General features: G+C 71.2%; 56 protein-coding genes and 1 riboswitch (1 of these 57 cut by a window edge). Of the genes, 35 read left to right on the forward strand and 21 right to left on the reverse strand.

Annotation, left to right across the window (positions count from 1 at the left end; genetic code table 11):
- Positions 1-1,560, forward strand: the 3' portion of a protein-coding gene (locus OG841_RS33865) for a serine/threonine-protein kinase (RefSeq protein ID WP_328637917.1). It extends 603 nt beyond the left edge of the window; the window shows 1,560 of its 2,163 coding nt (coding positions 604-2,163); its start codon lies off the left edge, out of view; its stop codon occupies positions 1,558-1,560.
- Positions 1,561-1,728: 168 nt separating this feature from the next.
- On the opposite strand, the gene OG841_RS33870 is transcribed toward OG841_RS33865, so the two are convergent.
- Together OG841_RS33870 and OG841_RS33875 are read right to left on the reverse strand one after the other, a co-directional pair.
- Complete coding sequence (locus tag OG841_RS33870; protein WP_057611794.1) at positions 1,729-2,010, reverse strand: Lrp/AsnC family transcriptional regulator; 282 nt, start codon at positions 2,008-2,010, stop codon at positions 1,729-1,731.
- Positions 2,007-2,747: a rhomboid family intramembrane serine protease gene (locus OG841_RS33875; RefSeq protein ID WP_365118333.1), complete on the reverse strand. Its 741-nt coding sequence runs from the start codon at positions 2,745-2,747 to the stop codon at positions 2,007-2,009. Before OG841_RS33875 ends, OG841_RS33870 begins: the two co-directional genes overlap by 4 nt.
- Positions 2,748-2,918: 171 nt before the next feature.
- Between OG841_RS33875 and OG841_RS33880 the strand changes: the two genes are divergently transcribed.
- From OG841_RS33880 to OG841_RS33900, 5 genes are all read left to right on the forward strand, one after another.
- Positions 2,919-3,158 (forward strand): hypothetical protein, encoded by a 240-nt coding sequence (locus OG841_RS33880; RefSeq protein ID WP_020137397.1) that lies wholly within the window; start codon positions 2,919-2,921, stop codon positions 3,156-3,158.
- Between the two features lie 35 nt (positions 3,159-3,193).
- Positions 3,194-4,537 (forward strand): NYN domain-containing protein, encoded by a 1,344-nt coding sequence (locus OG841_RS33885; RefSeq protein ID WP_328637915.1) that lies wholly within the window; start codon positions 3,194-3,196, stop codon positions 4,535-4,537.
- 209 nt (positions 4,538-4,746) lie between these two features.
- The gene (locus tag OG841_RS33890; protein ID WP_328637914.1) at positions 4,747-5,781 is read left to right on the forward strand and encodes a C40 family peptidase; all 1,035 of its coding nucleotides are present in this window, start codon (positions 4,747-4,749) and stop codon (positions 5,779-5,781) included.
- Positions 5,782-6,006: 225 nt separating this feature from the next.
- A complete protein-coding gene (locus OG841_RS33895; protein WP_328637913.1) occupies positions 6,007-7,023 on the forward strand; it encodes a C40 family peptidase in 1,017 nt (338 codons plus the stop codon).
- 33 nt (positions 7,024-7,056) lie between these two features.
- Entirely contained in the window at positions 7,057-8,250 is a 1,194-nt protein-coding gene (locus OG841_RS33900) for a hypothetical protein (RefSeq protein ID WP_365118338.1), read from the forward strand.
- Here the strand turns inward: OG841_RS33900 and OG841_RS33905 are convergent.
- Positions 8,238-8,768: a PadR family transcriptional regulator gene (locus OG841_RS33905; RefSeq protein ID WP_326669279.1), complete on the reverse strand. Its 531-nt coding sequence runs from the start codon at positions 8,766-8,768 to the stop codon at positions 8,238-8,240. The genes OG841_RS33900 and OG841_RS33905 overlap by 13 nt on opposite strands.
- A 90-nt stretch (positions 8,769-8,858) precedes the next feature.
- On the opposite strand from OG841_RS33905, the gene OG841_RS33910 reads away from it, so the two are divergent.
- Positions 8,859-10,172: an MATE family efflux transporter gene (locus tag OG841_RS33910; protein ID WP_371567908.1), complete on the forward strand. Its 1,314-nt coding sequence runs from the start codon at positions 8,859-8,861 to the stop codon at positions 10,170-10,172.
- On the opposite strand, the gene OG841_RS33915 is transcribed toward OG841_RS33910, so the two are convergent.
- Positions 10,130-11,371 (reverse strand): glycosyltransferase 87 family protein, encoded by a 1,242-nt coding sequence (locus OG841_RS33915; RefSeq protein WP_371567912.1) that lies wholly within the window; start codon positions 11,369-11,371, stop codon positions 10,130-10,132. The genes OG841_RS33910 and OG841_RS33915 overlap by 43 nt on opposite strands.
- Before the next feature lie 132 nt (positions 11,372-11,503).
- Between OG841_RS33915 and OG841_RS33920 the strand changes: the two genes are divergently transcribed.
- Positions 11,504-12,646: a glycosyltransferase family 4 protein gene (locus OG841_RS33920; RefSeq protein WP_328637908.1), complete on the forward strand. Its 1,143-nt coding sequence runs from the start codon at positions 11,504-11,506 to the stop codon at positions 12,644-12,646.
- Positions 12,647-12,729: 83 nt separating this feature from the next.
- On the forward strand, positions 12,730-14,310 hold the full coding sequence (locus OG841_RS33925; protein WP_328637907.1) for a GMC oxidoreductase: 1,581 nt from the start codon (positions 12,730-12,732) through the stop codon (positions 14,308-14,310).
- Between the two features lie 19 nt (positions 14,311-14,329).
- On the opposite strand, the gene OG841_RS33930 is transcribed toward OG841_RS33925, so the two are convergent.
- Positions 14,330-16,126, reverse strand: coding sequence for an AMP-dependent synthetase/ligase (locus OG841_RS33930; RefSeq protein ID WP_328637906.1), 1,797 nt, complete (start codon positions 16,124-16,126; stop codon positions 14,330-14,332).
- 293 nt (positions 16,127-16,419) lie between these two features.
- Between OG841_RS33930 and OG841_RS33935 the strand changes: the two genes are divergently transcribed.
- The 6 genes from OG841_RS33935 (at position 16,420) to OG841_RS33960 (ending at position 21,386) form a co-directional block, all read left to right on the forward strand.
- Positions 16,420-17,217: a metallophosphoesterase family protein gene (locus OG841_RS33935; RefSeq protein WP_365118351.1), complete on the forward strand. Its 798-nt coding sequence runs from the start codon at positions 16,420-16,422 to the stop codon at positions 17,215-17,217.
- An 83-nt stretch (positions 17,218-17,300) separates the two neighbouring features.
- Positions 17,301-17,741 carry an SRPBCC family protein gene (locus tag OG841_RS33940; protein WP_328637905.1) on the forward strand — a complete coding sequence of 147 codons (441 nt, stop codon included), beginning with the start codon at positions 17,301-17,303 and terminating at the stop codon, positions 17,739-17,741.
- A gap of 113 nt (positions 17,742-17,854) precedes the next feature.
- The gene (locus OG841_RS33945; RefSeq protein ID WP_328637904.1) at positions 17,855-19,012 is read left to right on the forward strand and encodes an ArsA family ATPase; all 1,158 of its coding nucleotides are present in this window, start codon (positions 17,855-17,857) and stop codon (positions 19,010-19,012) included.
- A 57-nt stretch (positions 19,013-19,069) separates the two neighbouring features.
- Positions 19,070-19,555 carry a DUF5304 family protein gene (locus OG841_RS33950; protein ID WP_069763228.1) on the forward strand — a complete coding sequence of 162 codons (486 nt, stop codon included), beginning with the start codon at positions 19,070-19,072 and terminating at the stop codon, positions 19,553-19,555.
- A gap of 67 nt (positions 19,556-19,622) precedes the next feature.
- On the forward strand, positions 19,623-20,576 hold the full coding sequence (locus tag OG841_RS33955; RefSeq protein ID WP_057611808.1) for an ROK family glucokinase: 954 nt from the start codon (positions 19,623-19,625) through the stop codon (positions 20,574-20,576).
- A 102-nt stretch (positions 20,577-20,678) separates the two neighbouring features.
- Positions 20,679-21,386, forward strand: coding sequence for an endonuclease/exonuclease/phosphatase family protein (locus OG841_RS33960; RefSeq protein WP_328637903.1), 708 nt, complete (start codon positions 20,679-20,681; stop codon positions 21,384-21,386).
- A gap of 6 nt (positions 21,387-21,392) precedes the next feature.
- Here OG841_RS33960 and OG841_RS33965 read toward each other — a convergent pair whose 3' ends face one another.
- Positions 21,393-21,998 (reverse strand): hypothetical protein, encoded by a 606-nt coding sequence (locus OG841_RS33965; protein WP_328637902.1) that lies wholly within the window; start codon positions 21,996-21,998, stop codon positions 21,393-21,395.
- Complete coding sequence (locus OG841_RS33970; protein WP_328637901.1) at positions 21,991-22,770, reverse strand: alpha/beta hydrolase; 780 nt, start codon at positions 22,768-22,770, stop codon at positions 21,991-21,993. The genes OG841_RS33965 and OG841_RS33970 overlap by 8 nt, the downstream gene beginning before the upstream one ends.
- A gap of 144 nt (positions 22,771-22,914) precedes the next feature.
- On the opposite strand from OG841_RS33970, the gene OG841_RS33975 reads away from it, so the two are divergent.
- Genes OG841_RS33975 through OG841_RS33990 form a run of 4 tightly spaced genes read left to right on the forward strand, consistent with a single transcriptional unit; the run spans position 22,915 to position 26,705 of the window.
- Positions 22,915-23,673, forward strand: a complete 759-nt coding sequence (locus OG841_RS33975) for a lysophospholipid acyltransferase family protein (protein ID WP_328637900.1) — start codon at positions 22,915-22,917, stop codon at positions 23,671-23,673.
- 40 nt (positions 23,674-23,713) lie between these two features.
- A complete protein-coding gene (gene macS, locus OG841_RS33980; protein WP_371567925.1) occupies positions 23,714-24,952 on the forward strand; it encodes a MacS family sensor histidine kinase in 1,239 nt (412 codons plus the stop codon).
- Positions 24,949-25,623, forward strand: coding sequence for a response regulator transcription factor (locus OG841_RS33985; RefSeq protein WP_326669296.1), 675 nt, complete (start codon positions 24,949-24,951; stop codon positions 25,621-25,623). The genes macS and OG841_RS33985 overlap by 4 nt, the downstream gene beginning before the upstream one ends.
- Before the next feature lie 53 nt (positions 25,624-25,676).
- The gene (locus OG841_RS33990) at positions 25,677-26,705 is read left to right on the forward strand and encodes a 6-phosphofructokinase (RefSeq protein ID WP_328637898.1); all 1,029 of its coding nucleotides are present in this window, start codon (positions 25,677-25,679) and stop codon (positions 26,703-26,705) included.
- 11 nt (positions 26,706-26,716) lie between these two features.
- Here the strand turns inward: OG841_RS33990 and OG841_RS33995 are convergent, their stop codons facing one another.
- Both OG841_RS33995 and OG841_RS34000 read right to left on the reverse strand, forming a co-directional pair.
- Positions 26,717-28,573: an anthranilate synthase family protein gene (locus OG841_RS33995; RefSeq protein ID WP_371567929.1), complete on the reverse strand. Its 1,857-nt coding sequence runs from the start codon at positions 28,571-28,573 to the stop codon at positions 26,717-26,719.
- A gap of 92 nt (positions 28,574-28,665) precedes the next feature.
- Positions 28,666-28,722: a trp operon leader peptide gene (locus OG841_RS34000; RefSeq protein WP_365118483.1), complete on the reverse strand. Its 57-nt coding sequence runs from the start codon at positions 28,720-28,722 to the stop codon at positions 28,666-28,668.
- 187 nt (positions 28,723-28,909) lie between these two features.
- Here OG841_RS34000 and OG841_RS34005 point away from each other — a divergent pair, with 187 nt between their 5' ends.
- Together OG841_RS34005 and OG841_RS34010 are read left to right on the forward strand one after the other, a co-directional pair.
- On the forward strand, positions 28,910-30,262 hold the full coding sequence (locus OG841_RS34005) for a class II 3-deoxy-7-phosphoheptulonate synthase (protein ID WP_266565938.1): 1,353 nt from the start codon (positions 28,910-28,912) through the stop codon (positions 30,260-30,262).
- A gap of 133 nt (positions 30,263-30,395) precedes the next feature.
- Positions 30,396-30,629 carry a (2Fe-2S)-binding protein gene (locus OG841_RS34010; RefSeq protein WP_176742491.1) on the forward strand — a complete coding sequence of 78 codons (234 nt, stop codon included), beginning with the start codon at positions 30,396-30,398 and terminating at the stop codon, positions 30,627-30,629.
- Here OG841_RS34010 and bfr read toward each other — a convergent pair.
- Positions 30,626-31,105, reverse strand: a complete 480-nt coding sequence (gene bfr / locus OG841_RS34015) for a bacterioferritin (protein WP_328637896.1) — start codon at positions 31,103-31,105, stop codon at positions 30,626-30,628. The two genes, OG841_RS34010 and bfr, sit on opposite strands and share 4 nt — an antisense overlap.
- Before the next feature lie 177 nt (positions 31,106-31,282).
- Between bfr and OG841_RS34020 the strand changes: the two genes are divergently transcribed.
- The gene (locus OG841_RS34020) at positions 31,283-31,915 is read left to right on the forward strand and encodes a sulfite oxidase-like oxidoreductase (protein WP_328637895.1); all 633 of its coding nucleotides are present in this window, start codon (positions 31,283-31,285) and stop codon (positions 31,913-31,915) included.
- A gap of 3 nt (positions 31,916-31,918) precedes the next feature.
- On the opposite strand, the gene OG841_RS34025 is transcribed toward OG841_RS34020, so the two are convergent.
- The gene (locus OG841_RS34025) at positions 31,919-32,416 is read right to left on the reverse strand and encodes a DUF4396 domain-containing protein (RefSeq protein ID WP_328637894.1); all 498 of its coding nucleotides are present in this window, start codon (positions 32,414-32,416) and stop codon (positions 31,919-31,921) included.
- Between the two features lie 236 nt (positions 32,417-32,652).
- Here OG841_RS34025 and OG841_RS34030 point away from each other — a divergent pair, with 236 nt between their 5' ends.
- From OG841_RS34030 to OG841_RS34050, 5 genes are all read left to right on the forward strand, one after another.
- Positions 32,653-33,351, forward strand: coding sequence for a Crp/Fnr family transcriptional regulator (locus tag OG841_RS34030; protein ID WP_371567935.1), 699 nt, complete (start codon positions 32,653-32,655; stop codon positions 33,349-33,351).
- Positions 33,352-33,456: 105 nt separating this feature from the next.
- Positions 33,457-34,209, forward strand: coding sequence for a hypothetical protein (locus tag OG841_RS34035; RefSeq protein ID WP_328637893.1), 753 nt, complete (start codon positions 33,457-33,459; stop codon positions 34,207-34,209).
- A complete protein-coding gene (locus tag OG841_RS34040; protein ID WP_371567938.1) occupies positions 34,206-36,407 on the forward strand; it encodes a hypothetical protein in 2,202 nt (733 codons plus the stop codon). Before OG841_RS34035 ends, OG841_RS34040 begins: the two co-directional genes overlap by 4 nt.
- On the forward strand, positions 36,404-37,480 hold the full coding sequence (locus tag OG841_RS34045) for a hypothetical protein (protein ID WP_365118367.1): 1,077 nt from the start codon (positions 36,404-36,406) through the stop codon (positions 37,478-37,480). Before OG841_RS34040 ends, OG841_RS34045 begins: the two co-directional genes overlap by 4 nt.
- Complete coding sequence (locus tag OG841_RS34050) at positions 37,477-37,965, forward strand: Pycsar system effector family protein (protein WP_328637890.1); 489 nt, start codon at positions 37,477-37,479, stop codon at positions 37,963-37,965. The genes OG841_RS34045 and OG841_RS34050 overlap by 4 nt, the downstream gene beginning before the upstream one ends.
- A gap of 39 nt (positions 37,966-38,004) precedes the next feature.
- On the opposite strand, the gene OG841_RS34055 is transcribed toward OG841_RS34050, so the two are convergent.
- The 5 genes from OG841_RS34055 to thiO form a co-directional block, all read right to left on the reverse strand.
- Entirely contained in the window at positions 38,005-38,868 is an 864-nt protein-coding gene (locus OG841_RS34055; RefSeq protein ID WP_328637889.1) for a deoxyribonuclease IV, read from the reverse strand.
- A gap of 138 nt (positions 38,869-39,006) precedes the next feature.
- Positions 39,007-40,938: a Stk1 family PASTA domain-containing Ser/Thr kinase gene (gene pknB / locus OG841_RS34060; protein ID WP_328637888.1), complete on the reverse strand. Its 1,932-nt coding sequence runs from the start codon at positions 40,936-40,938 to the stop codon at positions 39,007-39,009.
- Between the two features lie 155 nt (positions 40,939-41,093).
- Positions 41,094-41,891 carry a thiazole synthase gene (locus OG841_RS34065; protein ID WP_328637887.1) on the reverse strand — a complete coding sequence of 266 codons (798 nt, stop codon included), beginning with the start codon at positions 41,889-41,891 and terminating at the stop codon, positions 41,094-41,096.
- 3 nt (positions 41,892-41,894) lie between these two features.
- Entirely contained in the window at positions 41,895-42,095 is a 201-nt protein-coding gene (gene thiS / locus OG841_RS34070; protein ID WP_328637886.1) for a sulfur carrier protein ThiS, read from the reverse strand.
- Positions 42,092-43,255 (reverse strand): glycine oxidase ThiO, encoded by a 1,164-nt coding sequence (gene thiO, locus OG841_RS34075; protein ID WP_328637885.1) that lies wholly within the window; start codon positions 43,253-43,255, stop codon positions 42,092-42,094. Before thiO ends, thiS begins: the two co-directional genes overlap by 4 nt.
- Positions 43,253-43,364: riboswitch (TPP riboswitch) on the reverse strand. It overlaps the preceding gene by 3 nt.
- Before the next feature lie 52 nt (positions 43,365-43,416).
- On the opposite strand from thiO, the gene OG841_RS34080 reads away from it, so the two are divergent.
- The 6 genes from OG841_RS34080 to OG841_RS34105 all read left to right on the forward strand — a co-directional run bounded on the left by OG841_RS34080 (position 43,417) and on the right by OG841_RS34105 (position 48,290).
- Entirely contained in the window at positions 43,417-43,767 is a 351-nt protein-coding gene (locus OG841_RS34080; RefSeq protein ID WP_328637884.1) for a hypothetical protein, read from the forward strand.
- A gap of 32 nt (positions 43,768-43,799) precedes the next feature.
- A complete protein-coding gene (locus OG841_RS34085) occupies positions 43,800-45,014 on the forward strand; it encodes an NAD(P)/FAD-dependent oxidoreductase (RefSeq protein WP_328637883.1) in 1,215 nt (404 codons plus the stop codon).
- Between the two features lie 92 nt (positions 45,015-45,106).
- On the forward strand, positions 45,107-45,478 hold the full coding sequence (locus OG841_RS34090) for an Rv2175c family DNA-binding protein (protein ID WP_328637882.1): 372 nt from the start codon (positions 45,107-45,109) through the stop codon (positions 45,476-45,478).
- A gap of 95 nt (positions 45,479-45,573) precedes the next feature.
- Positions 45,574-46,224 (forward strand): thiamine phosphate synthase, encoded by a 651-nt coding sequence (gene thiE / locus OG841_RS34095; protein WP_328637881.1) that lies wholly within the window; start codon positions 45,574-45,576, stop codon positions 46,222-46,224.
- A gap of 123 nt (positions 46,225-46,347) precedes the next feature.
- Positions 46,348-47,271: a methylenetetrahydrofolate reductase [NAD(P)H] gene (metF, locus tag OG841_RS34100; RefSeq protein ID WP_371567949.1), complete on the forward strand. Its 924-nt coding sequence runs from the start codon at positions 46,348-46,350 to the stop codon at positions 47,269-47,271.
- 56 nt (positions 47,272-47,327) lie between these two features.
- A complete protein-coding gene (locus tag OG841_RS34105) occupies positions 47,328-48,290 on the forward strand; it encodes an SCO2102 family sporulation regulator (protein ID WP_328637879.1) in 963 nt (320 codons plus the stop codon).
- Between the two features lie 15 nt (positions 48,291-48,305).
- Here OG841_RS34105 and OG841_RS34110 read toward each other — a convergent pair whose 3' ends face one another.
- The 5 genes from OG841_RS34110 to OG841_RS34130 all read right to left on the reverse strand — a co-directional run bounded on the left by OG841_RS34110 (position 48,306) and on the right by OG841_RS34130 (position 54,390).
- Positions 48,306-49,808, reverse strand: coding sequence for a phytoene desaturase family protein (locus tag OG841_RS34110; protein ID WP_328637878.1), 1,503 nt, complete (start codon positions 49,806-49,808; stop codon positions 48,306-48,308).
- 87 nt (positions 49,809-49,895) lie between these two features.
- Positions 49,896-50,510 (reverse strand): DUF4126 domain-containing protein, encoded by a 615-nt coding sequence (locus OG841_RS34115; protein WP_328637877.1) that lies wholly within the window; start codon positions 50,508-50,510, stop codon positions 49,896-49,898.
- Between the two features lie 385 nt (positions 50,511-50,895).
- Positions 50,896-51,528 carry a TetR/AcrR family transcriptional regulator gene (locus tag OG841_RS34120; protein WP_328637876.1) on the reverse strand — a complete coding sequence of 211 codons (633 nt, stop codon included), beginning with the start codon at positions 51,526-51,528 and terminating at the stop codon, positions 50,896-50,898.
- A 47-nt stretch (positions 51,529-51,575) separates the two neighbouring features.
- Positions 51,576-53,660: a YhgE/Pip family protein gene (locus OG841_RS34125; protein ID WP_371567955.1), complete on the reverse strand. Its 2,085-nt coding sequence runs from the start codon at positions 53,658-53,660 to the stop codon at positions 51,576-51,578.
- Positions 53,632-54,390: an ATP-binding cassette domain-containing protein gene (locus OG841_RS34130; protein WP_371567958.1), complete on the reverse strand. Its 759-nt coding sequence runs from the start codon at positions 54,388-54,390 to the stop codon at positions 53,632-53,634. Before OG841_RS34130 ends, OG841_RS34125 begins: the two co-directional genes overlap by 29 nt.
- A 180-nt stretch (positions 54,391-54,570) precedes the next feature.
- Between OG841_RS34130 and OG841_RS34135 the strand changes: the two genes are divergently transcribed.
- Positions 54,571-55,146 (forward strand): SAV_6107 family HEPN domain-containing protein, encoded by a 576-nt coding sequence (locus OG841_RS34135; RefSeq protein WP_328637873.1) that lies wholly within the window; start codon positions 54,571-54,573, stop codon positions 55,144-55,146.
- Between the two features lie 270 nt (positions 55,147-55,416).
- On the forward strand, positions 55,417-56,187 hold the full coding sequence (locus OG841_RS34140; RefSeq protein WP_328637872.1) for a methyltransferase: 771 nt from the start codon (positions 55,417-55,419) through the stop codon (positions 56,185-56,187).
- Positions 56,188-56,304 lie beyond the last annotated feature (117 nt).

The following is a 56,304-nucleotide window of genomic DNA, read 5'->3' on the forward strand; positions in this document are numbered from 1 at the left end:
GGCGCGGTCCTCGCGTACGCCTCCGGCGGCAAGGAACCGTTCGGCGAGGGGCAGGATTCGGTCGTTCTGCTGCGGATCCTGACCGGGGACGTCGACCTGTCCGCCGTACCTGAGGAACAGCTGCCGCTGGTGGAGGCGTGTCTGCGGGACGACCCCGGCGCGCGGCCGACGCCCACGGAGCTGGTCGCGGCCGCGGGGCACACCGCGGGATCGCTGCGCGAGGGACTGCGGGCGGGGTGGTACGGCCCCGGTGCCGCGAAGGAGCCCGAGGCCGCGCAGAGCGGTGCGCGCTGGGTTCCCGCTCACGACTCGGGGGAGCGGGAGAGCCGGGTCGAGTACGTGGCCCCCGTGACCGTCACGGACGTCCCCGCGGCCACCCATGTCTCACCGAATCCCGCTCCGCCGTCCCGGCGTCGGCTGCTGCGGGCCGCGGTCGGCGGTGCCGGGGTCGTGGCGGCCGGCGGTGTGGGCGGGTGGCTGTGGCTGCGGGACTCCTCGGACGGATCCGCGACGGGTGAGACGGTGGCCGGGGCGACCGGTGCGGGCTCCGCGACGGGCACGCCCGCGACGGGCTGGCAGTACAAGGTCCAGGGGCTCGGCGGGCGTCGCGGCCCCTGCGCCGCCCTCTCGCCCGACGGCACGCGGGTGTACGTCGGCGGCGCGGACGGCTCGCTGCACGCGCTGGACCTGGGCGGGCGGACCGTCTGGCACACCGCACTGGGCGGCGAGGCCATGTCCCCGCTCGCCACCGCCCAGGGCGTGTACTGCCTGCTGGAGGACGACCAGGAGGGCGCCTCCAAGCTGTGCGCGCTCGGCCGGGGCGGCAAGGTCCGCTGGACCAGGGCGTTCGCCGCGAACAGCCAGTTCCTGGTCACCGCGGGGCAACTGATCCTGGTGTCCTACGGCAACGGCTCGGACGCGGGCGGGGTCCGGGCCTACGCCCCCGACGGCAGCGTGCGCTGGAGCGCGCCGACCGGGCCGGCACCCACCGGTGAGCCCATGGTGGCGGACGGGGTGGTCTACGTCGGCACGTTCGGGGACCAGGTGCAGGCGCTGGACGCGAAGACCGGCAAGCGGCTCTGGGCGACGGCGGCCGGCCTCGACACCGGGCGGCCCGCGCTGGTCGGCGACACCCTGGTGGTCGGATCGGGCGGCGAGCAGATGCTGCACGGCATCGGCCGCAAGGGCAAGCCGCTGTGGAACTCGACCAACGACAAGGTGGACGGCAGCCGCTACTTCACCTGCGTGCCCTTCGGCGGCCTGGGCGTCACCGCCTCCGACTACGAACTCGTCGCCCTGCACCCCGCCGACGGATCGACGGCGTGGTCCTTCCAGTTCACCGACGACGGAACCCAGTACAGCAACCCGACCGTCTTCGGCGACACCCTCTACGTACGCCATGGTTCGACGCTCTACGGCCTCAACCGCAAGGGCAAGCAGATCTGGCAGAAGCGCGTCGAGGGCGGCGCCTCCGTCGGCACCCAGTCGCCGGTCGTCCGGAGCGGCCGCGTGTACGTCGCGACCGCCGACGGCATCACCGTGCTCGCGCTCGACTCCTAGGGTCTAGTGCCTCGGCAGGCAACGTTCGCCCCGTCGCGCCGCCCGGCACGCCCTCTCGCCGCACCGGCCGAAAGCCCAAGTACATCCAGTACGAGGACTTCCGGCCGGCACGCCGAGAGCACGCACCGGACGCCGCTCCTCAACGGGCAAACGTTGCCTGCCGAGGCACTAGCCGTCGAGGCCGATCGCGAACGCGGCCTCCAGGTCGTGCTGGGAGTAGGTCCGGAACGCCACATGCGTGTCCGTTCCCTCCACGCCCGGGATCTTGCTGATGCTGCCGGGGATGACCTCGGCGAGGTCCTCGTGCTGCTTGACCCGGACCATGGCGATCAGGTCGTACGTGCCCGTGACGGAGAAGACCTCGCTCACGGACTCCAGCGCGGCGATCCGCTCCGCGATCTCGGGGATCCGGTCCACGCTGGTCTTGATGAGGACGATCGCGGTGATCACGGCTGGTTCTCTCCCTCGGGGGACGGAGCTGGGGCGGACTTCACTCTAGTGGTACGGCCGAAGCGCACCCACGCGAAGACCAGGCCCAGGCCGAAGCCCACCAGGTGGGCCAGATAGGCGACCCCGGGGCCCTCGGAGGCGCGGCCCGCCGCCAGCCACTGCAGCGCCGCCCAGAAGGGGAGGACGACCCAGGCCGGGAAGCGCAGCGGGAGGAAGAAGAGGAACGGCAGGAGACTGGTCACCCGGGCACCGGGGAACAGGAACAGGAACGCGCCGAGGACCGCCGAGATCGCCCCCGAGGCACCGACCAGGGACTGCCCGGAGTCGGCGTTGGCGGCCGCGTAGCCCAGCAGGGCGAGGTAGCCGGAGCCGACGTAGAAGAGGAGGAACTGCACCCGGCCCATCCGTTCCTCGGTCATCACCCCGAACACGTAGAGGAAGAGCATGTTGCCCAGCAGATGCACCCAGCTGCCGTGCACGAACAGCGCGGTCGCCGGGGTCAGGGCGGCACCGGGGGAGTCCGCGAAGAGCTCGGCGGGAACCACGCCCCAGCGGTGGAAGTAGGCCCGCTGAGCGGCCAGGGCCGCGTCCCCGGAGCCGTACGCCGGATCGAGGCCCGAGGCGGGGCCGACCACGAAGACCAGACAGCACAGGGCGATCAGGCCGTAGGTGACCGGTGCCGGCCCCCACAGCGACCTTCCAGCTCCACCGACCGTCACCCTCCAGTTACTGATCACGAACACAGAGCATGGCGTAACGGGACGCAACAGCACAGACCGCCTCGCCGTCGGGCAGGCCCTGTGGACGCCCGAGCGGCGAGTACCCGCCAGGCCTTAGGGTTACGAGCCACACGCACCGGGCCGCCGGTGTGTCACGGACAATGGCTAGTAGGAAAGAGCACAGTCACGATGACGGTTCCCCTCCCGACCGCCTCGACGCGGTGGCGCTGCACCCTCTGCGGCAACCTCACGCGCTTCGACGTGACCCGCTCGTCGAAGGTCGTCGAGTACGTCCACCTCGACCTGGCCGGAGAGCCGAAGGTCGAGGAGCGCGAGGTGGTCAGTGAGACCATCGAGTCGGTGCGGTGCCGCTGGTGCAACGCCGTGGACCAGGTGGAACTCGTGGACAGGCCGGGCGCCGACTCCTGAGAGAGCCGGCCCCGCACAGTGATGGGGTGTGACGGATGGTGGAGACACAAGGCGGGGAGCCGGGCGACGGCGCCGCCGAGGTGCTCGACCGTCCGCTGCCCGACGGTGTGCGGCGCAGGGTCGTACACATCGTCTCGGAGGGCTTCGGCGGGCTGACCGTCGGCGAACTGCCCGCACAGCTCAGACAGTACGCGCGCTTCGCGCCGAACCGGCGGGCCAAGTTCGCGGGCAACGCCATGGCGGCCGCGCTGGAGACCGATCCGCTGTTCCGCCAGCGGATCGGGGAGAAGTTCAGAGAGGCCCAGCCGGAGCTGGCCGGTGCCCTCGACTCCGGTGCGCCGCCCCCGGCCGCGGATCCGCTCGATGTGGCGGCCGCGGCCTATGTTCTGCGGCCGACCGGCTGGGTCAAGCTGGTCACCGCGGCCGGCGAGGAGGCCCTGCGGGCGGACGCCGAGCGGGCCGACGAGGAGAGCCGCGCCGAGCTGGAGCGGCTGCGCGAGGAGCTCGCGGCCGCCCGCGACCAGACGCGCGCCGAGACCGAGCGGCTGCGCACCGAGCTGGAGTCCGCCAAGAAGGAAACCGAATCGCTGCACCGAAAGCTGCGCGCGGCACACAGTGACGTCAAGCGCGGTGAGGCGGCCCTGCGCAAGCTGCAGGGCGAGATGGAGACCGTACGCACCGAGGGGCAGGCCCAGGTGTCCGCCGCCGAGAGCGAGTCCCGGCGCCTGAAGGCACGCCTCGGGGAGTCGGAGGCCGCTCTGGAGGCCACGCGCAGAGCGGCGCGGGAGGGGCGCAGTGTCGAGGACATGCGCGTGCGTCTGCTTCTGGACACCGTTCTGGACGCGGCCCAGGGGCTGCGGCGGGAGCTGGCGTTGCCGCCGGTCTCCGTGCGGCCCGCCGAGACGGTGGACGCGGTCGAACCGGGCCGCATGACCCCGAAGGACATCGCCGCGCGTGCGCTGTCCGAGAACGACCCCGCGATCCTGGACCAGCTTCTGGCCCTGCCCCAGGCGCACTTGGTGGTCGACGGATACAACGTCACCAAGACCGGCTATCCCCAGATGCCGCTGGAGAAGCAGCGCCTGAGGCTCCTCGGGCAGCTCTCCCAGCTCGCCGCGCAGACGGGGGCGGAGGTGACCTGTGTCTTCGACGGGGCCGAGCTGGCCGCGCCCGTGCTGCTCGCGCCGCCGCGCGGGGTGCGGGTGCTGTTCTCCAAGGCGGGCGTCACCGCCGACGAATTGATCCGCCAGCTCGTGCGCGCCGAGCCGCCGGGGAGGCCGGTGATCGTCGCCTCGACCGACCGCGAGGTCGCCGACGGCATCGCCAAGGCGGGGGCGCGGCCGGTCGCTTCCGCGATGCTTCTGAAGCGACTGTCCTAAACATCAAAGTCCAGGTTGAATGACCGAATTAGCCGTATCGTCACGCAACGTAGCGTCAAGTTGGCCTCACTGCATGTGAGTTATGTGCAAAGAATGCAGGGCGTGACGAGATTTTGCTCCTGAGGATTTGAACTGATCACGGGAAGGTCACTAGGGTCTGGGCTCGAACCTCCGAGCGGGTGATCACTCAAAAGAAGGAGTTCACCTCCGTGGCGTCCCACCGTCGACCCAAGCAGCCGAGCCGTACGCGCGTAACCGTGCTCACGACCGCAGCGGCTGCCGCCGTGGCCCTCAGTGCCAATGCCGCCAACGCCGCGCCGAGCGAGAAGCCGAGCAAGGACGAGGTCAAGGCGAAGGTCGACGCCCTCTACGAGCAGGCCGAGCAGGCCACCGAGAAGCTCAACGGCGCCAAGGAGAAGCAGGAGAAGCTCCAGAAGGAGATCTCCACCATCCAGGACAACGTGGCCCGCGGCCAGGACGACCTGAACGAACTGCGGGACTCCATAGGCCTCGCGGCCGCCGCGCAGTACCGCAGCGGCACGATCGACTCCTCGCTCCAGCTCTTCCTGTCCTCCAACCCGGAGGACTACCTGGACCAGGCGTCCACCGCGGACCAGCTCAGCTCCCAGCAGGTCGAGGCGCTGAAGAAGATCCAGGAGAAGCAGCGCGAGCTGGCCCAGGACCGCGCCGAGGCCTCCGAGAAGCTCAAGGACCTCTCGAGCACCCGCACCGAACTGGCCAAGCAGAAGAAGGCCGTTCAGGGCAAGCTCGCCGAGGCGCAGAAGCTCCTCAACTCGCTGACGGCCGCCGAGAAGGCCGCCCTCGCCGCCGCCGACGCCCGCGCCAGCCGCTCCGCGAGCGAGCGCGTGGACCTCGGTGACGCCCCCGCGTCCTCCGCGCGGGCCCAGGCGGCCTTCAACGCCGCCCAGACCCAGCTCGGCAAGCCGTACGTCTACGGCGCCACCGGCACCGCCTCCTACGACTGCTCGGGCCTGACCTCCTGGGCCTACGCGCAGGCCGGCATCACCATCCCGCGCACCTCGCAGGCCCAGGCCAACGCCGGCACGCGCATCTACAGCATGAGCGACCTCAAGGTCGGCGACCTGGTCATCTTCTACGGCGACCTGCACCACGTCGCCCTGTACGCGGGCAACGGCCAGGTCATCCACGCCCCGCGCACCGGCACGGTCGTGCGCTACGAGTCGATCAACAACATGCCGTTCCAGTTCGGCGTACGGATCTGAGCCTCCCGACCGCCCAAGATCGCGACGACTCGCCGCCCGTTCGGGCGAATCGCGACAAGCGCACCTGACTGCACACCCCGCCCATGACCTGCGTCCTAGGCGGGGTGTCACGTTGTGTGCCCCCGGAGGTCGTTGGATACTCCCCCGCCGCGGGGCTACTGTCGGCCGCGTTTCCCCTTCGCCGGGGAACGTCTCTGTCCGTCAGTGGAAGGAGCGCGGCTTCCCGTGGGGTCCCATCGCCGCCTTGTCCAGACGTCCGGGTTCAACCGGGGCGCCGGTGCCGCCCTGTCCGTGCTGTCCGCGGCGGCCGCCGCGCTCGGCGCCGTACCGGCCGTCGCCGCCCCGTCCGACGGCACCCGGGCCGAGGTGGACCGTCTCTACGAGGAGGCCGAGCACGCCACCGAGGCCTACAACAAGGCCGACGAGCGCGCCGACTCGCTGCGCGAGGAGGTCGGAACCGCGCAGGACGGGATCGCGCGGCAGCAGGAGCGCATCAACTCCATGCGGGAGGCGCTCGGTTCGCTGGCCGGCGCCCAGTACCGCTCCGGCGGCCTCGACCCGTCCCTCGCGCTGCTGTTCTCCGACGACCCGGACGAGTACCTCGACAAGGCCGCCGTCCTCGACCGGATCAGCGCCCACCAGGCGGGTGAGCTCAAGGACCTCCAGGAGGCCATGCGCGAACTCGCCCAGGAGCGCAGCGAAGCGGCACGGAAGCTCGACGAACTGGAGAAGAGCCGCAAGGCCGTCGCCTCCCACAAGCGGACCGTCGAGACGAAGCTCGCCAGGGCACGCGAGCTGCTCAACTCCCTGCCGTCCGACGAACGCGCCGCCTACGACCGGGCCTCCCGATCCGGCCGCTCCGGGCTGCCCGACCTCTCGGGTGCGGTGGCGCCCTCGGGCCGGGCGGCCGCCGCCGTGGCCGCAGCGCAGTCCGCGATCGGCATGCCGTACGTGTGGGGTGCCAACGGGCCCACCGGCTTCGACTGTTCGGGTCTGATGCAGTGGGCCTACGCCCGGGCCGGCGTCGCCCTGCCCCGCACGTCCCAGGCCCAGCGCTACGCCGGCCGCCAGGTCCCGCTCTCCCAGGCGATGCCCGGCGACCTGGTCACCTACCGGGGCGACGCCAGCCACGTCGGCATGTACGTCGGCAACGGTCAGGTCGTCCACGCTCCCTATCCCGGCGCCCCGGTGCGCTACGACCCGGTGGGCATGATGCCGGGGGCGACGGTCACACGCCCCTGACCGACGGCTCCGATACCCGTACGATCGGGAAACATGGCTGGTCGAGGGCGGGCGTCGAAACACGGTGTCGTGGTGCTGTGCCTGCTGCTGGCCTCCCTGGTGGCCTGCGGCGGGAGACCGACGGCCACCGACACCGCCAAGGCCGACGTGCAGCGCGTCCTCGACCGGAGGGCCGCCGCCGTCCTCGACCGGGACAAGGCGGCGATCGCCGAGACGGGCACCGCGAGTTGGTTCGAGGACGTCAGCGCGGTACCGCTCGCCTCCTGGTCCTACAAGGTCACCGGCGTCCACCGCAGCGGCTCCACCGCCACCGCCGACGCGGAACTGCGCTACCAGGTCCAGGGCTACGACAGCGCCCCCGTCACCGTCGCCCGCACCCTGGACCTCTCCCTGGACGCGTCCGGCCAGTGGTACGTCGCCGACGAGAAGCCCGCCAAGAAGGCCCCGCAGCAGCTGTGGGACCAGGGCGAGGTGACGGTCGTCCGCGGAAGGCACAGCCTGGTCCTCGGCGTCGGACATTCCGGTGAGAAGCTGCACTTCTTCGCGGATCTGGCCGACCACGCCGTACCCGCCGTGTCGGACGCCTGGGGCACCGAGTGGTCCCGGCACGTCGTCGTGCTCGTACCGAGGTCCGTGGAGGGGATGGGGGGCCTGCTCGGCTCGCCCGCCTCCTCGTACCGCGGGATCGCGGCCGTCACCACCGGCGAGACCGGCGCCCCGGCGCAGGCGCCCGCGGACCGGATCATCGTCAATCCCGACGCGTACGGCCTCCTCGGCACCGTGGGCGGGCAGGTCGTGCTCACCCACGAGACCACCCATGTCGCCACCCGCGCCGACACCACCGCCGCGACCCCGCTGTGGCTGTCCGAGGGGTACGCCGACTGGGTCGGTTACCGCGGCACCGGGCGCACCCCGGTCGAGGCCGCACCGGAGCTGGGTGAGGCCGTCTCCGAGCGCCGGGTGCCGACGGTCCTGCCGTCCGACGCGGACTTCGGTTTCGCCGGCAGCGCGACCGCGCTCGCCAAGTCCTACGAGAGCGGCTGGATGGCCTGCCGGATGATCGCGGACCGGTGGGGCGAGGCGAAGCTGGGCGCCTTCTACCGGGCGGTGGGCACGCACACGAAGCGGCCGGGGGCGGTGGAGGAGGCCATGGCGAAGGTCCTCGGCACCGACCTGGAGGCGTTCACGGCCGAGTGGCGGGAGTATCTGCGGGCTCAGCTCGGCTGATCCAGGCGCTCGATGGCCTCCGCCAGCCACGCCCGCTCGGCCTGGCCGGTCGCCCGCGCCACCCGCAGCATGCCCTGCCGGAACAGGTCGTCCGTCTCTTCCGCGCGCACCGGTTCGCCGCCGTCGTAGAAGAAGCTCGCCGGCGTCTGGAGGAACTCCAGCCGCCGGCGCAGTACGGCTGCCTGCTCCCGCCGGTCCGGCAGGTGCCGCAGGAACGCGAGGACGGTGTTGAAACGGACCTGGTCGGTGATCTCGGCCTGTTTGGGGTGCCGCAGCCGCTCCAGCAGCTCCTCGTGCCCCAGACCGGTCAGCGACAGTGTCCGACGCGGGGCCGCGCTCGCGCCCGGCTCCGCCCGCTCGTCGAGCTTGCCCGCCTTGACGAGACGCGTGATCGCCGGATAGAGCGCGCCGTCGCTGACCGGGCGGACATGGCCGGTGAGCGCCTTGATGCGCTCCTTGAGCTCGTAGCCGTGCAGGGGTTCTTCGGCCAGGAAGCCGAGGATCGACAGCTCCAGCACTGCATTCCTCCTTGCGGGGGTCGTGCCCTCATGCTACCTCTTATCGAGCTACCTCTATTCGAGGTATCTCGTATCGAGGGGGACTCCTGGATGAACAGCCACCGCAAGCAGCTTGTCGCGCTCGCCCACCCCGTCTACCTCGGCCTGCTGGCCTCCGTCGCCGCCGGGATCATCAACACCGTGTGGGTCTCCCGGCTCGGCGGCCCCGCCGTCGCCGCCGTGGCCGTCGCGACCAACGCCGAGAACGTGCTGCTCGGCGTCGCGCTCGTCTTCGCCTCCGGGACGACCGTGCTGGTGGCGCATGCCCGGGGCGCACGGGATCCCGGCGGAGTGCGGGCGGCCGTGCGCGGCGGCATGGCGCTGTGGGCGCTGGTCACCCCCGTGGTCGCCGTGGGCGGCTTCCTGCTGCGCGAGCCGCTGGCCCGGCTGGTGCTCGACGGCGGCCGGTCCGTGTCCCTGGCCACCGCCTACTTCGCGATCTCGATGCCCGGCATCGCCGTCTTCTTCGCCCAGCAACTCGTCGACGGCATCCTCAAGGGCGCCGGCGACACCCGGACCCCCATGCGGCTCGCCTTCCTCGCGAACGGGCTGATCCTGGTGTGCGATCCGTTCCTGATCCACCGGTACGGCGTCCCGGGCGCCGCGGCCTCGACCGTGCTGTGCCGGGCCCTGACCCTCGGGGTGGGACTGCTCGCCCTGCGCCGGAACACCCTGCTCCGGTCGTGCCCGGGTGTCCCTGCCGGTGTCCCGCTGCGCGCGACGCTGGCCACCGGGCTGCCCATGGCCGCCGACTTCACCGTGCGCCAGGGCGGCGCGCTCGTCCTGGTGGCGATCGTGGCGCGGCTCGGGGTGACGGCGGTGGCCGCCTACTCCATCGCGTACAAGGTCATGTACGTGGCCACCATGGCCTTCTACGCCGTGCGGCAGGCCGCCTCCATCCACACCGCGCACCTGCGGGGCTCCGGACGGGACGCGCGGCGGGTGATCGGGCGGGAGGCGGTGGCCGTGTCCGGCGCGGTGGGGCTCGTGGCGGCGGTGCTGCTCCACGTGACCGCCCGCTGGATCATGGCCGCCTTCGGCGCGGGACCCGAAGTCGCCCACGACGGCGTGCTGTTCCTGCGCTGCGTCGGGCCGTACCTGCTGCTGATGGCGTGCTTCATCGCGCTCGGCGGGGTCTTCGAGGGCAGTGGACAGGCGCGGGTGCTGCTGCGGGTGACGCTGCTCGGCACGGCGGCCCAGCTGGCGCTGGCATACGGCTGCACGGGCTTCGGACTGCCCGGCGTGTGCCTGGCGATGGCGCTGGCCATGGCCCTTCAGTGCGGTGTCGTGACGGTGCTGTTCCGGCGGACGCGCGCCGGAGTTCAGGAGGAGGCGGAGGCCTCCTGGGCGGGAGCCTCGGTCTGATCCGGCACCGGGACCGCCGGAGCCGGCTTCTGGACCGTCCCCTTCCACAGCTCGCGCATGCCGATGACGGTGGCGAGGACCAGCAGGCCGTTGCGCGCGACCAGGAGGACGATGCCGCGAGGGGTGCTCCCGACGACGTCCGCGAACCAGATCGGGAACTCCAGGACCGTCACGAAGCACGCCATCAGCACCAGGACGGCCGGCACGCCCATCCGGCTCGCGCGAAAGCACAGACAGGCCGCCGCGAGACCGACCAGCCACACCATGTACTGCGGGCTGATCACGCGGCTGGTGGTGGTGAACATCAGCACCGCCACCAGCGCCGCGTCGGCCGCCGTGTGCGCCTCGAACCGGGTGGCCGCGAGCCGCCACAGCAGCAGCAGTCCGAAGGCCATGCCGGTCAGCGCGAGCGCGGCCGTGCTGACCATGGTCACCCAGGGGCCGAGGAACTCGACCGAGCCGTAGTTGAGCAGGACCGAGCCGTCCCAGCCGTGGTGCCGGGCGATGTGGAAGACCAGCGAACCCAGCGACTCCACCTCGGTGCCCCGCTCCCGCTGGAAGGTCAGGAAGGCGAAGGCCCCGGGCATCGCGACGGAGAACAGTCCGGCCACCACCACGACCGTCACCGCCGCCGAGGTCCAGACGCTCCGCCTGCGGATCCCCACGAGGATCAGCGCGGGCCACACCTTCAGCAGCGCCCCGAAGCCCACCAGCGCCCCGGCCACCTTCGGATGCCGGGCGGCCGCGAGGACCGCGGCGACGGCCACCGCGGTCACCATCACGTCGTAGCGGGAGTAGACGGTCGGGCCGAGCAGCGGTACGCCCGCCACCCACACCCAGGCTCCCCGCAGCCGCCGTCCGGGACGCAGGCCCGCGTACAGCAGCAGGAGGAGGGCGGCCAGGTCCGCGGCGAAGGCCATGAGGAAGAAGGCCTGCGTGTACTCCAGGAAGGGCAGCAGCGCGGGGGAGAGGATCGCGAGGGCCGCGGCGGGCGGATACTGCCAGGTCACGTCGGACTGCGGGAACGTTCCGGTGCGCAGGACGTCGTACCAGCCCTGATAGATGACCGACACGTCACTGGTGACGTCCGGCCCGGGGAAGACGTACACCTTGAAGACGAACAGGAGCAGCAACAGCCTGGTCACGCCCCAGGTCAGCAGCAGCCACGTCAGGGACCGCCGCACACCCGTCGTCTCCACGTGGTTCCCCGCCGTTCGCCGTCGCCCTGAAATGGTCGCTTGAGGAGAACATGATGTCCCGCTCTCCTGTGAGGGTGCCATAAGAGCGGCCGTCCCCGGCTGTGAGCTGCCGGTTCGGTAGGGTCGGCGGCGATGCACAAGACCCTGATCGTGACGAACGACTTCCCGCCCCGCCCGGGTGGCATCCAGGCGTTCCTGCACAACATGGCGCTCCGGCTCGACCCCGAGCGCCTGGTCGTCCACGCCTCCACCTGGAAACGGAGCCGGGAGGGCGTCGAGGCGACCGCCGCCTTCGACGCGGAGCAGCCCTTCACCGTCGTACGGGCTTCCACGACCATGCTGCTGCCGACGCCCGGGGCCACCCGCAGGGCCGTCGGGCTGCTGCGTGAGCACGGCTGTACGTCGGTGTGGTTCGGGGCGGCCGCGCCGCTCGGGCTGATGGCGCCGGCACTCAGGAGGGCGGGTGCCGAGCGGCTGGTGGCCACGACCCACGGGCATGAGGCCGGGTGGGCCCAACTGCCCGCCGCGCGGCAGCTGTTGGGCCGGATCGGGGAGTCGACGGACACCCTCACCTACCTCGGTGAGTACACGCGCTCGCGGATCGCCGGCGCGCTGACGCCGCAGGCGGCCGGGCGGATGGTGCAGCTGCCGCCGGGCGTCGACGAGAAGACCTTCCATCCCGGGTCGGGCGGTGACGCGGTGCGGGCACGGCTGGGGCTGACGGACCGGCCGGTGGTCGTGTGCGTGTCCCGGCTCGTGCCGCGCAAGGGGCAGGACACGCTGATTCTCGCCATGCCGCGGATCCTCACGAAGGAGCCCGACGCCGTTCTGCTGATCGTCGGCGGCGGACCCTACGAGAAGGAGCTGCGCAGGCTCGCCCACGAGACCGGTGTCGCCGACTCCGTGCGCTTCACCGGAGCCGTGCCCTGGGCCGAGCTGCCCGCCCACTACGGCGCCGGGGACGTCTTCGCGATGCCGTGCCGGACCCGCCGGGGCGGGCTCGACGTCGAGGGGCTCGGGATCGTCTACCTGGAGGCCTCCGCGACCGGCCTGCCCGTCGTCGCCGGGGACTCCGGAGGCGCCCCGGACGCGGTCCTCGACGGCGAGACCGGCTGGGTCGTGCGCGGCGGATCGGCCGAGGAGACCGCCGAGCGGATCGTCGTCCTCCTCGGCGACGCGGAACTGCGGAGGCGCATGGGGGAGCGGGGACGGGAGTGGGTCGAGGAGAAGTGGCGATGGGATTTGTTGGCGGAAAAGTTGAAGACCCTCCTATAGCCGGAGGCCGATAATCCGCCGATGCTGCGCGCATGACAGCAAAACTGATACAGCGTCAGCTGACTAGACGTCAGATCCTTGGTATGGCCGCCCTGCAGACGGCGGCCACTCTCGGCTTCACCCGTGTCGGGCTCCAGTCGGCCCGCGCGGACGAGCCCGCCGCGGTCGAGTCCGCGCCCGCCATCGTCGTCGGCTCCGGCTACGGCGCCTCCGTCGCCGCCCTCCGCCTCGGCCAGGCCGGCATCCGCACCCTCGTCCTCGAGATGGGCCGGCTGTGGAACACCGCCGGCCCCGACGGCAAGGTCTTCTGCAACACCGCCAACCCCGACCAGCGCTCCATGTGGTTCCGCACCCGCACCGAGGCGCCGCTGGCCACCTTCCTGTGGCTGGACGTCGTCAACAAGGACATCAACCCCTACCCCGGCGTCCTGGACCGCGTCCGCTTCTCCAACATGTCCGTCTTCGTGGGCCGCGGGGTCGGCGGCGGCTCCCTGGTCAACGGCTCGATGGCGGTCACCCCGCTCCAGTCCTACTTCGCCGAGCAGTTCCCGGGCATCGACACCGCGGAGATGTACAGCACGTACTTCCCGCGCGCCCGCGCCATGCTCGGCGTCAACACCGTCGACCCGGCCTGGTTCGAGTCGACCGAGTGGTATCAGTTCAGCCGGGTCTCCCGGAAGCACGCCGGCAACACCGGCCTGAAGACCACCTTCGTGCCCAGCGTCTACGACTTCGGCTACATGCAGCGCGAGGCCGCCGGCACCGCCACCAAGTCGGCCCTCGGCCAGGAGGTCATCTACGGCAACAACCACGGCAAGAAGAGCCTCGACAAGACGTATCTGGCGTCCGCGCTCGGCACCGGCAACGTCACCATCCACACCATGGAGAAGGTCACCGGGATCAGCCGGGCGAGCGACGGCAGCTGGGTGCTGACCGCCGAGCGTATCGACAACACCGGCGCGGTCGTCGAGACCAAGCAGTACGGCTGCACCTATCTGTTCCTGGGCGGCGGCAGCCTGGGCACGAGTGAACTCCTGCTCCGGTCCAAGCAGTCGGGGACCCTTCCGGCGCTGGACGCGAGCGTCGGGGCCGGCTGGGGCCCCAACGGCAACGTGATGCTCGGGCGGGCCAACCACCTGTGGGACACCGTCGGCGCCAACCAGTCGACGATGCCGGTCATGGGCATCGACGACTGGGCCAACACCGACAACCCCGTCTTCGCCGAGATCGCGCCTTTACCCACGGGACTCGAGCACTGGGTGAGCCTGTATCTGGCGATCACCAAGAACCCGCAGCGCGCGGCCTTCTCGTACTCGGGCGGCGCTCTGAACCTCAACTGGAGTGCCGCGCAGAGCTCGGTCTCCTCCGGCATGGCCAAGAAGCTCTTCGACCGGATCAACTCCGCCAACTCGACCATCTACCGGTACGACCTCTTCGGCTCCCCCAGCAGGGTCTTCGCCGACGACTTCACCTACCACCCGCTGGGCGGCTGTGTGCTGGGCAGGGCCACCGACAACTACGGCCGGGTGAAGGGCTATCCGAAGCTCTACGTCACCGACGGCTCGCTGATCCCCGGCAACATCGGGGTCAACCCGTTCGTCACCATCACCGCGCTCGCCGAACGCACGATGGCGCGGGTCCTCGCCGAGGACACCGCGCCATGACGCTCCTTCAACAGGCTTTCTACTTCGCGTAGATCGCCTCGATCTCGTCCGCGTAGTCCTTCGCCACCACGTTCCGCTTGAGCTTCAGCGACGGCGTGAGGTGGCCCGTCTCCTCCGTGAACTGGGAGGACAGAATGCGGAACTTCCGCACCGATTCCGCCTTCGACACCGCGGCGTTGCCGTCGTCGATCGCGGCCTGGATCGCCGCGTTCAGGTCCGCGTCCCCGGCCAGCGACGCCGCGGTGGAACCCGCCGGCTTGCCGTGTTCCTCGGCCCAACGGCCCAGGAACTCCTCGTCGATGGTGATCAGCGCGCCCACGAACGGCCGCCCGTCGCCCACCACCATGCACTCCGCGACCAGTGCGTGCGCCCGGATCCGGTCCTCGATCACGGCCGGCGCGACGTTCTTGCCGCCCGCGGTGACGATGATCTCCTTCTTGCGACCGGTGATCCTGAGGTAGCCGTCCTCGTCGAGGGTGCCGATGTCACCGGTGTGGAACCAGCCGTCGGTCAGCGCCTCGGCCGTGGCGGCCTCGTTGTTCCAGTAGCCCTTGAACAGGTGCTCGCCGTGCAGCAGCACCTCGCCGTCGTCCGCGATCCGGATCACCGAGCCCGGCAGCGGCTGACCGACCGTGCCGATCTTCGTGCGGTCCCACGGGTTGAACGCGGTCGCGGCACAGGACTCGGTCAGACCGTAACCCTCCAGGACCGTGAAGCCGATGCCGCGGAAGAAGTGCCCCAGGCGCTCGCCGAGCGGGGCGCCGCCGGAGATGGCGTACTCGCCCTTGCCGCCGAGGACCGCGCGCAGCTTGCTGTAGACCAGTGTGTCGAAGGTCTTGTACTTGATCTTCAGTCCGAGCGACGGACCCGACGGGGTGTCCAGGGCCTTGCTGTAGGCGATCGCCGTGTCGGCGGCCTTGTCGAAGATCTTGCCCTTGCCGTCCGCCTGCGCCTTGGCGCGCGCCGAGTTGTAGACCTTCTCGAAGACGCGCGGGACGCCCAGGATCAGCGTCGGCCGGAAGGACGCCAGCTCGTCGGTGAGGTTCTTGATGTCCGGGACCATGCCCAGCTTGATCGGTGCCATCATCGGCGCGATCTGCACGAGCCGACCGAAGACGTGCGCGAGTGGCAGGAAGAGCAGCACCGAGCAGTCACCGGTGCGGAACAGCGGGCGCAGCCGCTCCACGATGTTGCCGCACTCCGCGAAGAAGCTGCGGTGGGTGAGCACACAGCCCTTGGGACGGCCCGTGGTGCCGGAGGTGTAGACGATGGTCGCCGGGTCGTCGGCCTTCGCCAGCGAGCTGCGCTCCTCCACGGCCGCGTCGCTGATGTCCTTGCCGGCGCGGGCCAGCTCCTCGATCCCGCCGCCGTCGATCTGCCAGACGTGCTTCAGGGCGGGCAGCGCGTCGCGCACCGACTCGACGGCCGCGGTGTGACCATCCAGTTCCACGACGCAGGCGGTCGCGCCGGAGTCGCCGAGGATCCACTGGATCTGCTCCGGCGAACTGGTCTCGTACACCGGCACGGTGATCGCGCCCGCGCTCCAGATCGCGAAGTCGAGCAGCGTCCACTCGTAGCGGGTACGGGACATCAGACCGACCCGGTCGCCCGGCTGGACGCCTGAGGCGATGAGCCCCTTGGCGGCGACGTGCACCTCGGCGAGGAACGCCGTGGCCGTCACGTCCTGCCACTGACCGCCCACCTTGCGGGCGATGACGGCGACGTCGGGATGCTGCGCGGCGTTTCTACGGACGATGTCGGTGAGATTGCCGTCCGCAGGGACCTCGTACAAAGCCGGAAGGCTGAACTCGCGCAAGACTGCTGCTCCTCATAGGGCGCCGGCGCCACGACGTTGTGTGATGCGACGGTCGGTCCAAGGCTCGGGCAGGTGCTCAGAGATTCAGTGATTGAAAGCTGAGCACGACTGGACTGCCCGGACGTTACCCGCCGGTATGGCTTCTTCGACAGGGGGGTCCGGCGAGATGTTCGCTGCGTCACACGGATTGGGGTTCTTGGCGCACAGTAGTCCACCTGCTTACTGACTGGCCAGTAACCGCAGGACCGGTCGGCTCTGTTCACGTATGCCGCACAGGCCTACTCTTGATCGTCATGGCACCCACACCGGCCGGAAACCGGAAGACGCGCGTACACGTGGTCAGCGATGTGCACGGCAACGCCCATGACCTGGCCGGAGCCGGCGAGGGTGCCGACGCCCTGATCTGTCTGGGTGACCTCGTTCTCTTCCTCGACTACGCCGACCACTCGCGCGGGATCTTCCCCGACCTGTTCGGGACGGAGAACGCCGATCTGATCGTGGAACTGCGCACCGCCCGCCGTTTCGAGGAGGCGCGAGAGCTCGGGGCGCGACTGTGGGGCGGGATCGGCGCGGACCGGGCCTCCGTGATCGAGAAGGCCGTGCGCAAGCAGTACGCCGAGATGTTCGCCGCGTTCCCGACACCGACGTACGCGACCTACGGCAATGTCGACATGCCGCCTCTGTGGCCGGAGTACGCCGGACCCGGTACGACCGTGCTCGACGGCGAGCGGGTGGAGATCGGCGGCTGGACGTTCGGCTTCGTCGGCGGCGGTCTCAGGACCCCCATGCGGACGCCGTACGAGATCAGCGACGAGGAGTACGCGGCGAAGATCGAGGCGGTCGGCGAGGTGGACGTGCTGTGCACGCACATCCCGCCGGAGGTGCCGGAGCTGGTGTACGACACGGTGGCGCGGCGCTTCGAGCGGGGGAGCCGGGCGTTGCTGGACGCGATCCGCCGGACCCGGCCCCGGTACTCGCTGTTCGGTCACGTCCACCAGCCCTTGGTCCGGCGGATGCGCATCGGGGCGACCGAGTGCGTGAACGTGGGGCACTTCGCGGGGACCGGGAAGCCGTGGGCGCTGGAATGGTGAGCCCGGACGCGCGGTAGCCTTCACGCTGCACAGACGTGCGTACCACCCTTCCTCACCGGACCATATCTGGAGGAGCCACGGCGATGGCGGAACACACCAGTTCGAGCATCACGATCGAAGCTGCGCCTGCCGACGTCATGGCGGTGATCGCGGACTTCGCCCGCTACCCGGACTGGACGGGCGAGGTGAAGCAGGCGGAGGTCCTCTCGACGGACGCCTCCGGCCGCGCCGAGCAGGTCCGGCTGGTCATGGACGCGGGCGCCATCAAGGACGACCAGGTCCTCGGCTACACGTGGACCGGCGAGAACGAGGTCTCCTGGACGCTGGTGAAGTCCCAGATGCTGCGGCAGCTGGACGGCTCGTACCTGCTGAAGCCGGCGGGTGCGGGGGCGACGGAGGTCACGTACCTGCTGACGGTCGACGTCAAGATCCCGATGCTCGGCATGATCAAGCGCAAGGCCGAGAAGGTCATCATCGACCGTGCGCTGGCGGGGCTGAAGAAGCGGGTGGAGTCGGGGGAGTAGGGGCACTCGCCGAGGGGGTGCCTGCCCGCAGCCGCGTGATCGCAGAGCGAGGCACCTCCTTTCCTTCGGCGCACGGCCGGGCCGAACCGCGGCGTCCGTTACGGTTCACCCCTATGCGCACCATCCTGATCACCGGCCCCGGCGGCAGCGGTCGTACGACAGTCGCCGCCGCCACCGCCCTGCGCGCCGCGGGCAACGGCATCCGCACCCTGGTGCTGAGTGCCGACCGCACGGACACCCTGGGCACGACTCTCGGCGCGACAACGGGCCCCACCCCCACCCGGATCACCCCGCACCTCACCGCCTGGCGCCCCGACGCCACCGCCGGTTTCCGGGATGATCTCGCCCGCTTCCAGGACCGCGCCTCCCATGTGCTCAACCTGCTCGGCGCCTCCCGCCTGGACCCCGAGGAGGTCACCCCCCTCCCCGGCGCCGAGGAACTCACCCTCCTGCGGGCCGTGCGCGACGCGGCGCTCTCCGAGCGGCACGAGCTGCTCGTCGTGGACCTGCCGCCCACCCAGCAGGCCCTCGCTCTCCTCTCCCTCCCCGAGGAACTCCGCCGCTACCTGCGCCGCCTGCTCCCGGCCGAGCGCCAGGCCGCCGCGGGCCTGCGCCCCGTGCTCGGAAGGCTCGCCGGCGTCCCCATGCCCTCGGAGTGGTTGTACGAGACCGCCGCCCGCTGGGACACCGAACTCGGCGCGGTCGAGGCCGTCCTCGCCGATCGGGAGACCGTCGTGCGACTCGTCGCCGAACCCGGCCCCGCCGGCACCGACGACGTACGGTCCGCGAGCCTCGCCCTCGCCCTGCGCGGCCTGCGCCCCGACGCCCTGATCGCCAACCGCGTCGTACCGGAGGAGTGGCCCGCCGGCCTCGTCGCCCAGCAGCGCAAGGCCCTGGAGGAGTGGCAGGAGTCGTACGACGTCCATGCCGTCCCGCACCTCGGCCACGACCCGCGCGGCGCCGACGACCTGACCGCCCTCGCCGTCCCCGAAGTCAACGACACGACCTCCACCGTCGAGTGGCCCGTCGTCGATCACCTCGCCGAGGACGGCGTCCTGGTGTGGCACCTCCCGCTGCCCGGCGCCATACGCGACGAGCTGGACCTGATCCGGCGCGGCGACGAACTCCTCGTCAGCGCGGGGCAGTTCCGCCGGATCGTGCCGCTGCCCTCGGCCCTGCGCCGCTGCACCGTCGCCGGCGCCGCCCTGCGCGAGGGCGAACTGCGGATCCGGTTCGCGCCGGACCCGGATCTGTGGCCCCGGACCCCGTGAACCGTGTACGCCCGTTCGGGTAACGTCGTAGGGACGAACCGTAGTCAGGAGGTCGTCATGAGCGAAGAGCTCCCCCCGTCCGACGCCGGAGACCGCGAGCCCGTGGATTCCGTGGACGAGGTACGGGCGACCGACGCCGACGCGTGGGCGACGGCGGCCGCGGAGGACCTCGCGGCGGAGAAGGCCCGCCGCCGCACCCAGTACGGCCCGCCCCCGGGCTCGGCCGCCGAGGAGCTGCGCAAGCTCGTCGACAACGTCGCCGAGAAGCTGTCCGGCCTCCAGTCCCCGCTCCTCGGTGGCATCGCCGGGCCCGCCGCCCAGCAGGTGGTCAAGCAGGTCGTCCAGCAGGCTAAGGCCGCGGTCGAGCCGGTCATCGAACGCAACCCGGACGTCTTCGACCACCTCGCCGCCGCGGGGGGCGAGCTCCTCGCCGCGTACCGCTCCGCGGTCCAGGCACAGGAGCAGCGCTGGAGCCGCCGCGACGACACCCTGCGCGACCGGGGCGAGGACCCCGGCCCCGGCGAGCGCATCGACTTGGACTGAAACCCCCTGACCGCAGGGGCTCGGGTACGGTTGGCCGTAGCGGGGCTCGACCGAAACTGAGGGATTCATGGGACTCACCATCGGCGTCGACATCGGCGGCACGAAGATCGCGGCCGGCGTGGTCGATGAGGAAGGCAACATCCTCTCGACCTACAAGGTGCCGACCCCGGGCACGGCCGAGGGCATCGTGGACGCGATCGCCTCGGCGGTGGAGGGCGCGCGCGCCGGGCACGCGATCGTGGGCGTGGGCATCGGTGCGGCCGGATACGTCAACCGCCAGCGCTCGGAGGTCTACTTCGCGCCCAACATCCACTGGCGCAACGAGCCGCTGAAGGAGAAGGTCGAGACCCGGGTCGGCCTTCCGGTCGTCGTGGAGAACGACGCCAACGCGGCCGCGTGGGGCGAGTACAAGTTCGGCGCGGGCAAGGGCCACCGCAACGTCATCTGCATCACCCTGGGCACCGGCCTCGGCGGCGGCATCATCATCGGCAACAAGCTGCGCCGCGGCCACTTCGGCGTGGCGGCCGAGTTCGGCCACATCCGCATGGTGCCCGACGGTCTGCTGTGCGGCTGCGGCAGCCAGGGCTGCTGGGAGCAGTACGCCTCAGGACGCGCCCTGGTGCGCTACGCCAAGCAGCGCGCCAACGCCACCCCGGAGAACGCCGAGATCCTCCTCGGCCTCGGCGACGGCAGCCCCGACGGCATCGAGGGCAAGCACATCTCCATGGCCGCCCGCCAGGGCGACCCGGTGGCCGTCGACTCCTACCGTGAGCTCGCCCGCTGGGCCGGCGCCGGCCTCGCCGACCTGGCCTCCCTCTTCGACCCCTCCGCGTTCATCGTCGGCGGCGGCCTCTCCGACGAGGGAGAACTGGTCCTGGACCCGATCCGCAAGTCCTACAAGCGCTGGCTGGTGGGCGGCAACTGGCGCCCGGTCGCCGACGTCATCGCGGCCCAACTGGGCAACAAGGCGGGCCTGGTGGGCGCGGCGGACCTGGCGAGAGAGCCCGACCCGATCATGTAGTCGGGCATGGAGTGGACCTACTCAGGGGCGCGGGGCCGTTTCACCGTGCGGCTCTGCCGCACACACCTCGCGCCCCTCACTCTTGGGCGTAAATTGATCCACATGGTTCCGGTCAAAGTCCTGAGCTACAACATCCGCTCCATGCGCGACGACACAGCCGCCCTCGCCCGTGTCATCCGCGCCTGTGAACCCGATCTCGTACTGATCCAGGAAGCCCCCCGCTTCTTCCGCTGGCGCAAGAAGCTGGCAAGGCTGGCGTCAGCCACAGGACTGGTCATCCTCACCGGAGGCGGCACAGCGGCGGGCCCCGCGATCCTCTGCAATCTGCGGGCAACGGTCGAACGTACGGAAGACGTCCTCCTCCCGCTCACCCCCGGCCACCACAGAAGAGGCTTCGCCACAGCGGTCGTACGACTCGGCGGCGCCCGCCTCGGCGTCCTGAGCTGTCACCTGTCGTTGCAGGAGGACGAGCGCCACGACCAGGCGGGCATGCTCCTCGACCGCCTCGCCGGCATGGGCGTGGACCACGTCATCGCGGGCGGCGACCTGAACGACCGCCCCACCGGCCGCACCTTCAGACGCCTCGCCACGAACCTCCAGGACTGCTGGGCGACCAGCCCGATGGGTGCCGAACACACCTGGACCCACACGAAACCCCACCAGCGCATCGACGCGATCTTCGTCACGAAGGGCATCGAGGTGCTCGGCTGCGGAGTTCCCACGCACCTCCCCGGGATCACGGAGGCAGACATGAGGGCGGCCACCGACCATCTCCCGGTCCTGGCCACCCTCGGAATCCCCGCGAACTGAGCCGTACTAGACCACGGCACCCCGGCCGGGATCCTCGTCGTCCTCGTCGTCGGCCCGCATCCGCGTCACCAGCGTGACGAAGCCACCCAGGAACCCGCCGATCCCCGCCGTGGCCAGCCACCACGTCATCTCCCAGCCGAGCAGCACCGCGACCAGCAGCAGGACCGGCCCGCCCAGCACTCCCAGCCAGGCGAACCGCGAGGTGGTGTCGGCGGACGGCAGCGGCGGCGGCTCCGGGGGGACGAAGTGCCCCTCGTCGTCCTCCTCGAAGTCCTCCTCGGACGGCTCGGGCGCGCTGTAGTCACGGGGCCCGACACCGGGTGCGAAGGCGACGGAACCGCCCAGCGGCTTCGCCGGGTTCTCGTCCTGCTTCGGCGCGTCCTTCTTCGCCCCGTCCTTCGTGGGCTGCGTCTCCGTGGTCGTCGGCTCGTCGTTCGTCTCGGTCTCGAGCAGCGCGAGATCCTCAACCGATTTGAACGGCTTCGTGCCCGGCGGGTCCTTCGGCTCCTCGCCGTACCCGGCCACGATGGCCGCCCACGCGGCCTCCTCGTCGAACGGGACGCCCTGCTCGTCCGGCTCGCGGTCCTCGCGGTCGGAGTCGTGCTCAGCCACGTGCGGCCGTCCCTTCGCTGCCGATGCCGGTGGTGTGCCGGCCGATGAACGCGAGGCTCTCGTCGAAAATCCGCTCCGCGTCATGGTCCAACGTCGCCACGTGGTAGCTCTGTTCCAGCACGATCTCCGTTACGTCCGTCGACGACACCCGGCTCAGCACACGCGCGGAATCGGCCGGCGGCACCACATGGTCCTGGGCGCTGCGCAGCACCAGCAGCGGCTGGGTGACCTGCGGCAGCTCGCCGTCGACCTGCCGGAAGAAGGTGCGCAGGGAGTGCGCCGAGTGCAGCGGCACCTTGTCGTACCCCAGCTCGACGCTGCCCTCCTTGGCGATGTCGCTGGCGATCCCGGGCGCCGTACGGACGAAGTGACGGGCCACCGGAAGGGCGTACGGCGCGAGGCCGTGCATGCGGTTCGCCGGGTTGACGACCACGACACCGCTCACCGCGTCCCCGTGCTTGGCGGCCAGCCTCAGGGCCAGGGTGCCGCCCATGGACAGGCCGGCCACGAACACGGAGGTGCAGCGCTCGCTGAGGGCGCGCAGCTCGCGGTCCACCTCGGCGTACCAGTCCTGCCAGCCGGTGAGGGCCATGTCCTGCCAGCGGGTGCCGTGTCCGGGCAGCAGCGGCAGGGAGACCGTCAGGCCGTGCTCGGCGAGGTGCTGGGCCCAGGGGCGCAGCGACTGGGGGGAACCGGTGAAGCCGTGGCAGAGAAGGACACCGGCCTCCCCGCCCTCATGGCGGAACGGCTCGGCTCCGGGGAGGACCGGCACCTAGGTCTCCTGTTCATGAAAGAAGCGTGAGCAAGTCCAGGTGAGGTTCACCGTACGCGACCGCACTGACACCGACCAGGGCCGTCGGACTGTTTGACAGGGCTCCGGGTTAAGGTCTCATCGACGGACACAGGAGGCACTCGGTTGTTGTACGGCACGATGAAGGTCGCCATCGGAGGGCCGCTGAAGGTCGCCTTCAGGCCCTGGGTGGAAGGCTTCGAGAACATTCCCGCCGAGGGCCCCGCCATCTTGGCGAGCAACCACCTCTCCTTCTCCGACTCCTTCTTCCTGCCCGCGGTCCTCGACCGCAAGGTCACCTTCATCGCGAAGGCCGAGTACTTCACCACGCCCGGAGTGAAGGGCCGCCTCACGGCGGCCTTCTTCAAGGGCGTCGGCCAGCTGCCGGTGGACCGCTCCGGCGCGCGCGGCGCGGGGGAGGCGGCCATCAAGAGCGGCCTCGACGTGCTGGAGCGCGGTGAGCTGTTCGGCATCTACCCCGAGGGCACCCGCTCGCCCGACGGCCGCCTCTACCGCGGCAAGCCCGGCGGCCTCGCGCGCGTGGCGCTCGCCTCCGGTGCTCCGGTCATCCCGGTCGCCATGATCGACACGGAGAAGATCCAGCCGCCGGGCAAGGTCATGCCCAAGCTGATGCGGCCGGGCATCCGCATCGGCGAGCCCCTGGACTTCAGCCGCTACCAGGGCATGGAGCACGACCGTTTCGTGCTGCGCGCGGTGACCGACGAGGTCATGTACGAGATCATGAAGCTCTCCGGCCAGGAGTACGTCGACATCTACGCGACCGCCGCCAAGCGGCGGATCACGGAGGCGGCCAAGGCGGAGAAGGCCGCCAAGGCGGCTGCCGCGAAGGCCGAGCAGGACAGGCCCGGGCAGCCGGCGTCCTAGGATCCTGGGACACGGCGGTCGGAGCCCAGGGGTGGGGGACATGGTCAAGCAGGTGCGGGTCATGCGCATGTCGGTCGAGCAGCCGCTGTGGCGTGCGCTGACCGGGTACCGGGTGCTCACCATGCTGTACGCGGTCGGGCTCTTCGCCACCGAGTACGACGAGTTCGACCGGCCCGGCATCGCCATCGCCTACTACGTCGTCCTGTGCGTGTGGACGTTCGCCACGCTGCCCCGCGTCCAGAACGCGGCCGCCTGCACCAAGCGCTTCCTCGCCGTCGACCTCGCGATCGCGATCACCGGGATCGTGCTGACCCCCCTGGTCGTCAACGACCACCACATCGACAGCGGCGGCCCCACCCTGCCGTCGATATGGACGGCCGGTTCCGTCCTCGCGTTCGCCATCAAGGGCGGCTGGCGCTGGGCCGCGCTCGCCTCCACGCCCGTCGCCGCCGCCAACCTGTTCGAGCGCGGTCACCCGGCCCGCGACACCGTCCACAACGTGATCCTCGTCTGGGTCGCCTCCATCGCCATCGGCTATGTCGTCGAGGTCGCCCGCGCCTCCGAGCGCACCCTCGCCCGCGCCCTGGAGATCGAGGCGGCGACCCGGGAACGTGAGCGGCTGGCCCGCGACATCCACGACAGCGTCCTCCAGGTGCTCGCCATGGTGCAGCGCCGGGGCGCGGTCATGGGCGGCGAGGCGGCCGAGCTGGGCCGGATGGCCGGCGAGCAGGAGGTGGCGCTGCGCACCCTGGTCTCCGGCGGCCTGACCTCGGTCTCCCGGGTGTCGCGGGACGCGGCCCAGGGGGCGGTCGTCCACGTCATCGACGACGAGCGGGACGATGAGGCGGAGGGCGGGCCGGACGGCGGGCCGCTCGACCTGCGCGCGCTGCTCGCCCCGTACGCCTCGGCGAAGGTCTCCCTCGTCGAGCCCGGTGCCCCCGTCCCGCTGCCCCCGCCCGCCGCGCGCGAACTGGCCGCGGCCGTCGGGGCCGCCCTGGACAACGTCCACCGGCACGCCGGTGAGCACGCGCGCGCGTGGATCCTCGTCGAGGACGAGCCCGACGAGGTGATCGTGACCGTACGGGACGACGGACCCGGCATCCCCGAGGGGCGGCTCGCCCAGGCCGAGGGTGAGGGGCGGCTCGGGGTGGCCCTGTCGATCCGGGGCCGGCTGCGCGACCTCGGCGGCAGCGCCGAGCTGATCTCGCCTCCGGGCCAGGGCACGGAGGTCGAACTGAAGGTCCCGAAGGTCTCACGGGGGAAGGCAGGACAGCGATGAACGACAAGGGTCCGATCAAGGTCATGGTGGTCGACGACCACCCCATGTGGCGCGACGCGGTCGCCCGCGACCTGGCCGAGTCCGGCTTCGACGTGGTCGCGACGGCGGGCGACGGCGACCAGGCCGTACGCCGGGCCAAGGCGGCGGACCCCGACGTGCTGGTGCTCGACCTGAACCTGCCGGTGAAGCCCGGCGTCCAGGTCTGCAAGGAGCTCGTCGGGCACAACCCGGCCCTGCGCGTCCTCGTGCTGTCCGCGAGCGGCGAGCACGCCGACGTACTGGAGGCCGTGAAGTCGGGCGCGACCGGCTATCTGCTGAAGTCGGCGTCGACCGAGGAACTCCTGGACGCGGTCCGCCGCACGGCCGTCGGAGACCCCGTCTTCACGCCCGGCCTCGCCGGCCTGGTGCTCGGCGAGTACCGCCGCCTCGCCACCGACCCCGCGCCCACCACCGACCCCGACCAGCCCAGGGCCCCGCAGCTCACCGAGCGCGAGACCGAGGTGCTGAGGCTGGTCGCCAAGGGCCTGAGCTACAAGCAGATCGCCGAACGCCTGGTGATCTCCCACCGCACGGTCCAGAACCACGTCCAGAACACCCTCGGCAAGCTGCAACTCCACAACAGGGTCGAGCTCGTCCGATACGCCATCGAAAGAGGCCTCGACGACGAGTGAGACGGGCGTCACACTGACCCTTCGTCAGGCACCTGCGGCGAAGGGAACTGTCCATGCGCGTCGGAGTACTGACCGGAGGCGGCGACTGCCCCGGCCTCAACGCCGTCATCCGGGCCATCGTCCGCAAGGGCGTTCAGGAGTACGGCTATGACTTCACCGGCTTCCGGGACGGCTGGCGGGGTCCACTGGAGGACCGCACCGTCCGTCTCGACATCCCGGCCGTGCGCGGCATCCTGCCCCGCGGCGGCACCATCCTCGGCTCCTCGCGCACCAATCCGCTGAAGCAGGAGGACGGCATCCGCCGGATCCAGGAGAACCTGGCCGAGCGGGAGGTCGACGCGCTCATCGTGATCGGCGGCGAGGACACCCTCGGCGTCGCCGCGACCCTGTCCGACGAGCACGGCGTGCCCTGCGTCGGCGTTCCGAAGACCATCGACAACGACCTGTCCGCCACCGACTACACCTTCGGCTTCGACACCGCGGTCGGCATCGCCACGGAGGCCATCGACCGGCTGCACACCACCGCCGAGTCCCATATGCGCGTCCTGGTCTGCGAGGTGATGGGCCGCCACGCCGGCTGGATCGCCCTGCACTCCGGCCTCGCGGGCGGCGCCAACGTCATCCTCATCCCCGAGCTGCGCTTCGACGTCGACCAGGTGTGCGCCTGGATCACCTCGCGCTTCAGGGCGTCGTACGCCCCGATCGTGGTCGTCGCCGAGGGTGCCATGCCGAAGGACGGCGACGTGGTCCTCAAGGACGAGTCGCTCGACTCCTTCGGACATGTGCGGCTGTCCGGTGTCGGCGAGTGGCTGGCCAAGCAGATCGAGAAGCGCACCGGCAAGGAGGCCCGCACGACGGTCCTCGGGCACATCCAGCGCGGCGGCACCCCCAGCGCCTTCGACCGCTGGCTCGCCACCCGCTTCGGCCTGCACGCCATCGACGCCGTCCGCGAAGGCGACTTCGGCAAGATGGTCGCCCTGCGCGGGACGGACATCGTGCGCGTGCCGATCGCGGAGGCGACGGCGAAGCTGAAGACGGTGGATCCGAAGCTGTACGAGGAGGTGGCGGTGTTCTTCGGCTGACGTCGGCCGGCTCACACAGCCGTGCGGCGCAGCTGCCTCACCAGCTCCCTTACGACCGTGGCGCCGTTCAGTGTCAGGACCGACTCCGGGTGGAACTGGACGCCCGCGAAGCCGGGGCCGCGCAGCGCGTGCACCTCTCCGTTGCCGGCCCGGCTGATCTCGACCTCGTGTGCGGCCAGTTCGGTCGCCGTCTCGTCGTCGCAGTGCGCCACGAAGCTGTTGTAGAAGCCGACGGTCTCGGGCCGCCCGAACAGATCGATCGTCGTCTGCGCGCCCTGGTACGGCACTTCCTTCCGTACGATGTCCAGGCCCAGCTCGGCCGCGATCAGCTCGTGGCCCAGGCAGACGCCGAGGACGCCGTGCCGGTGGCCGCGGACGACGAGCGCGGTCAGGTCCCGCAGGAACCGCATCTTGGGATCGTCCAGGTCGCACGGATCGCCGGGACCGGGCCCGAGGACGACGGGCCCCTCGTGCGCGAGCACGGCGTCCCCGAGGCCCGGTTCGTCGTAGCGCCGCACGGTGACGTCCAGCCCGCCCGAGCGCAGCACATGCGCGAGCATCGAGGTGAAGGTGTCCTCGCCGTCGACCACGAGGGCGTGCCCTTCGAGCCCGTACGACCGCTCCTGCATGCGCAGCCAGAAGGGGGCGAGGTTCGTGCGCCGCCCGTCGAGCGCGGCACGCACGCGTGGATCGTCGGCGAGACTCACGCGCGCGTGTTCCGCACGGGGCCGGGACGGTCGTACGCCGAGAGCCGCCAGTACCCCCGCCGCCTTGGCGTGGGTCTCCGCGACCTCGCTCACCGGGTCCGAGCCGCGCACGAGGGTCGCGCCGACGGGGACCCTGAGGCGCCCGTCGGCGGAGATGTCCGCGGTGCGGATGAGGATGGGGGAGTCGAGGGTCTGCGCCCCGCCGGAGTCCCGGCCGAGCAGGGCCAGCGCGCCGGCGTAGTACCCGCGCCCGCCGACCTCGTGCCGCTCGATGACCCGGCAGGCGTTCTGCACGGGCGAACCGGTGACGGTGGCCGCGAACATGGTCTCCTTCAGGACCTCCCGCACATCCAGTGAGGACTTCCCGCGCAGCTCGTACTCGGTGTGCGCGAGGTGGGACATCTCCTTCAGCCGGGGCCCGATGACGACGCCTCCCATGTCGCCGACGGTGCACATCATCTTGAGCTCCTCGTCGACGACCATCGACAGCTCCTCGATCTCCTTGCCGTCGGCGAGGAAGTCGAGCAGGTGCTCGGGGGTGGGGCCCTCGGCGGGGTAGCGGTACGTCCCGCTGATCGGGTTCATGACGACGGTCCCGCCGGACATCCGGACGTGCACCTCGGGGCTCGCGCCGACCAGGGTCCGCTCGCCGGTGTGCACGACGAAGGTCCAGTACGCGCCCCGCTCGCCCTCCAGGAGCCGCCGGAACAGGGCGAGCGCGTCCGCGCGGGAGAAGCCCGGGATCCCGCCCTCGTAGGTCCGCCGGATCACGAAGTTGGCGCCCTCGCCGCGCCCGATCTCCTCGTGCAGCACCCGTCCGACGATCTCGGCGTACTCCTCGTCGGCCACGTCGAAGCCGCCGTTCTCGACACGGACGTCGTGGGCGGGAAGCTGCGCGAGGGCCTCGGTGAGGGAGAGCGTGTGGGTCAGCTCGGGCGTCAGCACCGCGAGCGGCGTCCCGTCGTCCCGCACGTCGAAACCGCGCTCACGGATCTGGCGGAAGGGGACCAGCGCCAGGCCTTCGTCGGGGAGGTCGGCGAGACGGTCGTAGGTGCTGACCGGGCCGACGAGCAGTTCGACGGTGTGCTCGTCGTGGCCCGGGGTGCGACGGCGGAGCAGGGCGAAAGGGCGGTCGTCGTGCAGGAGTCGGGTCAGGTCCATGGTTCCTCGGCTGTCGATGAGGAGGAACGACCCCGGAAAACACCGAAGGCCGCCCCTCGGGCGGCCTTCGCGAAGTCTTGCGTACGCGCTTGTCAGTGGGCCGCCGGATGAGCGGTCCACCACCAGTTCTGGATCGAGTGCGCGTACATGGCGCGGACTCTACACCCTTTCCGGGGGGACTCATGAAGCGCCTGTCGGTCACCGCGCCCCGCAACCGCGGCGCCACGGGCGTGCAGCCGTATACGGACGAACGGCGGCGACCCCGTTCGAGCGGAATGCGTCTCACTTGATGAGCAGATGAATGGACCCCGGACACGACCACGTAATGTTTATGGGGTGACCGTGAACGCTAAGACCAGCGCCAGCGCTGGCAACACCTGGCGAGACCTGCCCGCGGCGCAGCAGCCCGAGTACCCCGACACCGAGGCTCTGCGCGCAGTGATCGCGGACCTCGAGTCGTATCCGCCGCTCGTCTTCGCGGGCGAGTGCGACCAGCTGCGCGCCCGGATGGCGGCTGTCGCCAAGGGAGAGGCGTTCCTCCTCCAGGGCGGCGACTGCGCCGAGGCCTTCGACGCCGTGTCCGCGGACCACATCCGCAACAAGCTCAAGACCCTGCTCCAGATGGGCGCCGTGCTGACGTACGCCGCCTCGGTGCCGGTCGTGAAGGTCGGCCGGATCGCCGGCCAGTACTCCAAGCCGCGCTCCAAGGGCACCGAGACCCGCGACGGCGTGACGCTGCCGACGTACCGGGGCGACTCGGTCAACGGCTTCGAGTTCAACGAGAAGGCCCGCATCCCGGATCCCGAGCGCCTGAAGCGGATGTACAACGCCTCCGCCTCCACGCTCAACCTGGTGCGCGCCTTCACCACGGGCGGCTACGCGGACCTGCGCCAGGTTCACGCCTGGAACCAGGACTTCGTGAAGTCGTCCCCGTCCGGCCAGCGCTATGAGCAGCTGGCGCGCGAGATCGACCAGGCGCTGAACTTCATGCGGGCCTGCGGGACCGACCCGGAGGAGTTCAAGACCGTCGAGTTCTACTCCTCGCACGAGGCGCTGCTGCTCGACTACGAGTCGGCGCTCACCCGCGTGGACTCGCGCTCGGGGCAGCTGTACGACGTCTCCGCGCACATGGTGTGGATCGGTGAGCGCACCCGGCAGCTGGACCACGCGCACATCGAGTTCGCCTCGCAGATCCGCAACCCGATCGGCATCAAGCTCGGCCCGACCACCACGGCCGAGGAGGCGCTGCAGTACATCGAGCGCCTGGACCCCGACCGCGAGCCCGGCCGGCTGACCTTCATCGTCCGCATGGGCGCCGACAAGGTCCGCGACAAGCTGCCCGAGCTGGTCGAGAAGGTCACCGCCTCCGGCGCGACCGTCGCCTGGATCACCGACCCGATGCACGGCAACACCTACGAGGCGGCCTCCGGCCACAAGACCCGCCGCTTCGACGACGTGCTCGACGAGGTCAAGGGCTTCTTCGAGGTCCACAAGGGCCTGGGCACCCACCCGGGCGGCATCCACGTCGAGCTCACCGGCGACGACGTCACCGAGTGCGTGGGCGGCGGCGACGAGATCTTCGTCGACGACCTGCACCAGCGCTACGAGACGGCCTGCGACCCGCGGCTCAACCGCAGCCAGTCGCTCGACCTGGCGTTCCTCGTCGCGGAGATGTACAGGGACCAGTGACGGGGGCACCTGTTACAGGAACGTGAATGGGGCGCGGATCACATACGATCCGCGCCCCGCTCCACTTTTGCGGTTCCTGAGCGCCGGGTAAGGTTAGGTTAGCCTTATTGATCTCGGCGGGAGGTGAATCCGCGTGTACGTCTGCAACTGCTTCGGAGTGACCGAAGCGCAGGTCCAGCAGCACGCGGACGGCGGTGCCTGTACGCCCCGCCAGATCGCCTCCGCCTGCAAGGCCGGGACGGACTGCGGATCCTGTGTACGTCGGATCCAGGCCATCCTCGGCCGAGGTGCCTACCCCCGCCGTGAGCCGGCCGACCCGGGTAAGCAGGTCCTGACCGGACTCGAAGAACTCGACGAGGCCGCCTAGCTCTCCGGCTGCTCGATGAGCTGCGCGATGTAGAGCGCCTCGCCGAGCTTCTCCAGAAGCTCCAGCTGCGTGTCGAGATAGTCGATGTGGTGCTCCTCGTCCGCGAGGATCGACTCGAAGATGTTCGCCGACGTGATGTCGCCCTTGGCGCGCATCACCTCGATACCGCGCTTGAGGCGGTCGATGGCCTCGACCTCGACCTGCCGGTCGGCCTCGAACATCTCCTTGACGGTCTGGCCCACGCGCACGTGGAACAGTCGCTGGTAGTTCGGCAGCCCGTCCAGGAAGAGAATGCGGTCGGTCAGCACCTCGGCGTGCTTCATCTCGTCGAACGACTCGTGCCGCGTGTACTTCGCGAGCTTCGTCCAGCCGAAGTTCTCCTGCATCTTCGCGTGCAGGAAGTACTGGTTGATCGCGGTGAGCTCGCCCGTGAGCTGCTCGTTGAGGAATTCGATGACCTCGGGGTCGCCCTGCATCGCAGAGGCTCCTTCCAATCGTGGGGAACTGGCAGGCTGCGCCGCATCCTTGCACCGGCGAAGAAGATCGTCCAGTAAGTCTTCACTTAGTAAGTAAGGGCATGCTTAGTCCGATGTGAGGTGAATTGGGCGAGGGCTGGTCAGGTGCATCGCCTTGGGTCTGTCAGGATGGAAGGCATGGGTCAGCCGGTGGAGCGCGAGAGCGGAGAAGCGGCGCACTCCGAGCTTCCGCCGGGGCAGCGACTGCAGCGCGGCTGGCCCGTCACGCACTACGGCCCGGTACCGAAGTTCCGGCCCGAACGCTGGGACTTCCGGGTCTTCGGCGCCACCGCGGACGGCGAGAAACACTGCTGGAACCACGAGGAGTTCACGGCACTGCCGTACACCACCGTCGTGGGCGACCTGCACTGCGTGACGAAGTTCAGCATGCTCGGTGCCGAGTGGGGCGGCATTCCCGCCCGCGCGATCCTGGAGATCGCCCCGCCCGCGCCGACGGCCACCCACGTGATGGTCTGGGCCGAGTACGGCTTCAGCTCCAACCTCCGCCTCGAGGACTTCGCGTCCGAACACGCGATCCTCGCCACCCACAAGGACGGGGAACTGCTGACCGCGGAGCACGGCTTTCCGCTCCGGCTGGTCGTCCCCCATCTGTACGCCTGGAAGGGGCCCAAATGGGTCCGGGGCGTCGAGTACATGACCGCCGACCGCCGGGGCTTCTGGGAGGAGCGCGGCTATCACAACGTCGGCGATCCCTGGAAGGAGCAGCGGTACTCGTACCAGGAGCAGCCGGGGGACGGCCCCGAGCTGTGACGGTCAGTGCCCGTGGTGCTGGTGGACCACGGCGTGACCCTTGCCGCGCCCGATCATCCACTTGTTGACCGGCACGGTCACGACGAACGCGATGGCCAGCGAGATCGCCAGTGACGCCCAGAACAGCAGGTCGGCGAGTTCCGCGTCCATGGCGTCCGGCCACAGGACGATCACGCCGTTGTCGATGAGCTCCATCACGGCGATGGAGAGGGTGTCGGCGGCCAGTGCCACCTGGACCGCGGCCCGGAAGTCCAGGCCGCCCTTCAGGGCCCCGCGCAGGGTGAGCGAGTAGCCGAAGACGAACGCGAGGATGATTGCCAGGACGGTCGTGGGCAGATTGCCCCAGCCGAGCGCGGTGCCGATGACCATGCCGAGCACCTCGCCGATGGCGCAGCCGGTGAGGCAGTGGAGGGTGGCCTGGACGGCGACGGCCCAGGTGGCGCCCGGCTGCGCGGTGCCGGTGTGCCCGGTGTGTGCGTGTGCGGTGTGCTCGTGGTCCACGGCTGACCCCCAGTGTCGGATGACGGATCCTTCCACAGAGGCCGACTATATACCCCCTAGGGGTATTCCTGTGAAGGTTCGGACGTCGTTCCGGTAACTGACAGCACATTCCGTGCCCAGAGCGCTACGCTGAGAGCCTTGCCTGGCGGGAAGCGTCGGGTGGAGACGGATCCAAGGGGCCTCTGGGGTTCCGCTTGCGGTCCGGTTCGGGGGAGAGCGGTACACGGGGGACGACGGTGGGGCTGTTCGGAGAGCGGCATACCTTTTTCGGGGGTCTCGGCCCGGCGGACCGGGAGGCGCTGTCGGGTCTCGGTACCCGGCACGAGTACTCACCGCACGACACGCTCCTCGCCGAGGGTGACCGCACCACGTTCGTGGTCGTCCTGCTCAGCGGCTGGTGCACGGTGTGGACGCCGACCGAGCGCGGCGGCCGTCTGATCCTGGCCCTGCGCCGGGCCGGCGAGGCCGTGGGCGACATGGCGGCACTCGACGGGCGTCCCCGCAGTGCCTCGGTGAGCGCCCTGGGTCCGGTGACCGGCCTGGTCGTACCCGGGGAGCGCTTCCGGCGCTTCCTGGCCTCCCGGCCGCTCGCCAACGCGCTGATGACGATTCAGCTCACCGAGCGGCTGCGCAGCGCGGACCACGAGCGTCGGGCCCTCGCCTCCATGACGGTGTTGCAGAGGCTCGCGGAACGCCTGGTCGAACTCGCCGACCGTACCGGCCGGCTGGAGAACGAGGCCGTGACGATACGGCTCCCCCTCGCGCAGCACGAACTGGCCGCTTCCGTGGGTTCCACCCGCGAGGCCGTCGCCAAGGCTCTGCGCCTGTTACGCGAACAGGGACTGGTCCGCACCGGCCCCGGCACTCTCGCCGTAGCCGACTTGGATCCCCTCCGCCTGCTCGCCGCCGGACAGCCCCATGGCACGCAGACCTAGAAGCACCGGGTGCCGCGCTGTGTAAACGGCTACAGCGGGGATCGGCCGGCTTCGCGACCATGCGAGGAGCCGGTGGTTCGACGGGACGGCAGGGAGGAGAGAACGATGGAGGAGGAAGCCGAGTACGGCTTCATCGTCAACGTGGACGCGCAGGGCTCGGGCCTGTTGTCCGACACTGAGAAACCCGGGATGCGGCGCAGACTCTACGAGGTCACGAACGCCGCTTTCGAACAGGCCCGTATCCGCGCTCCCCGCCTCTATCAGGAGGACCGCGGCGACGGCATCCTCAGCGTCCTGGCGCCCGACGTGCCGCCCCAGCGGGTGGTGGGGGAGTGGCTGGAGTACCTCCACCAGAACCTGCGCCAGATCAACCGCGACCTCAACAAGCCCCTGCGGCTGCGCGTGGGTCTGCATGTCGGCCCCGTCACGCCCGACGCACACGGCCGTTCCGGGCGGGCCGTCGATCTCGCCTGCCGACTGGGCGACTGCGACACCGCGAAGGCGATCCTCAAAGCCGCGGCGGATGCACCCCTGGTGGTGGTCGCCTCCGACCGGCTGTACGAGGACGTCGTGCTCGCCGGCGGGCGCTGGGTGGAGCCGGACCGCTACCGCCGCCACGAGGTGGAGCTCAAGGAGGGCCGCAGAGCCGCCTGGTTCACGGTGCCCGGGCTGTCGCAGCCGCCCGACCCGGCGACCGCGGCGAAGGACGTCCGGTCCGAGCCGCCGCAGCCGCAGCCGCAGCCGCAGGGCACCGGGGACAGCTTCGTCCAGAACAATCACCACCACGGCAGCGGCCAGTTCATCGCCAACGGCAACGTCGACACGTTGCACATCAACCAGTACGGCGGTGACCGGTGAACGCGCAGAGCCCCCAGCCTCCACAGGGCAACGCGAAACCCCAGCAGCAACAGCCGCAGCAGAAAGCCGAACCGGACAAGTCCGCCGGCCCCGACCAGGGGAGTGGTCCGGAACAGCCCCAGTCCGACGTCATCGGCGGCACCGCGGCCGACCCGCTCGGCGAGGAGGCGCTGCCCGGGGCCGCGGCCGCCGCCTCCCGGATCTACCGCTCCACCGTGTCCTCGCACGGCTCCGGCACCCTCATCAGCTCCGGGTCCGTCCAGAACATGAACTTCTACGGCGGACCGGTGGCCGAGCGGCTGCTCGCCGGCCCGCTCCCCGAGGACGAACTACGCAGGCTGCGCCGGGTCTTCCAGGAACCGAAGGACTACGGGGAGTACCGCGGGCAACTGCGCGGCGGACGACTCCTGGTCCTGCTCGGCCGTCCCGGTACCGGCCGCTCCTACACCGCGCTGTCCCTGCTGGACGACCTGACCCGCGGCCAGGTCTCGCGGCTCGACCCGCGCACCGACCTGGACAAGCTGGACGACGGCCAGATCGACGAGGGCCACGGCTACGTGCTGGAACCCAGCGCCGTCGGACTCCCCGACGAGACCGGCCTGGACCGGCTGTGCGAACTGCTCCGCAAGAAGCAGGCGTACGCGGTCCTGCTGGCCACCCCCGAGCCCGGGGACGTGCTCTCCCGCGGCGGCCGCTACTACCGCGTCCACACCCCGGCCCCCCAGACCGCCGTACTCGAAGGTCACCTCGCCGACGAACTCGACGAGGCGGGGCCCGAGGCGTACGAGCGGGCCCGGGCCATGGCGCTCGATCCCGAGGTGGTGGAGGCGCGGGGCCTCGACGACCTGCGGCCCGCGGAGGCCGCCCACTTCGCGACCCTGCTGGCCCGCAACACCCGGGGCGAGCTCACGCACGACGAACTGCTCGCCGCATGCCGGAAGTTCGCCGAGAGCCAGGCCGCCGAGTGGTTCGCCGGAGGCGTCCGCTCGGAAACCCCCGAGCGGTTACGGGACGCGGCCTACCGGATCGCCGTCGCCGTCCTGGACGGGGCCTCGCTCAGCGCCGTCGCCGAGGCCGCCGAGGTGCTCGCCTGGGAACTGGCCGTCACCGTCGATCCGGAGGCGACACCCGGCCGCCCGCTGTTCAGCGACGGCGTCGACGCCCGGCTGGTCTCCGCCCGCGCGGTCGCCGAACTCGGCACGGAGGAGGTCGGCACCGAGGAGGTCCCGGTGCGCACGGTGCGCTTCGCCGGTGAGGCTCTCGCCCCGGCCGTCCTGGGCCACCTCTGGCAGCACCGGCACAACGCGCGCGGGCCCGTGCTGCGGTGGCTGGCCGGACTGTGCGAGGACGACCGGCCCCAGGTCTGGGTGCGGGCCGCCGTCGCGGCCGGACAGCTGTGCCGCCTCGACCTGTCGCACACCGTGCACGAACTGGTCCAGCCCATGGCCCAGGCCAAGCAGGCCCGACGCCGGCTGTTCGCCGCGACCGTCCTCGACGTGGCCCTGCGCTCCCCGGACGTCGGCGGCGCCATCCGCGCCCTGGTCGGTTCCTGGGCCCGGCACGGCGACGAACAACTGCGCTGGACGGCGGGCGCCGTGCTCGGCAGGGGGCGGGCCACGGCCACTCCGCGCGAGTCGTTGGACCTGCTCGGCGGGATCGGTGCCTGGGACGAGGGCAGGCTACGGGCCGACGCGGCCGTCCAGGTCGCCCACTTCGCCGGCGCCCACCCCGACGGCCGGACTCCGAACAGGATCCGCGCCTGGCTGTCCGACGAACGCCGGCCCCAGCAGGACCTCGGCCTGCAGAGCACTCTCTTCCTGGCCTCCGTCTGCGTGGTCGATCTCTGGAACCAGCACGACGACCTGGAGGGACACGGCGACTGGCCGCTGATGCTGGCCCTCGCCGCCGTCCGGCCCGCCCAGGCCGCGGAACTCGCCGGGCTCCTGTGGACGGCTCTGCAGACCCCGCGGTCCTACGAGGGCGCCGTCGACACCCTGTCCGGCTGGCTGCGCGACTCGGCCGAGCAGCCCTGGGCCGAGTGCCTGGAGCGGTTCCTGCCACTGCTCGTGCACAGCCAGGACGACCGGGAGCGGCTGCTGTCGCTGATCACGGAACTGACCGAAGACCCCGACCAACCACTGAACGAACAGCAGGTCCGCCGTCTGTGGGGGGCGGTCCAGGGAGCGAGTACACGATGACGCACAACCAGTGGGGCCAGCAGTGGCCGCGCCAGGACGAGGAGTTCGTCCTCCCGCACGACCTCAGAGGCCCCTTCGTACGCGAGTTCGCCCCACAGGCGGCCTACCGGCACCGCAACAGCCAGGTGGCCTCGGTGCTCTACTACAAGAACGGCGGCTACAGCATCCTGACCGTGCGCGGCGCGGAGCACTTCAACAAGCCGCTGATGGCCAAGCCCACCTCGGTGTGCTGGATCGCCCGCGGTCAGCACCAGGCCTCCTTCCAGCTCGAACTGCCCACCCACGGCGACCGGTCGCGCTTCAAGGCGGGCGCCGACGTCAACTGGGAGGTGCGCGACTTCTACCTGGCCGCCGAGAAGCGGGTGGTCGACGTGGAGCGCATGCTCCGGCCGCCGCTGGAGGCCCGGCTGCGCGGGATCAGCCGACGCTACAGCCTGGACTCGGCGCAGCAGGTCGACGAGGCGATCCAGGACGAGCTGGCCAGCGGCCGGTGGAACGACTTCGGCGCCGACCTCGGCCTGGTCACCCAGGTCTTCATCCGTATCGACCTGGGCCAGGCGGCCGCCGACCATCAGGCCCAGATGGTCGCGGTGGAGAAGGGCAGCAAGGTCCAGGAGGCCATGGACCTCGCCCACAAGGCACGGATCGCCGCCAACCTCGACGACGCGCACAAGCTGATCAGCGCGGGCGAGACCGTCCAGTACGCCACGATGCTGGCCCAGGACCCCAGCCGGGCGCACGAGATCCTCGGCGTGCTCCAGCAGCAGGCCCGCGAGCAGCGCCAGGGCGCCCTGGACTACCTCACCAACCTGATCAACCAGGGCGTGGTCCAGCGTCACCAGATCGACGACCAGGTCCAGGCCCTCATCGACTACAGCCGTACCGTCGCCGGCGGTGTCTTCCCCAACGGGATTCCGCAGGCCCCGACGTCGCTGCCGATACCGCCGATGCCGCCCGCGCCGCCGCTGCCCCCGGCCGACGCACCGCCGGCCCCTCCCGCGCCGCCGACCGACTCGGTCCCCGGGGAGGGCACGGGAATGGAGTACGACCACGGTTCCGGGGCCCGCGAGTGACCCCGGACGAACCGGACGCCGCGCACTACGTCGCCGAGCGGCTCCTGCTGACCGTGCGTGAGGACCTGGGCAGGGCGGACGTGAAGGCGTCGATCCTGCTCTCGGGTGCCGTGGCGGTGCCGGCGCTGGCGCTCGGCAGGGGGATACCGACCGAGGCCTCGGGGCTCTCCCTGGCACTCCTCGCGGCGGGCGGGGCGCTCTGGGCGCTCGGCACGCTCCTGCTCCTCGCGGTCGTCCTGCCGCGCACCGGCACGGTCCGCTCGGTCCCGGGTCCTACGTACTACGCCGACGCCCTCCGCGCCACGGACCTGGAGGAGTTGCGCCGGGCCACCGCCGAGGCCGGCACGGACCGGGTGAGCTGGTTGCTTACCCAGTTCCAGGACGTCAGCGTCATCCTCTCGGCCAAGTACCGCTGGCTGCGTCGGTCGATGGCGCTGCTCGGGGCGGGGCTGTTGCTGGCGTTCCTGTCAGCCGTCGTGAGCTGATCCGGTCGGCTCGGCTTCCTTCGCCGGCCCTGGCCGTCCTCAGCCGTCCCGGAGTTTCTTCAGCCGCTCCACGTCCGCCGCGTGCCCCTCCTTGCCGCCGGGTGTTTCGATGATCAGCGGTACGCCCGCGGTGGCGGGGTGGGTCATCAGGGCGCGGAACGGGTCCTCGCCGATGTGGCCGGAGCCGATGTTCTCGTGGCGGTCCTTGTGGGCGCCGACCACGTCCTTGGAGTCGTTGGCGTGGATCAGCTTCAGGCGGCCCTCGCCGACGGTCTCCACCAGGAGGTCGAGGGTCTGGTGCATGCCGCTCGGACCGGTGAGGTCGTGGCCGGCCGCGAAGATGTGGCAGGTGTCCAGGCACACGCCCAGCTTCGGGTGGGCATCCAGGACTTCGAAGTACGGGCCGAAGTCCCAGGTGCGTGAGCAGAGGGAGGCGCCCTGGCCGGCCGTCGACTCCAGGAGCAGGTACGGGTCGTCGTCGTGGGTGAGCTCGTCGAGCAGCGGCAGCAGGTGCTCGCGCACCTGCTGCAGGGCCACGGAACGGTCGCGGCCGCCGGTCGCGCTGCCGGTGTGCACGACGACGCCCAGGGCGCCGATCTCGCGTCCGCGCCGGAGGGAGTGCCGGAGCGAATCGACCGACTTCTCCACGGTCGCCTCGGTGTGCGAGCCGAAGTTGATCAGATACGGGGCGTGCACGTACGCCGGTATCGCCTCTTGCGCGCAGGCCTCGCGGAATGCCTCGTCCTGGCGGGGGTTTCCGGCAGGGGTGGCCCAGCCGCGCGGGTTGGCGACGAAGACCTGCACGGTCTCGGCGTCGAGGTCACGGGCGTACGACAGGCCCACGGAGTTCAGGCCGCCGGCCACGGGGACGTGGCCGCCGACGGGGTTGCGCTGAGTTGTCACCGGTCAAGGGTGCCATTGCCTGCGGCGCTTGGACGGGTGGGGGCGCGGTCGGGGGTGCGGCCTTGTGCCGTCGGCGGCAGCGGGCCGGTGGGGGCTGGGTGCGCAGTCCCCGCGCCCCTGGGGGGCGCGGAGCGTCCGTCAGCGAATGGTGATCGTGATCGTCGAACCCTTGGGGGCCGTGTCGCCACCCTCCACGGACTGCTTCTTCACCGTGTCGCCGAACAGCCCGAGCAGGCCGCGGTCCTCGTCGACCTGGAAGCCCGCGTCCTCCAGTTCGGTCTTGGCGTCGTCGACGCTGTCGCCGGTGACGTCCGGGACCTCGATCATCTCGGGGCCCTTGGAGATCGTCAGGGTGACGGTGTCGCCGTCGGCCGCCTGGCTGTCGCCGGCCGGGGTCTGCTTGGCGACCTGGCCCGCGTCGAACTCGGAGTTGACCCGGGTGGTGGCGATCTTCACCTTGAGACCGGCCTCCGTCAGGTCGGCCCTGGCGTCGGCCAGGTCCTCACCGGTGACGTCCGGGACGTCGACCGGGGCGCCCTTGCTGACGGTGAGCGCGATCGCCGAGCCGGCGCGCAGCGTGGTGCCGTCCTCGGGATCCGTGCTGATCACGAACCCCTTCGGCACGTCGTCGCTGAACTCCCGGGTGACCATGCCCGGCTGCAGCCCTTCCGCCTTCAGCCGGTTCCTGGCCGTGCTCAGCGCGTCCCCCCGCACATCGGGCACCTTCACCGTCTGCGGGCCCCTGGAGACGGTGATCGACACGGAGTCGTGGTTCCGTATGCGGGCGCCCACTCCCGGGTCCGTGCTGATGACGGTGCCGCGCTTCACGGTGTCGCTGTAGGCGTACGCGACCTTGCCGGTCTCCAGACCGGCCTCGTCCAGCCGGTCCCGGGCCTGTGCCTCGGTCTTCGTCAGGAGAGCCGGGACCTGGGTGAACTGACCGGAGTTGATGTACCAGATGCCCGCCCCGAGCCCGAGGGCCAGCAGGATCGCGGCGACGATCAGGAGGGGGCCGCGCCGGGGCCCGCCGGAAGAGCGGCCGCGCCGGGAAGGCGGGGGCGGCGGGCTCTCCAGGCGGCTGGTGCGGTGGTACACCGGCTCGTCCTCGTTGACCGGCAGGAGACGCGGCACCGTCAGGGTGCGCGGGATCACGCTCGTGCGGTTCTCGGCACCCGCGTACTCCGCCGCGAGCGCCTGCGGCGGTACCGCGTCCAGCTGATCGGCGCTCAGCCTGCCGTGTGCCTCGCGGGTCTGCGCGAGCAGCGCCACGGCGTCGTACGGACGCAGATCCGGGGTGCGGGCGGTGGCCGACGCGACCAGTTCGTCCAGTTCGTACGGCAGCCCCGGCACCACGGCCGAGGGCGGTGGGACGTCCTCGTGGAGGTGCTTGTAGAGCACGACCGCGGGGGAGTCGCCGTCGTGCGGGCGGTCGCCGGTCAGCATCTCGTACAGGACCACGCCGCACGCGTACACGTCGACGCGGGCGTCCGCGGTGCCCGGCTGCTCGATCTGCTCGGGCGAGAGATAGGACACGGTGCCGAGGACGGCTCCGGTGGTGCTGGTCACGGTGTTCACCGACCGCACGAGTCCGAAGTCGGCGACCTTGACCCGGCCGTCGTCCCCTATCAGGACGTTCTCCGGCTTCATGTCCCGGTGCACGAAACCCGCGCGGTGCGCGGCGCCGAGCGCGGCGAGCACCGGCTCCAGGATGTCCAGGGCGGCGCGCGGCTGCAGGGCCCCGCGCTCGCGCAGCACGTCCCGCAGGGTGCACCCGGCGACGTACTCCATGGCGAGATAGACGTACGACCCGTCGGTGCCCTGGTCGAAGACCTGCACGACGTTGGGGTGGGCGAGCCGGGCGACGGACTTGGCCTCCCGGATGAACCGCTCGACGAAGGTCCCGTCCGCCGCGAGCGCGGGGTGCATCACCTTGAGCGCGAGCACGCGGTCCAGACGGGTGTCCAGGGCCCGGTAGACCGTGGCCATCCCGCCGACCGCGATCCGCGCGTCCACGCGATAGCGGCCGTCGAGCACCTGCCCGACCAGCGGGTCCTGAAGGGTCGTATCCACGCAGTGAGTCTACGAGCCGTCGCTGACAGCCCGTCCAGTTCGGCCGATATCGAGGCGGGACTGCAGCGCAGCTGTGACGCAGATCGCACGGCGTTGCCGGTCGGGGGCAGGTGTGCCACTCGGGTCACCCCCCTCGCCCCAGGCCCCACGTCAGGTCACCGGAAAGCGGGCCGCTCCGGGTCCAGTACCGCCCTGCCCTCCGCCGGAGACGACGCCTCGGCGAAGTGCCTTCGGGGGATCCGCCCCGCCCGGTACGCCAGCCGTCCCGCCTCCACCGCGTGCCGCATCGCATGCGCCATCAGCTCGGGTTCCTGCGCCCGCGTCACCGCTGAGGCGAGCATCACACCCGCGCACCCGAGCTCCATCGCCAGGGCCGCGTCCGACGCCGTGCCCGCCCCCGCGTCCAGGATCACCGGCACACGCGCGTGCTCGACGATCAGCTGGAAGTTGTGCGGGTTGCGGATGCCGAGGCCCGAGCCGATCGGTGAGCCCAGCGGCATGATCGCCGCGCAGCCCACGTCCTCCAGCTTCCGGGCGAGCACCGGGTCGTCGTTCGTGTACGGCAGCACCGTGAAGCCGTCGTCCACCAGGGTCTCCGCCGCGTCCAGCAGCTCGATCGGGTCCGGCAGAAGGGTGCGCTCGTCGGCGATGACCTCCAGCTTGACCAGGTCGGTGCCGAGCGCCTCGCGCGCGAGGCGGGCCGTCAGGACGGCCTCTCCGGCGGTGAAACAGCCCGCCGTGTTCGGGAGCACCCGGATGCCGAGCCGCTCCAGTACGGACAGCACCGAGCCGTGCACCGACGGGTTCACGCGCCGCATCGCGACCGTCGTCAGCTCGGTGCCGGAGGCGACCAGCGCTCGCTCGAGCACATCCAGGCTGGGCGCTCCGCCGGTGCCCATGATCAGCCGGGACGAGAAGGACGTACCGCCGATGGCAAAGGGATCGTCGGCCATGGGTCAGCCTCCTTGGACGGCGGTGAGGACTTCCACGCGGTCTCCCTCGGAGAGGGACGTCGCGGGCCACTGCGCGCGCGGGACGACGGTCTCGTTGAGCGCCGCGGCCACCCCGGACGGCGCCGGCGTCAGCGCCCGCACGACGGTGTCGAGAGCCGTGCCGGGAGCGAACTCCCGCGGCTCCCCGTTGACGGAGATGTTCATGCCGGCTGCTCCAGGAGTTCCGTGGCGGCGAACCGCCTCGGGGTGAACGGGCGTGCCACGTCGGGGAGTTCACCCGTCGTCAGGACGTGCGCCATGGCGTCCCCGGTGATCGGCGTGAGCAGCACGCCATTGCGATAGTGGCCGGTCGCGAGCACCAGCCCGGTCAGTTCCGTGGGCCCGAGCAGCGGGGCGTTGTCCGGGGAGCCGGGGCGCAGTCCCGCGCGGGTCTCGGTCAGCGGCAGTTCGGTGATGCCGGGGACGAGCTCGTGGGCGTCCCGCAGCAGCTCGTACACCCCGCCCGCGGTCACCGTCGTGTCCCAGCCCAGCTCCTCGCTGGTCGCGCCGATCACCAGCTCGCCGTTCTCCCGCGGCACCAGGTAGACCTGGCTGCCGCGGACCACGGCCCGAACGGTGCGGCTCAGGAAGGGCGCGCGGTGCGGAGGCACGGTCAGCCGCAGCACCTGGCCCTTCACGGGCCGTACCGGGGGCAGGACGTCCGCGGGGACCCCTTCGAGGCGGCCGCTGAGGCTTCCGGCGGCGAGTACCACCTGGCCCGCGCCCAGCTCGTCGCCGTCGGTCGTGGTGACCCCCGCGGCCCGGTCCCCGGCGACACGGAGGCCCTTGACCCACGCGCGGTGGAAGACGACACCCGCCTGCTCGCACGCGGCCAGCAACGCGCGCGTGAGCCGCCGTGGATCGATCTGGTGGTCGCCGTCCACCCGCAGTCCGCCCCGGACCCCCGGTGCGAGCATCGGCTCCAGGCGCCGGCACTCCCGGCCGGACAGCCACTCCGACTCCAGCCCCGACTGCCGCTGGAGCGCGTGCAGTTCGCGCAGGTGGGCGCGGTCGTCGGCGTCCAGGGCCACGGCGAGCGTGCCGCAGCGGCGGTAGCCGAGGTCGAGACCGGTCAGGTCGGTGAGCTCCGCCGCGAAGTCGGGATACCGGTGGGCCGAGGCGAGGTTCAGCCCCAGCAGGGTCTGCTCGCCGTAGTGCAGTTCGGTGACCGCGGCCAGCATCCCGGCGGCCACCTGGGCGGCCCCGCCGCCCGGCTCGGGGTCCACGACAGCCGTGCTGAGTCCGTGCTGCGCGGCCCTCCAGGCCGTCACCAGGCCGATGATGCCGCCCCCGACGACGAGGACGTCTGACGTACGTGAGGACATGGGCGTCCAGCCCCTCCCTTCGCCGGCATGACCCGGATCAGGTTCGTACGGTCGGAGGCCGCCAGCCTCCCTCTCAGCCCGGTGCGTCCGGGCTCCCGCGAGTGCTCTACGTTGGCCACCCTAGCCCGTGCCCGTGCGCCTCTGTAAGGGAGCCTTCCGCCATGCCCCGCTCGCTCGACGGCCTCGTCCTCGCCCCGGTGGCCGATCAGGCCCCAGGTCAGGTGGGTACGCGGACCCGGTTCACCTACCACGAGAAGGGCGGGGAGATCTGGGCCGAGTACGCGGGCGGTGACGTCGTACGCGGACATCTCGTCGGCACGCGCGCGGGGGACGGTCTCGACTTCCGGTACGTGCAGCTCAAGCACGACGGAACGACCTCCTCCGGGCACTGCGTCGCGACGGTCGTGGAGCTCCCCGACGGCCGGCTGCGGTTGGAGGAGACGTGGCAGTGGGAGTCGCAGCCGGGCAGCGGGACGAGCGTTGTGGAACAGGTCACTGAGCACGACTCCTGACTGACTGATTGTCAGGTGACTAGGGTGATCAAATGAGCGAGCAGACGCAGGCGCAGCGGCGGGTGGTCGTGGTCGGCGCGGGCATGGCCGGCGTGCAGACCGCGGTCGCCCTGCGCGAACAGGGATTCAACGGCACGGTCACGGTGATCGGCGCGGAGCCCCATCAGCCGTACGACCGTCCGCCGCTGTCCAAGGCCGTGCTGCTCGGCAAGGCCGAGGGCGCCGCCTTCGACGTGGACTTCGAGGCCCTCGGCATCGAACTGCTGCTCGGCCGCGAGGCACTGGGCGTACGCCCCGAAGCGCACGAACTGGACACCGAGGCCGGGCCTGTCCCGTACGACGCCCTGGTCCTCGCCACCGGTGCCGAACCGATCCGGCTGCCCGGCACGGAGGGTGTGCCCGGCGTGCATCTGCTGCGCACCCTGGACGACGCCGAGCGGCTGCGCCCTGTGCTCGCCCGGCAGCACGACATCGTGGTCGTCGGCGCGGGCTGGATCGGCGCCGAGTTCGCCACCGCCGCGCGCGAGGCGGGCTGCGCGGTGACGGTCGTGGAAGCCGCCGACCGGCCGCTCGCGGGCGCGCTGCCCGCCGAGGTGGCCGCGCCGATGACCTCCTGGTACGCCGACGCGGGTGCCGTGCTGCGCACCCACGCGCGCGTGGAGCGCGTCGAGCCCGGCGCGGTCGTCCTGGACGACGGCTCCCGGGTGGTCGCGGGCGCGGTCGTGGTGGGTATCGGCGCCCGGCCCGCCACGGCCTGGCTCGCCGGTTCGGGCATCGAACTCGGCGCCCACCGCGAGGTCGTCGCCGACGACCGGCTGCGCACTTCCGTGCCCGACGTCCACGCGGTCGGCGACTGCGCCTCCTTCCCCTCGGGGCGGTACGGCGAGCGCCTGCTGGTCCACCACTGGGACAACGCCCTCCAGGGCCCCCGCACGGTGGCCGCCGACATTCTGGGCGAGACCCGCACGGTCTACGACCCCGTCCCGTACTTCTGGTCCGAGCAGTTCGGCCGCTTCGTCCAGTACGCCGGCCACCACGCGTCCGCCGACACGACGCTGTGGCGCGGCGAGCCGTCCGGCCCCGCCTGGACGGTGTGCTGGCTGCGCGAGAACCGCCTGGTGGCCCTCCTGGCGGTGGGCCGCCCCCGCGACCTGGCCCAGGGCCGCCGCCTGATCGAGGCGGGCGCGGAGATGGACCCGGAGCTGCTGACGGACCCGGCGAGGCCGCTGAAGGCGGCGACGGCGTAGCCGACCACCGGGTGGGCGCTGTGAGAACTGCGTTCCCCCGCCGGGGGCGCCCCGGCTTCCGACTGTCAGTGCGGGATGGCACGCTTAATCCCGTGACCGAGATTGACGCAAAGATCGATGCTCTCGTCCCCGCCTGGCTCACCCTCCCCGACATCGCAGAGTTGCTCGATGTCGAGGTGACGCGTGTGCGGCAGCTGGTCAAGGACGGCCAGCTCATCGCCGTACGCCGTGGTGAGAACCGCGCGCTGCACGTCCCCGCCGCCTTCATCGACGGGGTCGAGCAGAAGGTCGTCAAGGGCCTGGCCGGGACCCTGACGCTCCTGAGGGACGACGGCTTCACCGACGAAGAGATGCTGGAGTGGCTCTTCACGCCCGACGAGAGCCTGCCCGGCACCCCCGCGCAGGCCCTGAGCGAGAATCGCGGCACGGAGGTGAAGCGCCGGGCCCAGGCGCTCGCCGTCTGATCCGAACCACACCGGCGTACGGGCCGTGACCGCCGAGGCCACGGCCACGGTCCGGCACGGCCCGTACGCCACCGAACCCCGGGGGAGACTCACGCATGCCCGACACCACCCGTGGCCGGCTCGCCGGCGCCCGCGTCTACCTCTGCACGGACGCCCGCAAGCGCCAGGGGGATCTCGCCGAGTTCCTGGACGCGGTCCTGGCCGGGGGCGTCGACATCGTGCAGCTGCGGGACAAGGGCATGGAGGCGGCCGAGGAACTGGAGCATCTCCAGGTCTTCGCCGACGCCTGCGCGCGGCACGGCAGGCTTCTCGCGGTCAACGACCGGGCCGACGTCGCCCACGCGGCGGGCGCCGATGTGCTGCACCTCGGGCAGGGCGACCTGCCCGTCCCCGCCGCCCGCGCGATCCTCGGCGACGACATCCTCATAGGCCGCTCCACGCACGCCGAGGCGGAGGCCGCCGCGGCCGCGGTCCAGGACGGCGTGGACTACTTCTGCACCGGCCCCTGCTGGCCGACCCCCACCAAGCCCGGCCGGTACGCCCCCGGCCTCGACCTGGTCCGGTACACCGCAGCCCTCGGCACCGACCGCCCCTGGTTCGCCATCGGCGGCATCGACCTCGGCAACCTCGACGAGGTCCTGGAGGCCGGTGCCCGCCGGGTCGTGGTCGTCCGGGCGATCACCGAGGCGGACGACCCGGGCGCGGCCGCCGCGGAGTTCGCGAAGCGGTTGAGTGACACTGCGTGAGGGGCCGGTATGCGTCGGTCGCATGATCGGCCCGGTGTCCGAGGGGTGGACAACAAGTCGACAAAGCGGGCAAATTTCCGTGATCCGGTTGGGCGACCGCTGCCCCCTGGCTAACCTGCGGGTATGGCCCTAGGAACCGCATCCACCAGGACGGACCGCGCGCGCACGGTGCGTGACATGCTCGCCGCGGGCAAGACGACGTACTCCTTCGAGTTCTCGGCGCCGAAGACCCCCAAGGGTGAGCGGAACCTGTGGAGCGCGCTCAGGAGGGTCGAGGCGGTCGCCCCGGACTTCGTCTCCGTGACCTACGGCGCCGGGGGCTCCACCCGCGCGGGCACCGTCAAGGAGACCCAGCAGATCGTCGCGGACACCACCCTGACCCCGGTCGCCCACCTCACCGCGGTCGACCACTCCGTCGCGGAACTGCGCAACATCATCGGCCAATACGCCGACGCCGGAATCCGCAACATCCTGGCCGTGCGCGGCGACCCGCCCGGCGACCCGATGGCCGAGTGGGTGGCGCACCCGCAGGGCCTGACCTATGCCGCCGAACTCGTCCGGCTCATCAAGGAGTCGGGCGACTTCTGCGTCGGCGTCGCGGCCTTCCCGGAGATGCACCCGCGCTCCGCCGACTGGGACTCCGACGTCACACGCTTCGTCGACAAGTGCCGCGCAGGGGCCGACTACGCCATCACCCAGATGTTCTTCCAGCCGGAGTCCTATCTGCGGCTGCGTGACCGAGTCCACGCGGCGGGCTGCGCGACCCCCGTCATTCCCGAGATCATGCCCGTGACCAGCGTGCGGATGCTGGAGCGGCTACCACAGCTCAGTAATGCGATCATCCCCTCCGTCCTGAAAGAGCGGATCCTCACAGCAAAGGACGATCCGACCGCTGTACGCTCGATCGGAATCGAGTTCGCCACGGAGTTCTGTGCTCGGCTGCTGTCCGAGGGAGTGCCCGGACTGCACTTCATCACGCTCAACAACTCCACGGCGACGCTGGAAATCTACGAAAACCTGGGTCTGCACCATCCACCGCAGGCCTAGACCGGCCGCACGGATATACGACACACTGCGTAGCGGTCACTGGGAGAGGGGCGTACATGGGCTGGACGGTCCTCTACATCGCGTTCGGAATCGTCGCGCTGTGGCTGCTCGGCGAGGTGCTGCTGCAGTACAAGGCGCGGCTGCGCTGGCGGCTGCTCGCCTTCGTCGGCTTCCTCGGTGTGGTCCTCGGCGTGCTGATGCCGTCGGTGGTCGTCATCGGGCTGGGCGCGATCGCCTTCGCGGTCGGCCAGACCTACGTCACGCTGTCGTTCCGCCGTGGCTTCGAGCAGGGCTGGGCGGTCAACCCGCCGGCCGCGCTGGGCGGTCTGACCGGCGGCAAGAAGAGCCGTCGTGAGCGCGGCCTGGACGTCTCCGACCCGGAGGCAGGCGACGCGGCCCACGGCGACGAGGCCGGGTACGACCAGGGCCGGCCGGACACCTCCGGCTACGGCCACGACGACTACGACCGCGACGACGTCTTCACGCCCGCTCGCTCCGCCGCGCCGACGGCCGCCGAGACCACCTCGGTTTACGAGCCGCAGCCCCTGCCGGACGACACCGGCTCCTACGGCATATACAACGACTCCTCCTACGCCGGTGACCAGTCCTACGCGTCCACGGGCCAGACCCAGGACCAGTACGCGACGGCCGCCGCCGACCAGACGTACGGCTACGACGGCTACTCCGGCTACGACCAGCAGCAGTACGGCTACGACCAGGCCGGACAGCAGCAGTACGCCGCCTACTCCGACCCGTACATCGGCACCCAGACCTATGGCGCGGGCTCGTACGACGCCTCCTACGGGGGCCAGCAGCAGTTCGCCCAGCAGGGCTACGACCAGTACGGCGGGACATACGGCGGCGAGACCCCGGCCGGCGGGGTGTGGGTGCCGCAGCAGCGCACCGACGAGTCCTACGGCGGCGAACTCCCGCAGGAGCAGGGCTACTACCAGGACAACAGCGACCAGGGCCAGCAGCAGAACCAGGGCCAGGGGTACGACGAGCAGTACCGCTTCTGACGCGGGGCGGCTCCGTCACTGAGAACCGCGGAACTCCGGTCCCTCCACGATCAGTCCGGCCACCAGTGAGCCCGACATGCCCGCATGGGGGAGGCCGCCGCCGGGGTGTGACCAGCCGCCGGCCGTGAACAGGCCAGGTATCGCCGTGCTGTTGGACGGGTGCAGCGTGCCTTCCCCGCCGGCCAGCGAGGGCGGGGGCACGGCGCCGCCCAGGGCTCCTGTCTCCCGCTCGGTGTGCACGGGCGTGCGTACCTCGCGCCAGAGGATCCGCTCGCGCAGGCCCGGCACCGCCCGCTCGGCGGCGGCGACCACGCGGTCCGCGAAGGCCTCGACGACTCCCGGAGTGGCCCAGTCGTACCCGAGGCCGCAGGGCACGGTCGCCGTCAGCACCACGGACTCGTGGTCCGCGTCGGGGCGCAGGGCAGGGTCGTCCGGCCGGTCGATCCGCACCGTGAGGTCGGGCGTCTCCCCGTGCGAGAAGAGGCCCAACTCGCCCTCCGGATCGGGGCTGTACACCACCGTGCGGTGCACGGCGTCCGGCTCCCGCCCTCCGCGCAGGGCGAGGCACACCACGACCCGGCCCGGGTGCAGGTCCTCGGCGTCGGGAAGGACGTCCTTCGCGCCGTAGAGCTCACGACCCGGTACGAGCCCGCGCAGTCGCCAGGGTCCTGCTCCGACGACGGTGTCCGCCTCCACGACCGCCCCGTCGGACAGCTCCAGACCTGCCGCGCGACCGTCCTTCTCCAGGACGCTCGTCACCTCGGCGCCGAAGTGGAACTCGACCTTGCGCCGGACGCACCGCTCGTACACCGCCCGCGCCAACTCCCGCATGCCGCCCCGGACGTACCAGGTCCCGAAGGCGTGCTCCATGTACGGCAGGACGGCCGCGCTCGCCGGCGCGCTCCCGGGGTCGACGCCGTGGGCGAGCGCATGGCCGTACAGCAGGGCCGCGAGCCGCGGGTCCCGCAGTTCCCAGGCGCCGATCTCGTACAGCGTGCGGGCCTGTCGGGTGCGCAGCAGCCGTTTGTGCGGCACCCCGGGGTAGGGCTCGCGCTGCAGCACCTGCCAGTTGGGCCACAGGGGCTCCTCCAGGAGCGGCCTGCGGGTGCGGTCCCAGGCCTCGCGGGCCCGGATGAGGAAGTCACCCCAGCGGTCGCCCGCGCCCGCGCCGAGGGCCTCCTCCAGCGCGGCGACCACTCCCGCCCGCGAGGCGTTCGGCAGGGACACCTCGGTGCCGTCCGTGAAGATGTGCCGCGACGACGGATCGACCTGGACCAGCTCGACGACCGACTCCAGCGGCTCCTTGCCGGTCTTGATGAACAGATCGCGGTAGACCGCGGGGAGGGTGAGCAGCCCCGGCCCGGTGTCGAACCCGAACCCGTCCCGCTCGACCCGGCGCACCGCCCCGCCGTACGTCTCCGTACGCTCGTACACCGCCACCCGGTGGCCCGCGACGGCCAGCCGGGCAGCGGCCGCCATCGCGCCCATCCCAGCGCCGATCACCGCAATCCGTGCCATGCCTGCGACTTTATCGGCCGCCACTGACACTCCGCCCGCGGGCGGCCGGCTTGCCGACGAGGACCTGCGGCACACCGTGGCCGGCCGTCAGCCGGGCGGTCGTCCGATGCGTGCCACGAGGCTTTTCTCCTCCCGGCGTTGGGCCCTGCGGCGTCGGAATCTTCGGATGCGGGAGATCAGGAAGTAGAGCGTCAGCAGGCCGGCCAGCAGCAGTACGCCCGCGATGACCGCGGCCGCCTCCGGGTGGAACATCGCGAAGGTGACGATGCCGCCGACCCCGAGATCCTCTGCCAGGCTCACGATCACGTTGCTGAAGGGCTCGGGCGAGGAGTTGACCGCCATGCGCGTGCCCGCCTTGACCGTGTGGCTGGCCAGAGCCGTCGAACCGCCGATCAGGCCCGCCGCCACATCGGAGAGCGAACCGCTCTGACCTGCGAGCAGCGCGCCGACCCAGGCGCCGGCCACGGGACGGATCACGGTGTGGACCGAGTCCCAGGCCGAGTCGACGTACGGGATCTTGTCGGCCACCGCCTCGCACAGGAACAGCACGCCCGCCGTGACGAGGACTTCAGGGCGCTGCAGGGTCTCGGGGACGTCGTCGCTCAGCCCCGTCGTACCGAACACGCCGAGCAGCAGCACCACCGCGTAGGCGTTGACGCCGCTGGCCCAGCCGCTGGTGAACACCAGAGGGAGTACGGACACGGACGCGATCGTAACCAGTCGGCTGCGGGGCGGTCTGGGGTTGAGTGCGCAGAACTGAGTATCCGTACCTAGGGCGTGAGATGAGTACGCGCGCGGATGGGCCCCGACCTGCTCGAACGAGAGAGTGGAGCCACGGCGAAGGGGAACGGCTCCGGCACCGGCGACACGGGGCGCCGGAACGGAGCCGCCCCGGATCCGCTCCTTCCGCCGGCCGAGGTCGGCGGGAGCGAGGCACGGGGGAACCCGGGAAAGCGGGGGAACGACCGAACGGGGGCCCAACGGGGGGCACGGGGGAAATCGGGGGAGCAAGGGAAGGCGCCGGTTCGAGGTGGCCCGCGGGGGACGCGGCCACAGCGGACCGGCGCTTTCGCCTGTCCGCCTCGTGTCACCCCTTGCGCCCGCTCACCCGCCCCTGCAACAGCCGCGACAGAGCGGCGTGCACGTCGTCCAGAGAGCGCTCCGGTTGGAAGGACTGCCAGTCCAGGGCGGCCACCAGGACCATGCCGACCAGGGCGGAGGCGGTCAGCGGTACGTCGATCTCGTCGCTGAACTCGCCGTTCTCCACGCCCTCGCGCAGGACGCCCTCCACGACCGCCACGGCCTGCTGACGGACCACCATGAGCGTGGACTGCCAGGCCCGGTTGGTGCGCCACAGCTCGGCCACGTACAGCTGTGTGAAGGCCGGGTAGCGGTCGATGAAGACGAGACCGGCCCGGACCATCGCGTCCAGGGCGTCCACCTTGCCGCCGCCCGCGCGTGCCGTCGATTCCGCCGCCTCCCTCAACGAGGCGGTGAGAAGGCCCACGCCGTGCCGCAGCAGTTCCTCGAAGAGGACGGACTTGCTCGCGAAGTTGTAGTAGACCGTGCCCTTCGCGACTCCGGCCCGCTCGGCGATCTCGTCGACCGTGGTGGCGGAGAAGCCCTGCTCGGCGATGAGCGTGACGGCCGCCTCGTAAAGCTTCTGCCGGGTGGCCTCGCGGCGGGTGCTGACGCCCGCCGGGGCGCTGCTGCTTTCCATGCTCCTGATTCTCACAGGTGAGACCGCCCCTGAGGTCGCGGAAGAGTTCACAGGGTCAGCTCCGGGTGCAGCCGGTCCAGCGTCCACACCTGCCGGCGGCGGGCCGACAGGGCGGTCAGCGCGAGGGCGCCGGCGGTGAAGGCGAGGAGCACCACGCACGCGTGCCACACCGGAGTGAGACCGCCGCCCGTGATGAGCCTCCTGAGGGCCTCCACGACGTAGCTCATCGGCAGGAAGGGGTGGATCGCGTTGAAGAAGCCCGGGCTGGTCTGGACGGGGTAGGTGCCGCCCGCGGACGTCAGCTGGAGCATCAGGAGAGCCAGGACGAGGATCCGGCCCGCCGCTCCGAAGCGTGCGTTCAGCCATTGGACGATCGCCGCGAAGCAGGCCGTCACCAGGAAGAGGAATCCCACGGTCCCGGCCGCCCGCGCCATCTGCAGGCCGATCGCCCAGTGCAGCACCGACATCAGCGCCACGGTCTGCAGCACTCCGATCGCCGCCACGGGCAGCCACCCGGCCAGCGCGATCCGCCAGGCCGCGGCACCGGCGGCGAGCGCACGCCGGTTCATCGGTGTGATCAGCATGTACGCCACCATCGCGCCCACCCACAGGGAGAGCGGGATGAAGTACGGGGCGAACCCGGTGCCGTAGTTCGGCGCCTTGTGCAGGTCCCTGGAGACCAGTTGGACCGGATCCGCCATCACGTCGGTGCGCCGGTCGCGGTCCTTCTTGTCGTAGTCGGGGATCTGCGAGGCGCCGTCGTGCAGCCCGTCGGAGAGCTTCTCGGAGCCGTCGGCGAGCTTGTACATCCCGCCGCTCAGGTCGTCGGCCCCGGTCTTGAGCCGGCCGACGCCCTCGTCCAGGTCCTGTGCGCCGGACCTCGCGGTGCCGAGGCCGGAGTGGAGCGTCCTGGCGCCCGCGGCGACCTTGCCTGCGCCCTGGTTCAGCTGGTTGATCTTCGCTACGGCGTCGTCCAGGTCCTCCGAGAGGCGGGGCGCCCGGTCGGCGAGCGCTCGGGCCTGCTGCTGGAGCGTGGCGAGCCGGCTGTCGAGCTTCTTCAGATCGCCGTTCTGGTCGGCGACGAGAGCGTTGACGTCGTCGGCGACCCTCGCCACGTCGGCGGCAGCCTGCTCGGCCTTCTTCAGGTCGGCGCAGGCGGGGTCCGGCAGCACCGGGTCCGTGCAGCGCGCCTTATAGACGGCGTTCAGGGTGGCGGCGGCCTTGTGCGCTCCCTCGGCGGCCGCCGGGGCGGTCCTCACCAGGGTGTCCAGGTTGTGGCGGACGGCCCCGGCGGAGTCGGCGACGAGCCGGGCGGTGTCGCCGATGGTCTTCTCGTTGCCTTCGAGGAAGGGGCCCACCTTGTCCGCGACCCCGTTGACCTTGTCGGCGAGGCTTTGGGTCCCGCCGGCGACCTGCTGTGCGCCGTCCGCGAGGTCGCCCGAGCCCGTGTCGAGCTTCGCCAGCCCGTCGGAGAGCTTCCCGCTGCCCGCCCTGGCGGCCTTCAGGCCCGTGGCGAGGTCCTCGGATCCCTTCTCCGCCTTGCCGATGCCGCCCTCCAGGTCGTCGGCCCCGTCGGCGGCCTTCACCGTGGCGCCGTGGATGTCGGAGAAGGAGATGAAGATCCGGTCCAGGAAGGACCGCGACGCCTTCGTGGACGCCGCCCGGCGCACCTCGGCGAAGACCGTCCGTGAGATCTGCCCGACGATGTAGTTGTTCGAGTCGTTCGTACGGACCTGGAGGGCGCCGGTCTCGGGGGAGTTCCCCGCACTGGAGGCGATCCTCTTGCTGAAGTCGGTCGGCATGGTCAGCGACAGGTAGTAGGTGCCGTTCTCGACACCCTCACGTGCCTCGGCGGCGCTCACCTGGTGCCAGTCGAAGGTGTCGCTCTCGCGCAACCCCTTGGTGAGGTCGTCGCCCGCGGTGAGTTTTGCGCCGTCGGCGGTGGCGCCCCTGTCGTCGTTCACGAGGGCGACGGGGATGCGGTCCAGGCGGCCGTACGGGTCCCAGAAGGACCACAGATACAGGGCGCCGTACAGCAGCGGCAGCACGAGCAGCGCCACCAGGGCGGCGCGCGGCAGCTTCCCCCTGCCGAAGCGGCGCAGCTCAAGCGCGGCCAGTTTCGGCGAGCGCATCGGCCGTCTCCTTCCGGGTTTGCGTGTCCTCTTGCGGTTCAGGTCGCGTGGACACCGTCACGGCGTCCTTCGGGGCCTCGCTGCACACCGCCAGGACCGTCGTGCCGGCCGCGGCGAGGGACCGCAGCAGCGTCCAGGCCTCGGTCCGCTCGGTGTCCGACAGCTTCAGGTCCAGGTCGTCGACGGCGAGCAGCCGCGGGCGGCCGATCAGGGCCAGGGCGATCGACAGCCGCAGGGCCTCCAGGCGTTCCAGATCGCGTACGGCCGTGCGCGCGCCCTTGGGCAGCGCTTCCCGGTCGAGCCCGGCGGCCGTCAGCGCGGTGTCGATCCTCCGTTTCGCCTCGGACCTGCGCTCCTCGCGCGGCCGCAGCAGCGCGCGCACCGAGTCGCCGAACCGGCGCTGCAGCAGCGCCCGTTCACGCACATGCTCCGCGACGGTCAGGGCCGGGTCGAGGTCGGTGACCCCGGCGACGTTCGCCGGTGCGCTGAGCCGGCGCACCGCCGCCAACTGCTTCGGCAGCCGCGCCCCGCCCACGGTCGCCGTCCCCTCGGTGGCCTTCATCCGTCCGGTGAGCGCGAGCAGCAGGCTCGTACGACCGGACCCCGAGGGCCCCTCCAGGGCGATCAACGCGCCGGGCTCCGCGGTGAGCTCGACTCCGCGGAACGCCCAGCCGCGAGGCCCCTTGAGCCCGAAGCCTTGGGCCGTGACAGCGATTCCGTCCACGGCCACCCCCTGATCTTCTTGAATCGAGAACTTTTTGAACTGACTGGTCAGTGCAAAAACTAACCCGAACCTTCGATCGAAGCAAAAGCCCAGGTCAGAACGGATTGTCAGTGGCATACCTCACGATGAGCACATACGGCACTCCGTAGCGGGATGTGCCGTCAACCAGACGACAGGAGGTTCGTCATGGCCAGCTATCACGCAGCCGCCGCCCGTCGGCGCCGCGCCACCGGCCCTGCCCCCTCACTGACCGGCCCGGCGAGCGACGTACACCCCGTGCTGCGCCGGGCGACGGCCCCGCCCGCCGCCCTCGACCTGCTCGCCCAGGCCCGCGCCGGCCTCGACGAGGCCTCGGCGCTGGAGACGTCGAACGAGCGCTATGCGACGGCGCATCTCGCCGCCCTGCGCACCGCGGCCGCCGTGCTCGCCGCGCGGGGGCGTCCGGAGCCCACGCCCCGACGTCGCGCCAAGATCCGGAGCGCCTGGGAAGTGCTCCCCGAGATAGCGCCCGAGCTCACCGAGTGGAGCGCGCTGTTCGCCTCCGGGGCCCGGCGCCGGGCCCGGGCCGAGGCCGGCATCCAGGGGGCGGCCAGCCGCCGGGACGCGGACGACCTCATACGCGACGTGGCGATGTTCCTGCGCCTCGTCGAGCGGATGCTGGTGCTCCAGCCCGTCCTGCCCCAACCACGCCAGGACGCGGACCGGCCCGAGGGGGGCGGCGGCCACACCGACCGCGACCGCGACTTTCCGGACGCGGGCTGAGCGCGGCGTGTTCCTGGTGCCTGACCTCCGCCGACCGTCCCGCCAAGCCTCTTCTCGTACCGGCCCGGAACCCGCCCCGGCCGCCCGCGATTTCCGCCGCCCCGTGGGGCGGGACGGGTCCCTGGCCGTGGCACCGGGATGACTGGGCGCGGCGGTGGAGGCAATAGGGTGGGGAGCGCCTGAAGCCTCCCCGTCCACGCCCCCGGCCGGGAAGGCGCCCCGATCGCTCCGCCGTGCAACGGGCGGTGCCGCGCCGAGGAGTCAACTGCCGTGTCGGACCCGATGCGACCCCGCGCCTCTCTCCGTACCGCCGTGGTCTGGGAGGTCCTCCAGGACGCCCTCGACCGCCGGGTCAAGGCCACGGGACGTCAGGCGCTGGACGTCCTCGACACCGGAGGCGGCAGCGGCAACTTCGCCGTGCCCGTCGCCCGCCTCGGCCACCAGGTCACCGTCGTCGACCCCAGCCCCAACGCGCTGTTCGCCCTGGAGCGCCGCGCGGCCGAGGCCGGAGTCGCCGACCGGGTGCGAGGCGTCCAGGGCGACGCCCACGGCCTCTTCGACGTGGCCGAGCGCGGCGGCTACGACGTGGTGCTCTGCCACGGCGTCCTGGAGTACGTGGACGACCCGGCCGAGGGCATGCGCAACGTCGTGGCCGCCCTGCGCCCCGAGGGCGTCCTCAGTCTGCTCGCCGCCGGTCTCGGCGGCGCCGTGCTCGCCCGGGCCCTGGCCGGCCACTTCAAGGAGGCCAGGCAGGCACTCGACGACCCGAACGGCCGCTGGGGCGACGGCGATCCCGTGCCGCGCCGCTTCACCGCCGAACAGCTCACCGCGCTCGTCGAGGGCGCGGGCCTCACCGTGGGCGCGGTGCACGGCGTGCGGGTCTTCGCCGACCTCGTCCCCGGCGTGCTCGTGGACACCGAGCCCGGCGCCCTGGAAGCCCTGCTGAAGCTGGAGGAGGCGGCGGCCGAACTCCCCGCCTTCCACTCCGTGGCCACGCAGCTCCATGTGCTCGGCGAGACCCGGGAGGCCGCCGAGGCCTGAGCCGCCACTGTGCCGGAGTGCTGATCAGGTACTTGATGGCACATGGAGTACGCCACAGGCCCCCCGATCGCCCGCGCAGCGCCGTATGATCGAGGGAGACCGCCCGGCATGACGGGA

The sequence above is a fragment of the Streptomyces canus genome, assembly GCF_041435015.1.
In the GTDB taxonomy this organism is placed as follows: domain Bacteria; phylum Actinomycetota; class Actinomycetes; order Streptomycetales; family Streptomycetaceae; genus Streptomyces; species Streptomyces canus_G.

Excerpts from the sequence above, each read along its gene's own strand:
- OG841_RS33880 (WP_020137397.1), top strand. The coding sequence starts at position 2,919 with ATGACGGTTCCCCTCCCGACCGCCTCGACGCGGTGGCGCTGCACCCTC.
- OG841_RS33885 (WP_328637915.1), top strand. The coding sequence starts at position 3,194 with ATGGTGGAGACACAAGGCGGGGAGCCGGGCGACGGCGCCGCCGAGGTG.
- OG841_RS33900 (WP_365118338.1), top strand. The coding sequence starts at position 7,057 with ATGGCTGGTCGAGGGCGGGCGTCGAAACACGGTGTCGTGGTGCTGTGC.
- OG841_RS33910 (WP_371567908.1), top strand. The coding sequence starts at position 8,859 with ATGAACAGCCACCGCAAGCAGCTTGTCGCGCTCGCCCACCCCGTCTAC.
- OG841_RS33920 (WP_328637908.1), top strand. The coding sequence starts at position 11,504 with ATGCACAAGACCCTGATCGTGACGAACGACTTCCCGCCCCGCCCGGGT.
- OG841_RS33925 (WP_328637907.1), top strand. The coding sequence starts at position 12,730 with ATGGCCGCCCTGCAGACGGCGGCCACTCTCGGCTTCACCCGTGTCGGG.
- OG841_RS33935 (WP_365118351.1), top strand. The coding sequence starts at position 16,420 with ATGGCACCCACACCGGCCGGAAACCGGAAGACGCGCGTACACGTGGTC.
- OG841_RS33940 (WP_328637905.1), top strand. The coding sequence starts at position 17,301 with ATGGCGGAACACACCAGTTCGAGCATCACGATCGAAGCTGCGCCTGCC.
- OG841_RS33945 (WP_328637904.1), top strand. The coding sequence starts at position 17,855 with ATGCGCACCATCCTGATCACCGGCCCCGGCGGCAGCGGTCGTACGACA.
- OG841_RS33950 (WP_069763228.1), top strand. The coding sequence starts at position 19,070 with ATGAGCGAAGAGCTCCCCCCGTCCGACGCCGGAGACCGCGAGCCCGTG.
- OG841_RS33955 (WP_057611808.1), top strand. The coding sequence starts at position 19,623 with ATGGGACTCACCATCGGCGTCGACATCGGCGGCACGAAGATCGCGGCC.
- OG841_RS33960 (WP_328637903.1), top strand. The coding sequence starts at position 20,679 with ATGGTTCCGGTCAAAGTCCTGAGCTACAACATCCGCTCCATGCGCGAC.
- macS (WP_371567925.1), top strand. The coding sequence starts at position 23,714 with ATGGTCAAGCAGGTGCGGGTCATGCGCATGTCGGTCGAGCAGCCGCTG.
- OG841_RS33985 (WP_326669296.1), top strand. The coding sequence starts at position 24,949 with ATGAACGACAAGGGTCCGATCAAGGTCATGGTGGTCGACGACCACCCC.
- OG841_RS33990 (WP_328637898.1), top strand. The coding sequence starts at position 25,677 with ATGCGCGTCGGAGTACTGACCGGAGGCGGCGACTGCCCCGGCCTCAAC.
- OG841_RS33995 (WP_371567929.1), bottom strand. The coding sequence starts at position 28,573 with ATGGACCTGACCCGACTCCTGCACGACGACCGCCCTTTCGCCCTGCTC.
- bfr (WP_328637896.1), bottom strand. The coding sequence starts at position 31,105 with ATGCAGGGCGACCCCGAGGTCATCGAATTCCTCAACGAGCAGCTCACG.
- OG841_RS34020 (WP_328637895.1), top strand. The coding sequence starts at position 31,283 with ATGGGTCAGCCGGTGGAGCGCGAGAGCGGAGAAGCGGCGCACTCCGAG.
- OG841_RS34035 (WP_328637893.1), top strand. The coding sequence starts at position 33,457 with ATGGAGGAGGAAGCCGAGTACGGCTTCATCGTCAACGTGGACGCGCAG.
- OG841_RS34045 (WP_365118367.1), top strand. The coding sequence starts at position 36,404 with ATGACGCACAACCAGTGGGGCCAGCAGTGGCCGCGCCAGGACGAGGAG.
- OG841_RS34065 (WP_328637887.1), bottom strand. The coding sequence starts at position 41,891 with ATGGCCGACGATCCCTTTGCCATCGGCGGTACGTCCTTCTCGTCCCGG.
- thiS (WP_328637886.1), bottom strand. The coding sequence starts at position 42,095 with ATGAACATCTCCGTCAACGGGGAGCCGCGGGAGTTCGCTCCCGGCACG.
- thiO (WP_328637885.1), bottom strand. The coding sequence starts at position 43,255 with ATGTCCTCACGTACGTCAGACGTCCTCGTCGTCGGGGGCGGCATCATC.
- OG841_RS34080 (WP_328637884.1), top strand. The coding sequence starts at position 43,417 with ATGCCCCGCTCGCTCGACGGCCTCGTCCTCGCCCCGGTGGCCGATCAG.
- OG841_RS34085 (WP_328637883.1), top strand. The coding sequence starts at position 43,800 with ATGAGCGAGCAGACGCAGGCGCAGCGGCGGGTGGTCGTGGTCGGCGCG.
- thiE (WP_328637881.1), top strand. The coding sequence starts at position 45,574 with ATGCCCGACACCACCCGTGGCCGGCTCGCCGGCGCCCGCGTCTACCTC.
- metF (WP_371567949.1), top strand. The coding sequence starts at position 46,348 with ATGGCCCTAGGAACCGCATCCACCAGGACGGACCGCGCGCGCACGGTG.
- OG841_RS34105 (WP_328637879.1), top strand. The coding sequence starts at position 47,328 with ATGGGCTGGACGGTCCTCTACATCGCGTTCGGAATCGTCGCGCTGTGG.
- OG841_RS34110 (WP_328637878.1), bottom strand. The coding sequence starts at position 49,808 with ATGGCACGGATTGCGGTGATCGGCGCTGGGATGGGCGCGATGGCGGCC.
- OG841_RS34120 (WP_328637876.1), bottom strand. The coding sequence starts at position 51,528 with ATGGAAAGCAGCAGCGCCCCGGCGGGCGTCAGCACCCGCCGCGAGGCC.
- OG841_RS34125 (WP_371567955.1), bottom strand. The coding sequence starts at position 53,660 with ATGCGCTCGCCGAAACTGGCCGCGCTTGAGCTGCGCCGCTTCGGCAGG.
- OG841_RS34135 (WP_328637873.1), top strand. The coding sequence starts at position 54,571 with ATGGCCAGCTATCACGCAGCCGCCGCCCGTCGGCGCCGCGCCACCGGC.